The sequence below is a fragment of the Nostoc sp. DedVER02 genome (assembly GCF_034530675.2).
Lineage (GTDB): Bacteria > Cyanobacteriota > Cyanobacteriia > Cyanobacteriales > Nostocaceae > Nostoc.
Genome location: NZ_JAVRCP020000002.1, coordinates 346030 through 403292 on the forward strand (window position 1 = coordinate 346030; position 57263 = coordinate 403292).

Annotated in this window: 60 protein-coding genes (2 of these 60 only partly in view); 25 read left to right on the forward strand and 35 right to left on the reverse strand. The window is 41.4% G+C overall.

Features of this window, described 5'->3' with window-relative positions; genetic code table 11:
• Window positions 1-183: the 5' portion of a hypothetical protein gene (locus tag RMZ41_RS05420; protein ID WP_322640579.1), read on the reverse strand. Its footprint begins 162 nt before the window's first position; only the first 183 of its 345 coding nucleotides appear in the window; it begins with the start codon at window positions 181-183; its stop codon lies beyond the left edge, outside the window.
• Window positions 184-465: 282 nt separating this feature from the next.
• Between RMZ41_RS05420 and clpS the strand changes: the two genes are divergently transcribed.
• A complete protein-coding gene (gene clpS / locus RMZ41_RS05425; RefSeq protein WP_012410249.1) occupies window positions 466-747 on the forward strand; it encodes an ATP-dependent Clp protease adapter ClpS in 282 nt (93 codons plus the stop codon).
• 71 nt (window positions 748-818) lie between these two features.
• On the forward strand, window positions 819-1643 hold the full coding sequence (locus RMZ41_RS05430; RefSeq protein ID WP_322640580.1) for a type II CAAX endopeptidase family protein: 825 nt from the start codon (window positions 819-821) through the stop codon (window positions 1641-1643).
• A gap of 245 nt (window positions 1644-1888) precedes the next feature.
• On the opposite strand, the gene RMZ41_RS05435 is transcribed toward RMZ41_RS05430, so the two are convergent.
• Complete coding sequence (locus tag RMZ41_RS05435; protein ID WP_322640581.1) at window positions 1889-2122, reverse strand: hypothetical protein; 234 nt, start codon at window positions 2120-2122, stop codon at window positions 1889-1891.
• Window positions 2123-2299: 177 nt separating this feature from the next.
• Between RMZ41_RS05435 and RMZ41_RS05440 the strand changes: the two genes are divergently transcribed.
• Entirely contained in the window at window positions 2300-2485 is a 186-nt protein-coding gene (locus RMZ41_RS05440; protein WP_322640582.1) for a hypothetical protein, read from the forward strand.
• A 29-nt stretch (window positions 2486-2514) separates the two neighbouring features.
• Here the strand turns inward: RMZ41_RS05440 and RMZ41_RS05445 are convergent, their stop codons facing one another.
• The 3 genes from RMZ41_RS05445 to RMZ41_RS05455 all read right to left on the reverse strand — a co-directional run bounded on the left by RMZ41_RS05445 (window position 2515) and on the right by RMZ41_RS05455 (window position 6227).
• Entirely contained in the window at window positions 2515-3153 is a 639-nt protein-coding gene (locus RMZ41_RS05445; protein WP_322640583.1) for a pentapeptide repeat-containing protein, read from the reverse strand.
• A complete protein-coding gene (locus RMZ41_RS05450) occupies window positions 3150-4547 on the reverse strand; it encodes a DICT sensory domain-containing protein (protein WP_322640584.1) in 1398 nt (465 codons plus the stop codon). Before RMZ41_RS05450 ends, RMZ41_RS05445 begins: the two co-directional genes overlap by 4 nt.
• Before the next feature lie 87 nt (window positions 4548-4634).
• Window positions 4635-6227, reverse strand: a complete 1593-nt coding sequence (locus RMZ41_RS05455; RefSeq protein ID WP_322640585.1) for a photosystem II high light acclimation radical SAM protein — start codon at window positions 6225-6227, stop codon at window positions 4635-4637.
• A gap of 574 nt (window positions 6228-6801) precedes the next feature.
• Between RMZ41_RS05455 and RMZ41_RS05460 the strand changes: the two genes are divergently transcribed.
• The 4 genes from RMZ41_RS05460 to RMZ41_RS05475 all read left to right on the forward strand — a co-directional run bounded on the left by RMZ41_RS05460 (window position 6802) and on the right by RMZ41_RS05475 (window position 9270).
• On the forward strand, window positions 6802-7197 hold the full coding sequence (locus RMZ41_RS05460; RefSeq protein WP_322640586.1) for a DUF1830 domain-containing protein: 396 nt from the start codon (window positions 6802-6804) through the stop codon (window positions 7195-7197).
• 102 nt (window positions 7198-7299) lie between these two features.
• A complete protein-coding gene (locus RMZ41_RS05465; protein ID WP_322640587.1) occupies window positions 7300-7758 on the forward strand; it encodes a DUF4079 domain-containing protein in 459 nt (152 codons plus the stop codon).
• Window positions 7759-7838: 80 nt separating this feature from the next.
• Window positions 7839-8405, forward strand: coding sequence for a hypothetical protein (locus RMZ41_RS05470; protein ID WP_322640588.1), 567 nt, complete (start codon window positions 7839-7841; stop codon window positions 8403-8405).
• A 97-nt stretch (window positions 8406-8502) separates the two neighbouring features.
• A complete protein-coding gene (locus RMZ41_RS05475; protein WP_409874760.1) occupies window positions 8503-9270 on the forward strand; it encodes an ATP-binding cassette domain-containing protein in 768 nt (255 codons plus the stop codon).
• Window positions 9271-9343: 73 nt separating this feature from the next.
• Here RMZ41_RS05475 and RMZ41_RS05480 read toward each other — a convergent pair whose 3' ends face one another.
• Window positions 9344-10117 carry a response regulator transcription factor gene (locus RMZ41_RS05480; protein ID WP_322640589.1) on the reverse strand — a complete coding sequence of 258 codons (774 nt, stop codon included), beginning with the start codon at window positions 10115-10117 and terminating at the stop codon, window positions 9344-9346.
• A 578-nt stretch (window positions 10118-10695) separates the two neighbouring features.
• On the opposite strand from RMZ41_RS05480, the gene RMZ41_RS05485 reads away from it, so the two are divergent.
• A complete protein-coding gene (locus RMZ41_RS05485) occupies window positions 10696-10944 on the forward strand; it encodes a DUF6761 family protein (RefSeq protein ID WP_322640653.1) in 249 nt (82 codons plus the stop codon).
• A gap of 460 nt (window positions 10945-11404) precedes the next feature.
• Here the strand turns inward: RMZ41_RS05485 and grxD are convergent, their stop codons facing one another.
• The 7 genes from grxD to RMZ41_RS05520 all read right to left on the reverse strand — a co-directional run bounded on the left by grxD (window position 11405) and on the right by RMZ41_RS05520 (window position 16237).
• Window positions 11405-11728 (reverse strand): Grx4 family monothiol glutaredoxin, encoded by a 324-nt coding sequence (grxD, locus tag RMZ41_RS05490; RefSeq protein WP_322640590.1) that lies wholly within the window; start codon window positions 11726-11728, stop codon window positions 11405-11407.
• A gap of 105 nt (window positions 11729-11833) precedes the next feature.
• A complete protein-coding gene (locus RMZ41_RS05495; RefSeq protein WP_322640591.1) occupies window positions 11834-12091 on the reverse strand; it encodes a BolA family transcriptional regulator in 258 nt (85 codons plus the stop codon).
• Between the two features lie 243 nt (window positions 12092-12334).
• Entirely contained in the window at window positions 12335-12940 is a 606-nt protein-coding gene (locus tag RMZ41_RS05500; protein ID WP_322640592.1) for a hypothetical protein, read from the reverse strand.
• 712 nt (window positions 12941-13652) lie between these two features.
• Window positions 13653-14411 carry a 1-acyl-sn-glycerol-3-phosphate acyltransferase gene (locus RMZ41_RS05505; protein WP_322640593.1) on the reverse strand — a complete coding sequence of 253 codons (759 nt, stop codon included), beginning with the start codon at window positions 14409-14411 and terminating at the stop codon, window positions 13653-13655.
• 113 nt (window positions 14412-14524) lie between these two features.
• Window positions 14525-15010, reverse strand: a complete 486-nt coding sequence (gene tadA, locus RMZ41_RS05510) for a tRNA adenosine(34) deaminase TadA (protein WP_322640594.1) — start codon at window positions 15008-15010, stop codon at window positions 14525-14527.
• A 292-nt stretch (window positions 15011-15302) separates the two neighbouring features.
• A complete protein-coding gene (grxC, locus tag RMZ41_RS05515; protein ID WP_322640595.1) occupies window positions 15303-15617 on the reverse strand; it encodes a glutaredoxin 3 in 315 nt (104 codons plus the stop codon).
• Window positions 15618-15664: 47 nt separating this feature from the next.
• Window positions 15665-16237, reverse strand: a complete 573-nt coding sequence (locus RMZ41_RS05520; protein ID WP_322640596.1) for a DUF981 domain-containing protein — start codon at window positions 16235-16237, stop codon at window positions 15665-15667.
• A gap of 356 nt (window positions 16238-16593) precedes the next feature.
• On the opposite strand from RMZ41_RS05520, the gene glpX reads away from it, so the two are divergent.
• From glpX to RMZ41_RS05540, 4 genes are all read left to right on the forward strand, one after another.
• Window positions 16594-17631 (forward strand): class II fructose-bisphosphatase, encoded by a 1038-nt coding sequence (gene glpX, locus RMZ41_RS05525; protein ID WP_322640597.1) that lies wholly within the window; start codon window positions 16594-16596, stop codon window positions 17629-17631.
• Window positions 17632-17872: 241 nt separating this feature from the next.
• Window positions 17873-19159: a glutamyl-tRNA reductase gene (locus RMZ41_RS05530; protein WP_322640598.1), complete on the forward strand. Its 1287-nt coding sequence runs from the start codon at window positions 17873-17875 to the stop codon at window positions 19157-19159.
• Window positions 19160-19259: 100 nt separating this feature from the next.
• Window positions 19260-19820: a metalloregulator ArsR/SmtB family transcription factor gene (locus tag RMZ41_RS05535; protein ID WP_322640599.1), complete on the forward strand. Its 561-nt coding sequence runs from the start codon at window positions 19260-19262 to the stop codon at window positions 19818-19820.
• A 50-nt stretch (window positions 19821-19870) separates the two neighbouring features.
• Entirely contained in the window at window positions 19871-20461 is a 591-nt protein-coding gene (locus tag RMZ41_RS05540; RefSeq protein WP_322640600.1) for a Uma2 family endonuclease, read from the forward strand.
• Between the two features lie 89 nt (window positions 20462-20550).
• On the opposite strand, the gene RMZ41_RS05545 is transcribed toward RMZ41_RS05540, so the two are convergent.
• The 3 genes from RMZ41_RS05545 to RMZ41_RS05555 form a co-directional block, all read right to left on the reverse strand.
• Complete coding sequence (locus RMZ41_RS05545; RefSeq protein WP_322640601.1) at window positions 20551-21126, reverse strand: Uma2 family endonuclease; 576 nt, start codon at window positions 21124-21126, stop codon at window positions 20551-20553.
• A 248-nt stretch (window positions 21127-21374) separates the two neighbouring features.
• Window positions 21375-22157, reverse strand: a complete 783-nt coding sequence (locus RMZ41_RS05550) for an ABC transporter ATP-binding protein (protein ID WP_322640602.1) — start codon at window positions 22155-22157, stop codon at window positions 21375-21377.
• On the reverse strand, window positions 22147-23280 hold the full coding sequence (locus RMZ41_RS05555) for a branched-chain amino acid ABC transporter permease (protein ID WP_322640654.1): 1134 nt from the start codon (window positions 23278-23280) through the stop codon (window positions 22147-22149). The genes RMZ41_RS05550 and RMZ41_RS05555 overlap by 11 nt, the downstream gene beginning before the upstream one ends.
• Window positions 23281-23634: 354 nt before the next feature.
• Here RMZ41_RS05555 and RMZ41_RS05560 point away from each other — a divergent pair, with 354 nt between their 5' ends.
• From RMZ41_RS05560 to RMZ41_RS05570, 3 genes are all read left to right on the forward strand, one after another.
• A complete protein-coding gene (locus RMZ41_RS05560) occupies window positions 23635-23832 on the forward strand; it encodes a hypothetical protein (protein ID WP_322640603.1) in 198 nt (65 codons plus the stop codon).
• 78 nt (window positions 23833-23910) lie between these two features.
• On the forward strand, window positions 23911-24168 hold the full coding sequence (locus tag RMZ41_RS05565) for a cytotoxic translational repressor of toxin-antitoxin stability system (protein WP_174712487.1): 258 nt from the start codon (window positions 23911-23913) through the stop codon (window positions 24166-24168).
• Window positions 24169-24280: 112 nt separating this feature from the next.
• Window positions 24281-25867, forward strand: coding sequence for a glucose-6-phosphate isomerase (locus RMZ41_RS05570; protein WP_322640604.1), 1587 nt, complete (start codon window positions 24281-24283; stop codon window positions 25865-25867).
• A 262-nt stretch (window positions 25868-26129) separates the two neighbouring features.
• On the opposite strand, the gene RMZ41_RS05575 is transcribed toward RMZ41_RS05570, so the two are convergent.
• The 5 genes from RMZ41_RS05575 to RMZ41_RS05595 all read right to left on the reverse strand — a co-directional run bounded on the left by RMZ41_RS05575 (window position 26130) and on the right by RMZ41_RS05595 (window position 31197).
• Window positions 26130-26822, reverse strand: a complete 693-nt coding sequence (locus tag RMZ41_RS05575) for a Nif11-like leader peptide family natural product precursor (protein ID WP_322640605.1) — start codon at window positions 26820-26822, stop codon at window positions 26130-26132.
• 115 nt (window positions 26823-26937) lie between these two features.
• Window positions 26938-27060: a hypothetical protein gene (locus RMZ41_RS05580; protein ID WP_322640606.1), complete on the reverse strand. Its 123-nt coding sequence runs from the start codon at window positions 27058-27060 to the stop codon at window positions 26938-26940.
• Between the two features lie 164 nt (window positions 27061-27224).
• Window positions 27225-28622, reverse strand: a complete 1398-nt coding sequence (locus RMZ41_RS05585) for a DUF1802 family protein (RefSeq protein WP_322640607.1) — start codon at window positions 28620-28622, stop codon at window positions 27225-27227.
• A gap of 10 nt (window positions 28623-28632) precedes the next feature.
• Window positions 28633-30498 (reverse strand): hypothetical protein, encoded by a 1866-nt coding sequence (locus RMZ41_RS05590; RefSeq protein ID WP_322640608.1) that lies wholly within the window; start codon window positions 30496-30498, stop codon window positions 28633-28635.
• Between the two features lie 48 nt (window positions 30499-30546).
• Window positions 30547-31197: a hypothetical protein gene (locus tag RMZ41_RS05595; protein WP_322640609.1), complete on the reverse strand. Its 651-nt coding sequence runs from the start codon at window positions 31195-31197 to the stop codon at window positions 30547-30549.
• 339 nt (window positions 31198-31536) lie between these two features.
• Between RMZ41_RS05595 and RMZ41_RS05600 the strand changes: the two genes are divergently transcribed.
• Both RMZ41_RS05600 and RMZ41_RS05605 read left to right on the forward strand, forming a co-directional pair.
• Window positions 31537-32019, forward strand: coding sequence for a hypothetical protein (locus RMZ41_RS05600; protein WP_322640610.1), 483 nt, complete (start codon window positions 31537-31539; stop codon window positions 32017-32019).
• A 96-nt stretch (window positions 32020-32115) separates the two neighbouring features.
• Window positions 32116-32499, forward strand: coding sequence for a translation initiation factor (locus tag RMZ41_RS05605; protein ID WP_322640611.1), 384 nt, complete (start codon window positions 32116-32118; stop codon window positions 32497-32499).
• A 309-nt stretch (window positions 32500-32808) separates the two neighbouring features.
• Here RMZ41_RS05605 and mdh read toward each other — a convergent pair whose 3' ends face one another.
• The 5 genes from mdh to RMZ41_RS05630 form a co-directional block, all read right to left on the reverse strand.
• Window positions 32809-33792 carry a malate dehydrogenase gene (mdh, locus tag RMZ41_RS05610; RefSeq protein ID WP_322640612.1) on the reverse strand — a complete coding sequence of 328 codons (984 nt, stop codon included), beginning with the start codon at window positions 33790-33792 and terminating at the stop codon, window positions 32809-32811.
• An 86-nt stretch (window positions 33793-33878) separates the two neighbouring features.
• On the reverse strand, window positions 33879-34094 hold the full coding sequence (locus tag RMZ41_RS05615) for an NAD(P)H-quinone oxidoreductase subunit O (RefSeq protein ID WP_118168882.1): 216 nt from the start codon (window positions 34092-34094) through the stop codon (window positions 33879-33881).
• A 90-nt stretch (window positions 34095-34184) separates the two neighbouring features.
• Complete coding sequence (locus tag RMZ41_RS05620; protein WP_322640613.1) at window positions 34185-35060, reverse strand: DNA-formamidopyrimidine glycosylase; 876 nt, start codon at window positions 35058-35060, stop codon at window positions 34185-34187.
• Window positions 35061-35311: 251 nt separating this feature from the next.
• Window positions 35312-35527 carry a photosystem I reaction center subunit IV gene (locus RMZ41_RS05625; protein WP_322640614.1) on the reverse strand — a complete coding sequence of 72 codons (216 nt, stop codon included), beginning with the start codon at window positions 35525-35527 and terminating at the stop codon, window positions 35312-35314.
• A gap of 305 nt (window positions 35528-35832) precedes the next feature.
• Window positions 35833-36417, reverse strand: coding sequence for a PAP/fibrillin family protein (locus tag RMZ41_RS05630; RefSeq protein WP_322640615.1), 585 nt, complete (start codon window positions 36415-36417; stop codon window positions 35833-35835).
• A gap of 334 nt (window positions 36418-36751) precedes the next feature.
• Here RMZ41_RS05630 and RMZ41_RS05635 point away from each other — a divergent pair, with 334 nt between their 5' ends.
• From RMZ41_RS05635 to RMZ41_RS05645, 3 genes are all read left to right on the forward strand, one after another.
• Complete coding sequence (locus RMZ41_RS05635) at window positions 36752-36991, forward strand: DUF3134 domain-containing protein (RefSeq protein WP_322640616.1); 240 nt, start codon at window positions 36752-36754, stop codon at window positions 36989-36991.
• A gap of 80 nt (window positions 36992-37071) precedes the next feature.
• A complete protein-coding gene (gene mraY / locus RMZ41_RS05640; protein ID WP_322640617.1) occupies window positions 37072-38163 on the forward strand; it encodes a phospho-N-acetylmuramoyl-pentapeptide-transferase in 1092 nt (363 codons plus the stop codon).
• Window positions 38164-38589: 426 nt separating this feature from the next.
• On the forward strand, window positions 38590-41052 hold the full coding sequence (locus RMZ41_RS05645) for a DUF4114 domain-containing protein (protein ID WP_322640618.1): 2463 nt from the start codon (window positions 38590-38592) through the stop codon (window positions 41050-41052).
• Window positions 41053-41441: 389 nt separating this feature from the next.
• On the opposite strand, the gene RMZ41_RS05650 is transcribed toward RMZ41_RS05645, so the two are convergent.
• The 4 genes from RMZ41_RS05650 to RMZ41_RS05665 all read right to left on the reverse strand — a co-directional run bounded on the left by RMZ41_RS05650 (window position 41442) and on the right by RMZ41_RS05665 (window position 46476).
• The gene (locus tag RMZ41_RS05650) at window positions 41442-43199 is read right to left on the reverse strand and encodes a diguanylate cyclase (RefSeq protein WP_322640619.1); all 1758 of its coding nucleotides are present in this window, start codon (window positions 43197-43199) and stop codon (window positions 41442-41444) included.
• Between the two features lie 332 nt (window positions 43200-43531).
• Window positions 43532-44041, reverse strand: coding sequence for a molybdenum cofactor biosynthesis protein B (locus RMZ41_RS05655; protein WP_409874770.1), 510 nt, complete (start codon window positions 44039-44041; stop codon window positions 43532-43534).
• Window positions 44042-44142: 101 nt separating this feature from the next.
• Window positions 44143-44484 (reverse strand): photosystem II reaction center protein Psb28, encoded by a 342-nt coding sequence (gene psb28 / locus RMZ41_RS05660; protein ID WP_322640620.1) that lies wholly within the window; start codon window positions 44482-44484, stop codon window positions 44143-44145.
• Between the two features lie 903 nt (window positions 44485-45387).
• Window positions 45388-46476 carry an aromatic ring-hydroxylating dioxygenase subunit alpha gene (locus RMZ41_RS05665; RefSeq protein WP_322640621.1) on the reverse strand — a complete coding sequence of 363 codons (1089 nt, stop codon included), beginning with the start codon at window positions 46474-46476 and terminating at the stop codon, window positions 45388-45390.
• A gap of 339 nt (window positions 46477-46815) precedes the next feature.
• Here RMZ41_RS05665 and RMZ41_RS05670 point away from each other — a divergent pair, with 339 nt between their 5' ends.
• Window positions 46816-47241, forward strand: a complete 426-nt coding sequence (locus tag RMZ41_RS05670; RefSeq protein ID WP_322640622.1) for a heavy metal-responsive transcriptional regulator — start codon at window positions 46816-46818, stop codon at window positions 47239-47241.
• 69 nt (window positions 47242-47310) lie between these two features.
• Here the strand turns inward: RMZ41_RS05670 and RMZ41_RS05675 are convergent, their stop codons facing one another.
• The 3 genes from RMZ41_RS05675 to RMZ41_RS05685 form a co-directional block, all read right to left on the reverse strand.
• Entirely contained in the window at window positions 47311-47538 is a 228-nt protein-coding gene (locus tag RMZ41_RS05675) for a hypothetical protein (RefSeq protein WP_322640623.1), read from the reverse strand.
• Window positions 47539-47556: 18 nt separating this feature from the next.
• Window positions 47557-49884: a heavy metal translocating P-type ATPase gene (locus RMZ41_RS05680; protein ID WP_322640624.1), complete on the reverse strand. Its 2328-nt coding sequence runs from the start codon at window positions 49882-49884 to the stop codon at window positions 47557-47559.
• Window positions 49885-50027: 143 nt separating this feature from the next.
• Window positions 50028-50222, reverse strand: coding sequence for a heavy-metal-associated domain-containing protein (locus RMZ41_RS05685; RefSeq protein WP_322640625.1), 195 nt, complete (start codon window positions 50220-50222; stop codon window positions 50028-50030).
• Between the two features lie 390 nt (window positions 50223-50612).
• Between RMZ41_RS05685 and RMZ41_RS05690 the strand changes: the two genes are divergently transcribed.
• Window positions 50613-52076 (forward strand): RtcB family protein, encoded by a 1464-nt coding sequence (locus RMZ41_RS05690; protein ID WP_322640626.1) that lies wholly within the window; start codon window positions 50613-50615, stop codon window positions 52074-52076.
• A 166-nt stretch (window positions 52077-52242) separates the two neighbouring features.
• On the opposite strand, the gene RMZ41_RS05695 is transcribed toward RMZ41_RS05690, so the two are convergent.
• The gene (locus RMZ41_RS05695; protein WP_322640627.1) at window positions 52243-52734 is read right to left on the reverse strand and encodes a Dps family protein; all 492 of its coding nucleotides are present in this window, start codon (window positions 52732-52734) and stop codon (window positions 52243-52245) included.
• A 153-nt stretch (window positions 52735-52887) separates the two neighbouring features.
• Complete coding sequence (locus RMZ41_RS05700; RefSeq protein WP_012410090.1) at window positions 52888-53151, reverse strand: ParB N-terminal domain-containing protein; 264 nt, start codon at window positions 53149-53151, stop codon at window positions 52888-52890.
• 219 nt (window positions 53152-53370) lie between these two features.
• Between RMZ41_RS05700 and RMZ41_RS05705 the strand changes: the two genes are divergently transcribed.
• From RMZ41_RS05705 to RMZ41_RS05715, 3 genes are all read left to right on the forward strand, one after another.
• Window positions 53371-54972 carry a SpoIID/LytB domain-containing protein gene (locus RMZ41_RS05705; RefSeq protein WP_409874782.1) on the forward strand — a complete coding sequence of 534 codons (1602 nt, stop codon included), beginning with the start codon at window positions 53371-53373 and terminating at the stop codon, window positions 54970-54972.
• 429 nt (window positions 54973-55401) lie between these two features.
• A complete protein-coding gene (locus RMZ41_RS05710; protein ID WP_322640629.1) occupies window positions 55402-56277 on the forward strand; it encodes an SDR family oxidoreductase in 876 nt (291 codons plus the stop codon).
• A gap of 122 nt (window positions 56278-56399) precedes the next feature.
• Window positions 56400-57263, forward strand: partial view of an HlyD family efflux transporter periplasmic adaptor subunit gene (locus RMZ41_RS05715; protein WP_322640630.1) — the 5' portion only. 618 nt of this gene lie beyond the right edge of the window; only the first 864 of its 1482 coding nucleotides appear in the window; the start codon lies at window positions 56400-56402; its stop codon lies off the right edge, out of view.

The window sequence follows — 57263 nt, forward strand, 5'->3', positions numbered from 1 at the left end:
AGACGCATCTCGCAAATCGGTAATTAACGGCGATTCTTGAATGAAAGTAACCATTAATAAAGGACGTACCCAGCACAACTGACGGGAAACTACGAATTGAATCACTTCTGCATACAGATTCTTGTCGCCATGCTTTAAAGACACAATTTGTCCTGGTTGAAGAAAATCTAGGCTAATATCCATGATTATGGAGTTTGGGCTGCAAGAAGGATGATTTTGCAACTTCCTTAATCTTAAAAATGAAAATGCGCTAAGTTTAAGGAAGCTTCTGTAAGATTAGGGTAGCACTCTCACGGCAACTATGTCTCAGACATCTGCCTCACAAGTGGCTACGCAAAACTAAGTAGAGCGGTTTTTCTAGCATAGTATCTCAACAGAAATACTATAGAATAGGTAAATAACTGTTAAGCGATCGCTACACAGACATTTTGTAGTAGTGAATCAACAAGAAAAGAGCAAAGAGCCGTGTCAGTTGAAACTATTCAAAAGCCTTCCACAACCCGTAAGCTAGCGCCTCGGTATCGCGTTTTGCTCCATAATGACGACTACAACTCTATGGAGCATGTTGTACAGTCACTAATAGCCACTGTGCCAAGCCTTACCCAACCCCAGGCTGTTAGCATCATGATGGAAGCCCATACTAACGGGCTAGCTTTAGTAATTACTTGCGCTCTGGAACACGCTGAGTTCTATTGCGAAACCTTGATAAGTCACGGTTTAAGTAGCACAATTGAACCTGATGAATAGTCATTAGTCATTTGTCATTGGTCATTTGTCGAAATATAGAGTATTGACTGGTGATTGGTGACTTACTTGGTATGAAAAAAAACCTTGTCCGTTTAGCCGAACGCCCTGCCCCCATTAGGCTGGGCTGTTTTATTTTGACTTTATTGTTGCTATGGTTGCCATTGGCTACGCCAATATATTTACTAGTGCATGATTCAAACTTAGAAAGTATATTGACATTGGTATTGTTATATGCAATCTTTATTTTTCTCCTGAGACTATGGGGTAAATATGTCTACCAACAGCCTCAAATTCTGCGGCATTATGGCTTAGAATTTACGCGGCAAAACGGTGTGGATTTACTGCGTGGCTTGGCTCTGGGGATAATTAATATTCTGATACTTTTTGGGTTAGAAAGTTTGTTGGGTTGGTTGGTGTGGCAACAACCGAAAGTTTTTTTGCTGAAAGTTGTTTTTGAGGGTTTACTTGTTGGCTTAGGTGTTGGATTTGCTGAGGAGTTATTATTCCGAGGCTGGTTACTAAATGAATTACAACGAGATTACAGTCTGCATGTGGCGCTGTGGACAGATGCAATTGCCTTTGCTACATTGCACTTTATTAAACCCTTGGAGGCAATTATTCATACACTGCCGCAATTTCCAGCTTTAGTACTGCTGGGATTAACGCAGGTATGGGGAAAGCGTTGGCGGAGGGGACGCTTGGGTTTTCCAATTGGTTTACATGGTGGTTTAGTTTGGGGTTACTACATTATTAATGTGGGTAAATTAGTGAAATATTCTGGTGAAGTCCCTAATTGGGTAACTGGTGTGAATAATAATCCCCTGCAAGGAGTGATGGGGGTGTTGTTAATGAGTGTACTAGCTTTCTGGATACGGGGGCGAACAGTAAAAAATTAAAGATGCGTAATGAACTTGTAGAAAAATAAAATATTGGCTAAAAAGAAACTACATTAATATTCCATTTAGGCAAAGTGTCAGAGTGTAGCCAAAAGGCTTTTAGAGATTCAACATCAAATAAAGGTTTAGGGTTAAAAATAAAATGGATTGTACTCGTCTGGAATATATCAAAAATGTAAATGATGAGCGTGATATTTGGGCGTATAAAATCTATCCTGTTGGGGTATCAGCCACAGCACGTAACATTAAATATCCTCCCGTGGAAAGCTAGCCCATTCTTCATTACGGGCTGCATCAATTTCCTCTGTGGAAGGTGCTTTTCCCAAATCCGCACATAGTCCCCACAATGATTTGCGGAGAATGATAGATGATTGATCTGTTAACTCACGTTCTATATCAGGAGTGATTTGCTGGATCAAACGTACTTTGTCCACGGTTGAAAGTTGCTTGGCTAGTCTGATAACTTCTTTTAGGCTCACAAATTTTCACCTGCTTCATCTGCGAAAATTTTAACAATAGCTAAGAATATTGAATAAAAACAATAACCATAATTCACCTTACGCGATCGCACCTACGCCACATTTTTGACTGAGATAATTCCTTCACCACACCACTGAATCAGTAGCCATCTATCAAAATCTTTATCCAGTGCTGGCTTGAGACGGAAATTAAAAACCTCTTGCCATACCTCTACTCCATACTGGGATACAAAAATTGCCTCCAGTTCTTTGAACTGTTCCCATTACCGATTTGCGATCGCAGTCAACATGGGAATGATCGCGGTAATTGAGACTTGTGCCGCGACGGGTGTCATTGTGGGTAGCCCTCAAAAATACAAATAATCGGCATAGGTGGTTTTTTGGTGCAATCTTTACGCAAGCGTCTCAACCACAGTACCCACCACACAAGCTTTATTCAAGTTAACGCCGCTCAAATTTGCACCTTCTAACTCTGCACAGAGTAAATTAGCTCCCGTCAAATTCGCTCCCGCCAAATTCGCCCCTCGTAAATCAGCCTCTTCAAGATTTGCTTCACTCAACAATGTCCCTTGCAAATCAGCGCGACTCAAATCTGCACCTTTGAGATTTGCCCCAGTTAGGTTTGCACCGCGCAAGTCAGCACCGCGCAAGTCAACGCCTTGCAAGTTCACGTTCATTAAATTAGCACCACTCAAGAAAGCACCCACCAATGACACATCACTGAGTCTTGCTCCCATCAAGTTAGCGCCACGCAAGTTACTACCCCGCAAGTCAGCACCAGTTAAATCTGCTTGCATCAGATTTGCTCCCATCAAGTTCGCCCGCAAGTCAGTTTCTTGGAGGTTAGCCCCCATCAAATTCGCTCCCTCCAAATGCCCGCCTTCGAGTTTAGAACCAGCAAAATTAGCACCGACAAGGGTAGCGCCAGCAAGATTAATCCGGCTTAAATCCAGTCGGGAGAGTTCCTCGTCTTCTAAATTTGCCCCTGGAAGCTGTTTGAGTTTTCCTAATTTAATGGCTTCAATATTCATGTAAAGTAACTACCAATCTCTTCACTTATCTTGCTGTGGCTATCCCATTGGGAATCAAGTATCCAAATGCCGGCGCTGACTTTGGGTGTCATAATGGGTAAGTCGAGTCCCTGTTGTAAACCCATAACTAATAAAGTTAGGGTATCTACAAGTTTAGGGTCAAAGCGGGTAGATTGTTGCTGTCTGCACTCATCCAAAGCTTGAGTAAATATCTGTTCTCGGCTTTGATTTGACGATTTTCGCTCATTGACTCGCCACTGAAAATCTGCCAATAATGCCAAAATCCTCGACTCTAGGGGAATTTCATCTCCAGCTAAACCTGCTGGTTCCCCTGTGCCATTCCACCACTCGCTTTGATGAGTAATAATTTGAGCAACTGCTCTTAATCTTGGCATGGTTCGCAATACTTGCGCCCCCGGTACTAAGGGACAAGTTAAGGGACAACTTGGGGCATCTTCGTGGTAGCGTGTGGATATACTATCACTGAGTACGCTTTCTGCTTTCTGTAATGGATCTATGCGATGCAACAAAGCCGCCAAGCGCAATCTTTTAATTTGCCATGCGGGAAGATCCAAAAGCTGGCCGATCGCTTCAGCAAGAGCTACTACTTCCGTAGCTGCCATTGGATTGTTGACATCTGCCATATCCATCAGTTGCGCCATTCGCAAAAAGGCTTGGATTTCGTTGGAAACCAAGTTGCGATCTAGGGTTTGTTGGTGAGACGCTGTTGGGATGGATAAATTATCTTGCCCAGTCTGGAGGTAATCTACAACACGAGAGACAACTGCACCTAAATTTTGGGATCTGTCCATTGACGGGACAATTTGTTGTTTGTCGGCTGTGAGTTTTTCGGCCAGTTCTGGGTTGTATTTTTTGATGTGAGCGATCGCTATTTCTGCTGTCTCTTGCACTAACTCCGGCTCAAATGTCCACAAGCCATAGAATTTACGCTCTAAGTCTGATGTCGGTACTCCAGTGCTGCCATAATCAGCCTCGGATAATTCTTGACAAATTACCATTGCTGTGTACTTGGGTGACAAAATAATTAAGTGCCACTCCTGTGCGACTGGATCGCCTGCATCTAATCCTACTAAGTCTACATTAGATAACTGACTCGTGGGATGTTCAGCAAAGCCAGATTCAGAGGCGGCCATAATGGCAATTTGGCAGCTGCGCTGGGCGATGTCTGCATATCGATCAGCTTCTTGTAGATACCATTTCCCCTGTTGAAAGGCTGTGATGACTAAGGGTGTACCGTCGTCAGTTAAAATATGGTCTTCTAGAGCATGGCACAGGGCAACTAGGGTATTTTTGTAATAAACACCGAATCTAATTGGCCTGGTGGTATGACGATGGGCTGTTTCTAGCTTTTGTAAGATTGAACCTTCTAACATGGGATTTGGTAAAAATAACCGCAGAGGCACTGAGGAAGAAAGAGGGAGAAATTCAGAATTATGAATATTGTCACATCGTTGTGTTTTCTAGGATACACCTGCTAACTGTTTTTCTTTCGTCTCCATTGGTGCGGAAAGTGCTGCTTCTAAGTCGGCACAACCTAGTTTTTCCTCCAAGATGTTCATGACTTCGCGCCCGAAATCGTTGGGGTTTTGTTGCCAAGCTTGCAAGCAGACTTCGCCGAAGAATGAACCAAGGGGTTCAGGATTCCAAAGGAGCTTTTTGGCTGTCCACGGCATCAAACTCATCGGATCGTATCCTGGTTTGAGGATACCTTCTTTGAAAGCATACTCTTCTAAATGAGTATGAGGTTGTAGTCCAATAAAGAAGATAGCCGGTTCAACTTTATCAGCACCAAAAATCCGTTCTAGTTCCCGGTGGTAAGCAATGGTTTGGCGGATGGTTTCGGGACGTTCGTCAATGACGTTAAAGGAGTAGTTGACGGAAACTAAATCGTTAAAACCAGCTGCTTTTAAATCACGGCAGTTTTGCAAGACGGTTCGTAGGTTATACCCCATCCGCATTTTCCGCACAAGTTCTTGAGAACCACTGGTAATCCCGATTTCAAAATAGTTCATCCCGGTTTTCGCCATCAACTCGCACAACTGGGGTGTCAAATTGTCGGCTCTAATATATGCCGCCCAGTGGATATCTGTCATACCAGAATCGACGATTTTTTGCAATAGTTCTATGGCATCGTCGATAAATTTTCGGGCTGGGATGAATTGGGCATCGGTAAACCAAAAATTGCGAATGCCGCGATCGTATAATTGGCGCATCTCAGCAACTACTTCATCTGCTGGGTTGATGCGTACTTGTTTACCTTCGACAACCGTATAGACGCAATAACAACAGTTGTGAGGACAACCACGCTTCGTTTGTACACCTATATAAAAGTCTTCCTCTTGCAGGTAATAGTTAAATTCCGGCCAGATACTTTCGATATAGTCGTAGTTACAAGCTGTTTTTTCTAGTGGCGTGGGTTGTTCGTGAATTAACCGTTTCCGTGGTTGAGTTTCTCCCGCAACATAACAGCGTTCATCTCGAAAATCTTTACCACTTAAAAGTTTTTCTAGCAGGGTTTCGCCTTCACCCACAGAAATAATTGTCCCATTGGGTAAGCTTTTACCCAATTGTTCGTAAAATACGCTGACTGCACCACCACCTACAACTACACGGGCATTAGAATTATATTTTTGGGCACGCTTTAAACCGCGTTTAATTAAGCCCTGATTTCGCCATAACTCTACATAGTAAGCGATGAAGATTCTTAAACCGCCCAAGCCACCACGTAGTTTTAATAGAGGATTCTTAGCGTAGTAAAATTCAAAGGCGTTTTGCAGTGGGTTGCCACCACGCCCACCAACTGGGGCATAAATTTGAATATCCCGCCAAGAAAATACTAGCAGTGTCGGCTTAAATTCATCGATACAGCGATCCAGAGCAGAATTGTAATCTAAAGGTGGCACTGTTCCTAAATCAAAGATGCGCTGTTCAATATTAGGAAACTGCTTATGGACATGATCGCTTAGGTAGACAACCCCAATAGGAAAGATGGGGTTACAAGGAAGGCGAACGTAAAGAATTCGATTTTCCATCATCTGTGTTTTGACTTCCATCTTGCCAATCTTTGGAGAAAGCGAGAAAAACATCCAGTTTTAAAGTGTGTGCTTGTTTTATTTTGTTTTTATTATCGCGATCGCACTTGACATTTCACCTAATTGCTGATAACGAAAAACTCGTGTTAGCAATTGTAGGAAATGATAAAATTGCTATGCACAAAAAATACATAGAATCTTATAGATAGGCTTTATGAAGATATTTTGCATATAGCTTTACCATAACATTGACTTTATTCATTAAGCGATGATCCCAGCCTATAAATTCTGGAATAGATGAAACGACAAAACTCACTTCTTCGCTGGGCGAAAAGCAAAGGGAGCGTCATCTTATCTGCCTTAAGAGAATTCAAGCTTTGATATGACAAAAAAATATTAAAAGATTTTATACATAGTGTATAATTCCGAAAAAGGCATAAAAAATTACAAAATTTTTACAACTAAGAATATATCTTTAGACAGAAATAACCCACAAAGACTCAGTTGGTATTCACAGTTACAACAACTGGGGATCAGTGAGTGCTAGGCTTGGCTAGTGTAATGTAAAATTGTGGCGTAAAGCTCCTCAGCAGTTATGGCTCAAATATTAGATCCTCTACCACCTGAGCAATCAGGAAAAATTCTCTGCTGCTACATCAATGCCACGAGCAAAATACAGGTAGCTCGTATCTCCAATATTCTCAACTGGTACTTTGAAAGAGTTGTTTTCCCTGGACAACGTTTGGTTTTTGAAGCTCCACGAAAAGCTCAATTGGAGATTCATACAGGGATGATGGCAAGTGCAATTTTATCAGATAATATTCCGTGCGATCGCTTAATGCTCGAAGAACGCAGTACAGATGAGTTTGATACAGACTCATCAGATGGAGAAGACCCTATTAATACCAAATCATTGGTACAGCAAATTAATACAAAAACCGGAGATACTACAAAACCTTTACAAATGGCTAGTTTAGCATCTGTTGATTAAAAAAAAATTTAGCTAAATTTAAGGGTTGCTGAATTCGGCAGCCTTTTTTATTGGTCATTGGCATTGTTCTTCATCTCCCCACTCTCATCTACAATCATTCTTATGAATCTGCCTTCGTTTCTTTGGTTGTGGAAAATAGCGGCCTGGTCGATGGGGTTGTCCCTGCTGGCATATCTAATGTTAGCAATCACCGGCATTTGGATGTTTCGGGCGAGAACTTCGCAACAATTACCTTTTACGCCATTTCTGGGCGGAAATCGGGAGGTGCGATCGCTCCACTATTTAATGGGCATCAGCATGGTAAGTTTAGTGCTACTATTGCTAGCGATCGGGATTGTTGGCACATTAGGACACTTCGGTTCTTTAGGTCACTCGTCACACTTGGCATCTGGATTGATAGTGGTAGCATTAGTTTTACTGTCTGCTTTCAGCGCCACGCAAATTAGTGCTAGACGACCTTGGGCTAAACCCTTACACATCGGCGTAAATATTATTCTATTTGTAGGATTTATCTGGGTATCCCTTACTGGTTGGATTGTAGTGCAAAAGTATTTACCTTAAAAAATTACGAATTACGAATTGAACAGTCTAGCTAAGACATACACCTACCTTACAATGAAGAAAAACATTGTAATTGAGCCGTGACAGCAAATTCAGCCAATATCTCAGCTTCTGTCTTTCGTTTGTCTCCTTTGATTCGGATAACGTTGCTGAGTCTATACGTAGCACTCACAGTCCCATTACCATTTTTATCGCAGGTAACAGCCGCACCCGTACCTCCAATATTATTGTGGATAGGGATTAGCATCGGCTTAGTTGCCTTGTATGCAGTATTGACTGAACAAGTAATGTTAGATGAGCAGGGAATTCAGGTTGCTTACCCCGCCTGGGTTCCTCGCTTTTTTCGTAAAGGCTGGTTTTTACCTTGGTCAGAGGTGAAAGAATTAAAACCCCGCACCACTGGTCAAGGAGGCTTAGTTTATTACTTCCTCAGCCAGGATGGGAAAGCTTATTTACTACCAATGCGTGTATCTGGATTTGCCCGTTTCGTGCAAATTGTCCAAGCGAAGACAGGCATTGATACTACAGATGTTCGCCCTTTAGCACAGCCGTGGATGTACCTGATTTTACTAGTATTCACACTGCTGCTACTATTGGTCGATGGCTGGGCGATCGCTACAGCTTTAACTACTGCACAATTAACTTAAAATTGGGAATGGGGCATAGGGCATAGGGCATTGGTTATTTCTGCCCCATCTCCCTCATCTCCCTCATCTCCCCCATCTCCCTATCTACTCACTCCCCTTGAATCAGGCAACACTCAGGCTAGAGCAAGTTAATCTGTTTACAAAGCTGAAAACCCAACACCCAGGCAATCAGCAAGGATACCCCATATTGCAAGATATTGGCTTGGAAGTTTTTCAGGGCGATCGCATTGCCATTGTAGGGCCAGTAGGCGCTGGTAAAACTTCGTTATTACGCCTCCTCAACCGCCTAATTGAACCTACCAGTGGCAAAATCTATCTAGAAAATCAAGAATATCACCAAATTCCTGTCATCCAGCTACGGCAGATGGTTGTACTTGTATTGCAAGAGTCAAGGCTATTAGGGATGACAGTTCAGCAAACCTTGGCTTATCCTTTAGTTTTGCGTGGTTTGCCCAAACAGACAATTCAGCAACGAATCAGTTATTGGACAGAACAACTGCATATTCCCACTGAATGGTTAGGGCGAACTGAGGTACAACTTTCTGCGGGACAACGACAACTAGTAGCGATCGCTCGTGCCTTACTCATCCAGCCTAAAATACTATTATTAGATGAGCCAACCTCTGCCCTTGATGCTGGTACAGCTTCTCATCTAATGCAAGTCTTAACCCAGTTGAGTCAAACTCATCAAACCACGATTCTGATGGTAAATCACCAACTGGAACTTGCCCAGATGTTTTGCACTAGGTTATTACACTTACAACAAGGTCATTTATCCGCGAATCAAACAGTTTCTGAAATCGACTGGATTGAATTACGAGAAAGCCTAATTAAAGCAGAAACTCAAGACGATTTTGGATTTTAGATTTTGAATGAGTCAGGAAACAAAAGTCAAGAGGCGTTATCTTACCTTCCCAATTCCCAATGCCCAATTCCCATCAAACCTGACTACTACTAAGTGTCGAACGTTGATTATTAAATCTTTCTCTAGCTAACTTTGTTGTTTGTGATTGTGAAATATTGCTATTCAAAATTTCCATGTTAAAACGGTATCCAACATTGCGGATAGTTTGAATCAAGTTCGGTTGACGAGGGTCAAGTTCCACCTTTTTCCGCAGCGACAAAACGTGAGTATCAATGGTACGAGGGTTATCGATAGCATCAGGCCAAGCACGACGTAGCAATTCCGACCTACTCAGAGGTACTCCTCCAGCTTGAGCCAAAACGTACAGCAAACTGAATTCTTGAGGCGTTAAATCGATAAACTCCCCCTGAAAGCGGACACGACGCTGAACTAAATCGATTTGCAAAGTGCCATAATCCAAATAAGCTGGTGCAGTAGGTGTGCGTTTCCGACGAATCAGCGCCTCTACCCGTGCTAAAAACTCTTGCATCCCAAAAGGTTTGCTCAGGTAATCATCTGCACCCGCTTTTAAACCTGCGACAATATCACCTTCACTATTACGGGCAGATAGCATTAAGATTAAAGGCTGCTCCTGACGATGCAACCAACGACAAAATTCAATGCCATCGCCATCAGGCAAGTCTGCATCTAATACTACCAGTGTTGGTTGATGGCTTAAAAATACTTCCCTTGCTTGATAAATACTGGCAGCTTGATGTACGCGGTATTCTAGCTGTTGCAAGTGCCAACCCAACAACGACCTCAGATGGGGATTCCCCTCAATGATTTCTATACAAACCGAACCCACGGCGGCAAGACCCCTTAGCGTCTGATGACTTTCAAAGTAACAAGCCTGTCACTAAGGTTTTGTAGCCTTTGTTACTTCAATTGCTATTAGCTTTACATTTCCTCATAAGAAGCGTAGCAATATCTTTAATTTATGCCTTGCCGGAAGGCAATTAGAAATATTATTAAATTTTTATTAAATTTTTCAGCAGTGTTGTTATACTTATCAAAAATTCTCTCAGCTTAACATTCTGCTTTTACATGGTGTAATGTAGCAAATATCTAAAATTCAATCAGCTAAGAGTTAATGCAACAGCTTTTTAACCTGATGGTAGGAGATTTTTTCGCAAAAATTAGTGCCCGTATCCAAGAACATAACACCAATACAATTGGGCTATGGACATGAAAATTAGAAAAATAATTTACCAGGAAACCAGAATCAATGTTTTCTGGAATAGGATTAAAGTAGCGTGTAGCTGCTATGAGGGTACTACCCAAAGTAGATGTGTTGACTTTGAGTTGATGTCAAAGTGAAATTACACTTCACATTTGAGCGTGAATCATTTACAATTCTCATTCCAAGAGATTAATACAGCAGTTATGCTCCAAGACACACAAACCATCCGCTATTACCAAAGACTTACCGACGCCTTCGCCGAGTTATGGAATCGCGGTTATCGCACGGATGATATGCGGATGTATTTGGATGGATATCTAGCCGCATTGCGACAAAGTAACGTCATTGAACCTTATTTGATTCATCGTCTAGAAGAGGAGGCCAGCCGCTACTTGTACGATGGATCAAACTTTGCAGTGCCACAACCACAGCCCCAACCCGATTACTACTAAGTACCATTTATTTGGTAGTTGATAGTAACCGTTGATTACCGCAGATGATTATAGCATATTATCTGTATTGGTCAATGCTTTGCCGTGGTGTGAGATTTTGGAGATATTGTATTGATTAAACGCATCCCCTCAGCCCTATATTGGTTTTGCCAATGTGACTGAGGGGATTGTTGACTAAGTATGAAATCAAGCCAACAGATAGGATTACTATTTGATTTGTGAACTAAATTAGGTATTGTAGATTGTGTTAGAACGAAGTTCGTAACGCACTATTATCACAGGTTTGATGCCGTACTCTGCGGCTCACATCCTACGGATATTTTCTCCAAATTAAACCGGATTCCTATAGATAAATATTTTTGTCCGCAACCTATTAAAAAACCTTGAAAGAGGAGACATTATTTCTCTCCCCTTTCAAGGAAATTAAAACGGCATATTGCCTTGATTGCGTAAATAAGAACTAGGAAGCTAGTGCTACTTCTACCTTTTGTTGCAATTCACCTTTTTGGTACAGTTCAATCAAGATGTCAGAACCACCAACGAATTCACCATTGATATACACTTGGGGAATTGTTGGCCAGTTGGAGTATTCTTTAATTCCCTGACGGATTTCAGAGTCTGAGAGAACATCAACCGTCTCGAAAGGAACTCCCAAGGTATTGAGAATCTGCACAACGTTGTTGGAGAAACCACACTGGGGCATTAATTTGTTTCCCTTCATGAAAACTACAATCTTGTTCTGTTGTAGTAAGTTATCAATTTTGTCTTTGAGTTCTGGTGTCATGGTATTTGTGTTTCCTATGTTGCATTAATAGAGTAAGGAGTGAAGAGTGAGGAGTTAAAAATTCATAATTCATAACTCTTAACTTCTAACTTCTAACTCCTAACTTCAGGAACTTGCTGTTGCTTGCCAATTTTCGGGAGTGTATGTTTTTACTGCCAAGGCATGAATCGCTTCAGTTGACATAGCTTGACCCAACGCACCATAAACTAACTGGTGCTGTTGCACTAGTCCTTTACCTGCAAAGTGCGATGAAACTACTGTCACTTGATAGTGGTCGCCGCCACCAGTCAAGTCTTGCACCTGAACTTGTGCGTCTGGCAGTTCCGCCTTGATCATTGCCTCAACCTGCTGCGGACTAATCATCGCAATTCCTGAAAAAACTTACTTTTCTATTATTAACAGATATAGAGCAAAAGCCTGTGCCAACTTCAGATATTTGGCAAGACTAGGGATAAATACGCCTCTGAGGTAGATTTTTGAGAAGGCCGGGTCAAAGCTACGGCAGATAATCACATCCTAGCACTGGGGCGTTCCAAGGTGCTGCTCAAGGAGAGAAGGATTTGAAATAGGTGGGATATCAAGAAAAACACCTAACGCCAATTTAATTTATTTTTTTTGGGATGAGGAAGATGAACTACCACCTTCTCTTGGATAGGGAGAATCAACAAAACCCAACTCAAACAACTGTTTATAAGCTTTTTTGCCTAAATCCCGTGTTGGGTTTTGACTCTTAATTATTTGAACCAACAATGGCACAGCTAATTCTGGCTGATTTTGTGCCCGATGTACCAATGCTAGCTGAAAGGTGGCTTCATCCCGCTTTTGGGCTGTTAAGAGAGCTTTTTGACGCTGAGAATCAGAAACTCTATTGTCAATTCCCGAAAAGCTGGAGTTTAACTCTTGATAAAAATTAGATAGCTGATTATAAACCTGACGTGCTTCTTGGAGTTTCTTAGCAGCTAAAGGATAGTTTTGAGCAGAAACGGCTTGTTCTGCCTCTTTGACTAAGCGATCGCCACCATCAATGCTCAAAAGGCTGTTATTTTGGGTTATGGGGCGCAGGTTATTGGGAGCGTTAGGATCAATAGGTTGTGGGCTATTAGTGCCTGGTGACTGTGATACCTGAGCATTCACAGGTGATAGCACGCTAAGGACTGCTATGACTGATAAAAGGGTACGGTGCATCAAGGTAACAGAGGCAGCAGTGTTCATGGGAATCAATTAGTGCGACAACTATATAAAAAAGTTATGGAAACTTCGGGTATCTTAACTCTGTTTTGGTCTTGGACAAAGCGAAGTTACATCCTAAGTATCCCTGATTTAGGACTGAAAATTGCTTTAAGAGAGTTCCCATTGCCCCTGTATACTAACTAACTTAAATATAGGACTAGTATTTGATTTTTGAACAAATCTAAGTATAGTAGGGTGTGTTACGGCTTCCGTAACGCACCAGAAGCTTAGAATGGTGTGTTACGCTGTCGCTAACACACCCTACGTATCTTTTCAAAAATCAAATACTAGTCCTATAGTTGTAATGAGCGATACCTACAGTGGACTTGGTTAATAATGCATTAATTCCCCTGATATTCTTTCTCATCGGTTCACTAGCGACCAACTTGTAACTATCTAACTGAAGTAGTAAGAATGTTTCTGATCGATCAATTAAGTCGCTTGCAGAAAATTCTTAGCTATTTACTCAAAAAAATGCCAATTTGCCTGAATATCCCATCAAGAGTAGATAATCTATATATGTATACATCCTCAACGGTTGCAAAATACTACCAAATCTTTGGTAACTTATTCAGAATGTATATAGCAGTTAGCTAATTAGTGTGAAATTTTCAAAACGTGAAGTTTCTGAATCATGCACGGTTAACGCTCAATAGTTAAGAGGCAATCTTAGGACTCTTGCCCTTTGACGAGATCAAGAATTAGTAATTTCCGCAAATGCGTGATTAGTAATTTTTGTTTCTTGATGGCTTAATTGTTGCAATGCCTTTCCTAAATCAGTTGTGATGTTTTTGGCATCGTGTTTTATACAGCTACTCATGTAATCCGCTACTTTGATTGGGGAGCCAATGTCAATACTCACATCTGTGCCCCAATTGGGATAAGGTTGGCTGTAATTGATGCCTATGGGTATGATTCTAACTCCCAGCCCGGAATGACTAGATTCAGCACTCAAAGCAAGACGAGCAATTCCCGGTTTCAACTGGTGAACTTGGCCATCACGAAAAATATTACCTTCTGGAAAAATTACCAGGGTTTTTTTCTGCTGAAGTAACTCAACTCCATGTCGCAGTGTGCGGATTGACGGATGCTTAGAATTTACAGGAAACCCCCCCAAACGTTTGACAAACCAGCCTTGCAAACCTTGGCATTCGTCAGCTGTTACCATAAACCGCAGGTCTTGTTCTCTCCGACAATCAGCCGTAGCGTAGGGTACAAGTAATGCATCCCAACGCGCCCGATGTGTAGGCGCAAGGATAATAGGCCCAGTTATAGGGATATTTTTTTGTCCGGTTATTCTAATTTGTCCAAAGAATAATGGTAATAGGCAGTGACGACCTAATGAATATGCCAGAGGACTTAACCAAGGAGAAACCTTTGAGGTAGTACCAGCCACCTGATGATTTACTGGTGTGTGCTGGCAGGTATCGGATGAAGAGTGAAATTCCATCATGACGGATGCAGCTGATTGACGGGTAAAAATTTAACGAAAAGCCTGATTAGTTACACCGTAGATTCTCTTGCGTGACTTGTGTCGTACTAGATGGACAGTTTTACCTCTGTCCGTTAGTTTACCTTACGTCGCCTAGTAGCAAACCAAGCCTGTAATTGTTGACGACAAGCTGACTCTAGAATGCCTCCAATGACCTGGAGACAGTGATTAGATGCAGCACTATCGGGTATGTTAATAACTGTACGAATTGCGCCAGTTTTTGTATCGTCTACTCCATATACAAGTTGTCCTACACGCGCTTGCAAAATAGCACCCGCACACATTGGACACGGTTCAAGGGTTACGTAAAGAGTACATTCATTAAGATGCCAATTTTGTAAAGTTGTTGCAGCTGTTTTAAGAGCGAGAATTTCCGCATGGGCGGTAGGGTCTTTGTCGCGCTCTTTTCTATTTTCTCCTTGTGCCAGCAATTTGCCTGTTGAATCAATGATAACAGCACCTACTGGGACTTCACCTGCTTCACCGGCTGCTTTTGCTAATTCTAGGGCACAATTCATCCATTGTTGATGTATAAGATATTCTGCATATTTAGTTAACATATTTTTATCAATATAAAAATTTTAAAATTATGCTCGCTTTTGGACGGGCGAGATAGTTATAGCAACAGTCAAGGTGGTTAGGACATCAACAGATGATGAAACTTAGACACAAAAGGACTTTTCACCCAGTCCCCAGTCCCTTGCTATAACGGGAAATGGGTGGTTATAAACCGCGTCTACACAAACAAAACCCACCTCCACGGGTTAAAAAACCTTAATTTAGCCGTTAGTTTGCGGAGGCGGTCTACCCTGCGGGTTCGCCAATGGGGTACGTTTGTGGCTAATTTGATTACTAAATAGCGACTTGGGCTAAAAGGGGATCGAGTTGGCTTTGTGTGTCTAGTTGATAGAGGTCATCGCAGCCGCCAATGTGCTGGTTATTAATGAAAATTTGCGGTACGGTACGTCTTCCGTTAGCGCGTTCTGCCATTTTCGCTCTGGCTGCTTCGTCGCCGTCAATTTTGTATTCAGTGAAATTTACACCTTTCCACCACAGCAGCATTTTGGCTCGAATGCAGTAAGGGCAAGTTTGCCAGGTGTAAAGTTCGACGTTGGCTTTAACTAGCTCTGGATGGCGATTTAATAGGGGATTAAGAAAGTCCAGCATATTTATTTAAGCAAGGTTTTAACTATGTCTCTAGCCTAGAACATTGCTTACCGCATCGGCGCTGGAACCCACTTTTGGAAACCCTCTAAATGATTCCAGTAAGCCAAATATCCAGTTAATGCCCAAATTAAAGCTGCGACTATCAGCACTGCTACACCAATTAGCCGCCAGGTTCGGTTGGTTTTCCAATAGAGGGTTGGCGCTGCAAAAATACCACCTAAGCCGGTTAGAATAAAGCCGATTCCTGATAAAAGCGGTTGCTTTGTTAAATTCAAGTTGATAATGCGAATACCCACTACGATCGCAACTACGCCAGCAAAAAAGCCATAAATTGCTATTGTGAATAAATCCCAACCTTGAGCAAGGGAAACCGCAGCTGCAACAAATAATATTCCAAATAAAACACTTGTCTCACCGAAGGCTATGTTAAAGCTACCGATAACTGGCCAGGTGAAACTCATGTGTAAACCAGTTGTTAGTGCGATCGCACCTGTAATCCCAAAACCGGGAATCCACTGTCTCTGATTAGAACTATCTATACCACGATACACATAATCAGCTAGTAGAAATAACCCAGCTACCATATTGATCAACATGAGTGTGATGTAGTCTATAAACACGATTCACCTCTTAATTTGACAAGCTAACTACTCTGCGCCTCGTTTCTTGGTTTTGAGTGAATTCACCAGCTTTTTTTCTTTATTATTTTATACCTAAAGATAAACACTGAAGAAAAGCAATGTTGTATACATAAACTGCTACCCATTTGTGCAAGTTCTTAACTTAGTTACTTTTAAACACGCTTTATACTGGAGTAGTTAGGAGTAAAAAATAAGGATGTGTTAACTGGCACTTTTGTAACCAGTTAGCAGTAAAACTTAACTTTCTTCCACGTGTATCCGCCCTTTGGTAGACTTGAAAACTGAAATGGCCAGATAAAGCGGCGGAAATTCAAGCAGTTGAGAGGGCAGACTCTGTGGAAAATACACTTGGGTTAGAGATTATTGAAGTAGTAGAGCAAGCCGCGATCGCATCCGCAAAGTGGATGGGTAAAGGCGAAAAAAACATCGCTGACCAGGTAGCTGTGGAAGCTATGCGGGAACGGATGAATAAAATCTATATGCGCGGTCGCATTGTGATTGGAGAAGGCGAACGTGACGACGCGCCTATGTTATACATCGGAGAAGAAGTTGGTATTTGTACTCAACCAAATGCCGAAGCTCTGTGTAACCCTGATGAACTAGTTGAAATTGATATCGCCGTTGACCCCTGTGAAGGTACGAACTTGGTAGCTTATGGACAACCTGGTTCGATGGCTGTCTTGGCAATTTCTGAAAAGGGTGGATTATTTGCTGCTCCTGACTTTTACATGAAAAAGTTAGCAGCACCTCCCGCAGCTAAGGGCAAGGTAGACATCAACAAGTCAGCAACAGAAAACCTGAAGATTCTCTCTGAGTGTCTAGAGCGCTCGATTGAAGAACTCGTAGTCGTGGTAATGAAGCGCGAACGCCACAACGATTTAATTAAAGAAATCCGTGAGGCTGGAGCGAGAGTCGCCCTAATTTCAGATGGTGATGTGGGTGCAGCTATCAGCTGTGGTTTTGCTGGAACTAATATCCACGCGCTGATGGGTATCGGTGCGGCTCCTGAAGGTGTAATCTCGGCAGCAGCAATGCGTGCTTTGGGTGGACACTTCCAAGGTCAACTGATCTACGATCCCGCAGTAGTGAAAACAGGTCTGATTGGAGAAAGCAGAGAAGCCAACATTGATCGCTTAAAGTCTATGAATATCAATGACCCCGATAAGGTCTATGATGCTCATGAACTAGCATCTGGTCAAACTGTTCTGTTCGCTGCTTGCGGCATTACCAGTGGTAATCTCATGGAAGGTGTACGTTTCTTCAGCGGTGGAGCAAGAACTCAAAGCTTGGTAATTTCCAACCAATCGAATACGGCTCGATTTGTTGATACAATTCACATGTTTGGTAAACCCAAGACTCTCCAACTGAACTAATTTTTAGGGAATGGGGAATGGTAAAAGTAGGGGCGAAGCATTTGGAGATAAATCTTTCTATATAAGGGAAAAGTAGTCACCCAAATGTTTCATTCTTACAGTAGTTAGTAGTTAGTAGTTAGTGATTATTTGTTGTTTGTTGCTAGTAAAAACTACCAATCAATAAACAACAATTCCCCATTCCCTATTGTCACTCAATGCCCTATTTTCAAACTACCAACTAGTAACTACGATTTAGCAAATGAATATAGCAGTGGTGGGGTTAAGCCATAAAACAGCCCCAGTAGAAGTCCGGGAAAAACTAAGCATTCCAGAACCACAAATTGAAAGTGCGATCGCTCAACTGGCCAGCTATCCTCATATTGATGAAGTTGCAATTCTTAGCACTTGTAACCGCCTGGAAATTTATATTGTTAGCAGTGAAGCAGACCAAGGTATTCGAGAAATAACGCAGTTTCTTGCAGAATATAGTAAATTGCCCGTGCTTTCTCTGCGACAGCATTTATTTATGTTGCTACATGATGATGCAGTGATGCACGTTATGCGCGTAGCAGGTGGTTTAGATAGTTTGGTACTCGGAGAAGGTCAAATTCTGGCTCAGGTGAAAACAACGCACAAACTGGGACAGCAATATAACGGTATAAAAACCATTTTGAATCGATTATTTAAACAAGCGCTAACAGCAGGTAAGCGAGTTCGGACTGAAACTAGTATTGGTACTGGCGCTGTCTCTATTAGTTCGGCAGCTGTGGAATTAGCACAGATAAAAGTGGCAAATTTAGCTGCTTGTCGAGTGGTAATTCTGGGCGCTGGTAAAATGTCACGGCTGCTGGTGCAACATCTAATTTCTAAAGGTGCGGTGGAAATTAGTATTGTAAATCGCTCTCGTGAACGTGCAGAGGAATTAACGAAGCAGTTCCCTCAGCAACCGATCCAAATTCATCCGCTATCGGAAATGATGACTGTAATTGCCAATAGCGATTTAGTATTTACAAGTACTTCTGCAACAGAGCCAATACTTGACCGTGCCAAATTGGAAATGGTTTTAGAAGTTCAGCGTTCTTTAATGTTATTTGATATCTCTGTGCCGCGTAACGTTCATGCAGATGTAAATGAACTGGAAAATGTGCAGGCGTTTAATGTGGATGATTTGAAAGCTGTAGTAGCGCAAAACTACGAAAGCCGTCGGAAGATTGCACAAGAAGCCGAGCGACTTTTAGAGGAAGAAGTAGAAGCTTTTGATATTTGGTGGCGCAGTTTAGAAACTGTTACCACTATTAGCTGTCTGCGAAATAAAGTCGAAACCATCCGCGAACAAGAGTTAGAAAAAGCTTTGTCGAGATTGGGTTCGGAATTCGCTGAAAAACATCAAGAGGTAATTGAAGCATTAACGCGGGGAATTGTCAATAAAATTTTACACGACCCGATGGTACAGTTGCGATCGCAGCAAGATGTGGAAGCCAGAAGGCGCTGTATGCAAACTCTACAAATGCTGTTCAACCTAGATGCAGAGGAACAGTTTAGTTAAACTGAACAACAAAATCCCCGATTTCTATGAGAAGTTGGGGATCTTAGCTTTTAAATTAGATATACTTCTAATTAGACATCTATCTAATTAGAAGTTAGTTATGCAACCAGATCAATTTAATATCTTACTGCGCTTTTTCAAGGCATTAGCGGATGATAGCCGATTGAAGATCGTAGGTATCCTGGCAAATCAGGAGTGCAGCGTCGAAGAATTGGCGGCGCTACTGCAACTCAAGGAACCGACGGTATCCCATCATTTAGCGAAACTTAAAGAGCTAAATTTGGTGACAATGCGCCCGGAGGGGAATAGCCATCTGTATCAATTAGATAGCGAGGCTTTGCAAAGCATCAGTAAGGAAATTTTCACACCTGAAAAAATAGCATCTTTGATTGAAGATGTGGATACTGAGGCTTGGGAAAACAAAGTATTGAAAAACTATTTTGAGGACGATTACCTCAAAGAAATTCCTGCTAGTCGCAAAAAGCGTCTAGTTATTCTCAAGTGGTTAGCAAACCAGTTTGATGTCGGAGTCAACTATCCTGAACGCCTGGTAAATGACATTCTTAAACGTTACCATCCTGACTGCGCTACCCTGCGACGGGAATTCATTGCTTGCCAGTTAATGCAGCGAGAGAATGGGGTTTATTGGCGTACAACATAAATATGAAAGATGAATAAGTAACCGCACAATCAATCATAGGTCGTATATTTATGCAATTAGAAACACAAAAATTCTATTACACACCTGAAGAGTATTTAGAAATTGAAGAAAAAGCGGAATATAAAAGCGAATACCGTGATGGAGAGATTGTACCGATGACGGGTGGCACTACAAATCATAATAAAATTGCTTTGAATTTAGCTGCATCCTTAAAAATTGGTTTAAGGCGTAAAAATTATGATGTTTATATTGGTGATGTGCGTTTATGGATACCTCGTTATCGGCAGCATACATATCCTGATGTGATGGTGATTGAGGGACAACCTATTTATACAGGAACCAGCACAACAACGGTTATGAACCCGATGTTAATTGCTGAAGTTTTATCTAAATCAACTAAAAATTATGACCAAGGCGATAAGTTTCTTTATTATCGCTCTATTCCCGAATTCAAGGAATATATTTTAATTGACCAATATCAGTATCATGTGATGCAATATGTAAAAACTGCGGAAAGTCAATGGTCATTCACTGAACTTGAACATGAATCTGCAATTTTATCACTGCAAACGGTTGATTTTCAAATTGAATTGCGCGACCTTTATGAGCAAGTAAATTTTGCAGAAAATAACGAAGATTAAAAAATAAAGCTCTGATTCACCCCGAATGCTGATTCAGTCAAAAAAAATTAACTTAAAATTGTTTAGTGAGTAGCTACCAAAGTTCTTCACTAAATTTGTGTTTCTTCCTCGGTAAAGATAGGAGGCCACAATTCAGTAACCAGCAATTCCCAACCGGGAAAAAGTTCTGGTATGGTTAAAATATCGCCATTTTCTAAAACTGTCGGTTCGCCTGTAGAGCGATAAATTGTAACTGTCTCTTTATCAGGATCGATCAGAATCCCGACGATCGCTCCTAATTCTATAAATTTTAAAATCTTAGCTACTATAAGTTTAATTTGATCGCTCTGAGATTTAATTTCTACCACCAAGTCAGGGACAAGTTCTCCAAAGTAACGAGGACTTTGGAGAAGTCGGGAAGCGCGAACAAAGGAAACATCAGGTGCTTTGAGGTTTGTATCTGGCATGATGAAACCGCCAGCAGAATCAAATACTCTTCCCCAACGACGAGGATTTATCCAGGCAAAAAGAAAGGCAATGAGACGACTACTGATTTCGCTGGATACAATATCTGACGGGCCCATTATTGAAATTTTCCCATTTTCGAGTTCCAGCTGGTAATCTAAACCTGCTTCGTTAAAAGCGGTTTGAACTTGCTCTAAATCTTTGACTGTCATTATTGACATAGATTTTTTCGACTACAGAACGTGAGCCAAATTTCCGAATATTTGATGCCTGTGTGCGACTTTTTGACTTTGGACAAGTAACAGTATTCATTTACTTTTATTTGTTATAAGTCAAATCATTAAGTATAGCCCTTCCTAAGCAACTGAGATACACTCAAATCTTTTGTACCAAGCTTAGTAGCTTTAAAAACGTACCTCACCAGATCGGGAACCACTATATATGACATAAACAGAAAGCTAATCGCACTCTATTTTCCCAAATATGCCTCTAAAACTTTAGGATTGCTTTGAATTTCTGCTGGTGTACCGTCAGCCAAATTCTGCCCTTCGGCAAGTACCCAAACGCGATCGCACAAGGACATAATCACATCCATATTGTGTTCGATAATCAGAAAAGTCATCCCATCTTGGCGGTTCCAAGTGAGAATGCGATCGCAAATATCATCAATCAGTTTCGGATTCACCCCAGCAGCTGGTTCATCCAACAAAATTAACTTGGGATTAGTCATCAGCGCCCGTCCCATTTCCAGCAGCTTACGTTGTCCACCAGATAAGCAACCAGCGTAATCGTGTGCTTTTTTTGCCAAGCCTACTGATTCTAACAGGAACATTGCCCGCTCTTGCAGTTGCTTTTCTTCTTTAGCGACAATGTGCGGCTGCAACTGTACTTGCCAAAAATTCTCACCTGTTTGTTTTTGCGCTGCCAGCAGCATATTTTCTAACACCGACAACCGTGAGAGAGTCCGTGCAACCTGAAAGGTGCGGATTACTCCCTGCTGGGCGATTTGATATGGTTGCAAATTGTGAATCGGTTCGCCGTCAAAAATCACTCGTCCTTTATCTGGGCGGATGAAGTTTGAAAGTAAGTTAAAGAAAGTCGTTTTACCAGCACCATTAGGGCCAATCAAGCCCGTAATGCTGCCTTTAGCAACTTCAATTTTCGCCTCATTAACTGCTTTGATTCCACCAAAGCTTTTAGAAAGTCCAGTGGCTACCAAAAGGGGAAGTGGTGGTGACTGGTTATTTACCAAGGGTAAGTTCCTCCTTTTTCCCTAGAATACCTTGAGGTCGCCAAATCATCAGTATCATCAGAATTAATCCGATTACCACGATCCGAAATGCACCCAAACGAGCTTCATCAAGGGGGATGATTCTGGGTAAGACTTCTCGCGTTAGTGCATCGTAAGCAAAGTAAATTACTGCACCTAAGATTGTGCCAACATTATTTCCAGAACCCCCTAAAATGACCATGATCCAAGTGTCAAAGGTAAGCTGCGGTTGGAAGTTATCGGGGTAAATGGCGGCCAGTTGCCAAGCAAAGAAAGCACCAGCGATACCTGCGATCGCACCCCCTAACATTAATGATTGTAATTTATACCAAAAGACATTTTTTCCCAGCGCCTTGGGAATTTCTTCATCTTCACGGATGGCTTTGAGAATTCTACCCCAAGGCGATCGCACCAAAATTTCTAAACGCCAGTATACAAGTGCTAAAACTAACAGCAACACCAGCATTAAACCCGCTTTTGGGTTGTAATTATACAGTCCGATTACCCCAGAAATATAAATCGCTGCCGCCAAAGCTGCTAACACAATTCCCACAACTAAGCGGGATATAAATTCTTGTTTACTAGTTGTCCTTTTCCCTAAATCAGTAGTCCGAGATATTTGGGTGGTACGAATCCATCGCCACAATGAAAAGAAAGTTACAGCAGCTAGTAGCGTTAACAACCCAATCATTACTAATCTGACAAACAAATTCGGCTCGGTAGATAGTGGTATGGGATAACTTTGCACCCCAAATGCCCCAGAAACCCAGGTATCACCCACAGGTAATTCTTGGTTATTTACCACCAGACGAATTAATTCGCCTGTACCGATGGTGACAATTCCTAGATAATCTTCGCGTAAGCGTAGAGTTGCAAAACCAATTATCAAACCCAACAAGGCGGCGACAATAGCCCCAGCCACTGCTGATATTAGTAGGGGTACGCCCTTTAAGTTTAATAATACGGTTGTATATGCTCCCAGAGTCATGAAAGCAATATGACCAAAGTTAATTAACCCCGTAAAGCCCCACTGTAAATTGAGTCCTAAACCGAATAGAGCAAAAAGTGCTGTAGAAATTGCTAAGAAAATTAGATAGTCAACCATTTTAATTTGGGAATTGGGAATTGGGAATTGGAAATTGGGAATTGGGAATTGGGAATTGGGCATTGGGAATTGGAAATTGGGAATTGGAAATTGGAAATTGGGAATTGGAAATTGGAAATTGAGTATAGTTATTCTCCTTGTCCCCCTGCTCCCCTGCTCCCTGCCCCCCTGCCCCCTGCCCCCCTGCCCCCCTGCCCCCTGCTCCCTGCCCCCTGCCCCCTGCCCCCCATCCTCTTCACTGGGCGAATAAATTTTAGCCTAGCTTGAGCATAGTGCTACATTGCCGTTAACCTTTGCTAATTTTGTGGGAATACTATTTATTGTTGGTGTTTGCTGGTAGGGAATAGTTGACGTATGAATTTGCTGCGGCTTAGAATGCATCACTTAATTGAGCAGTTAGGCGATGACGATTTGCAAGACATTTGGAACGTTCTCGAAGCTTTACATTATGACTTTTATATGCTCAAAGCTATACAAAAAGTCAAGCGATCGCAGCAACCGTGGGATATCTTAACTCATGAAGAAGCGATACGACTGTTGATGTTTTTCTGATTCAGCAGCGCCGAGTCCTTAGTACTGCCTCTTTACTCAGCACTCACTACTCAGCACTATTTTTTAAGGTAACGCCTAGTGAGTCTAGAAATGCGCTATGCAAGGTCTTTTTTACTAGACCTGAAAAATTTAGAACCTGCCGCCTACGAGCGGGTGCATGATTTTGTCTTTATTGAGTTAGCCCAAAAGTGGCAACTGAGCGATTTAAAAGAACTGCGACAGCTTGATAATGAGGGCATTTTTCACCGTTTTACCCTAGATAATTACCTGATTGGTATAGAAATTAGGGGTGAAATTGTGAAATTTCTGCGTGTCATCCCTATGCCAGATGTTTAAAGTCAAGAGTCAAGGGAACACTGAAAACTGTAAACTGTATAAGGCTAGGCAGGGATCGCTATAACCTTCCATTAAACTGGTTTTTGAAAAACACTTTATTTGAGATTTCCCTATGGATGCTAGGGCACTTTGGCAACGATACCAAAACTGGTTATATTTCCACGAGGGATTAGGACTGTACTTAGATATAAGTCGAATTCGGTTCGATGATCCCTTTGTGGAATCGTTGCAGCCGAAGTTTGACAAGGCGTTTGCGGATATGGCTCAACTGGAGAAGGGTGCGATCGCAAATCCCGACGAGAATCGCATGGTTGGACACTACTGGCTGCGAAATCCTGATTTAGCGCCAACTCCAGAACTTACACAAGAAATTGTCCAAACCCTAGAACAAATTGAAGCCTTTGCGGAAAAAGTCCAAACAGGTGCTATTCATCCTCCTAGAGCAAGCCGCTTCACGGATATTATCTCCATTGGCATTGGTGGTTCCGCTCTCGGCCCCCAATTCGTCGCGGAAGCTCTTGCTCCTGATTTCCCGCCCCTGAAAATTCACTTTATCGATAATAACGATCCGGCAGGTATCGATCGCGTTATCAATCATCTACGAAATAGCCTCGCCAGCACTTTGGTATTGGTGATTTCCAAATCTGGGGGAACGCCGGAACCCCGCAACGGCATGATTGAAGTTAAAAAAGCCTACGCCGGACACAATTTGGAATTTGCTCAATACGCGGTAGCAATTACCAGCGTTGATAGCAACCTCGATAAACTAGCCAAAGAGGAAGGTTGGCTAGCCAGATTTCCCATGTATGACTGGGTAGGAGGACGCACCTCAGAAATGTCTGCTGTGGGACTAGTACCAGCCGCATTGCAGGGCATTGATGTTCGCGCCATGCTAGATGGTGCAAAAGAAATGGATGACGCTACCCGCGTCCCAGATGTGAAAAATAACCCAGCAGCCTTGCTTGCTTTGTCTTGGTACTTTACAGGCAATGGAAAGGGCGAAAAAGATATGGTTGTCCTACCTTACAAGGACAGCTTATTTTTATTCAGCCGCTATTTGCAACAGCTGGTGATGGAATCCTTGGGCAAGGAAAAAGACTTAGATGGTAAGGTTGTCCATCAAGGCATCGCCGTTTATGGCAACAAAGGCTCAACAGATCAACACGCTTACGTCCAGCAGTTGCGTGAAGGTGTAGCGAATTTCTTTGCTACCTTCGTCGAAGTGTTGGAAGATCGTCAAGGGCCATCCACTGAAATAGATCCGGGAGTTACATCAGGCGATTATCTTTCCGGTTTTCTCCAAGGAACCCGACAAGCGCTTTATGAAAATCACCGCGATTCGATTACAGTTACCATTCCCCAAGTTAACCCCCGAACTGTAGGGGCATTAATAGCTTTGTATGAACGTGCTGTTGGTTTATACGCTAGCTTGGTCAACATCAACGCCTACCATCAACCAGGCGTAGAAGCTGGCAAAAAAGCTGCTGCCTCCATTCTCGATTTGCAAACACGAGTGGTAGCAGTGCTACAAAAAGAAAAAGCTCCTATTTCTCTTGAAGAACTCGCAAAGAAAGCAGGTGCATCAGAGCAAGTTGAGGCAATTTATAAAATTTTGCGTCATATCCATGCCAATCAGCGAGGTGTGGTTTTGCAAGGCGATCTTCACAAACCCGACAGTTTAACCGTTTCTGCTAGCTGATAGCTCTAGTCTACACATCACAATTTTGTACATAATTGTTGTATCAGCAACAATTTTTTATTGTGAAGCATCCTAGATAGAAGTTTTATCTTCCGTCTAGGATGCTTCACTGTATGATTCGTAATTCATAATTAAGTTAAATTTAATTTTGTGAATTTTGACGCAGCTATATCTATAATGCTCAGATCCCCGGCTTCTTTAAGAAGTCGGGGATCTTTTTGTTCGTGACTCCTGCACGGATTACTATATACATCATTACGAATTATGTTAGCGCAGCATTAGCGAGTACATGAGCGTCATTACTACTTACCAAGAGGCGTTGATTAAAATAGCTCTTGGGTAAGAAACAACGATCGAGTAAAAAAGGATTGCTGGTATCTCCAGATAATAGATTACCCAGCTTTTCTCGATGACAAAATGGTGGCACAATTCCCCACTCTTCTGCTAGCCAAATCCAGTATCCTATGTCAATTCTGCCGTAATTTGAACCTGTGAGAATCTCTCCAACACTGTTGTTGATAGATACTATTTCTGGCGATGATTTAATTTCAATTAATAGCCAACCTAACTCTTCTACAGAAAAGGAATAGCCATGATCGGCAGCTATATTGACGAAATGCTGCGGATCTTTAGCAATGAGCAATTCTTCTTTGAGAGATGGCGTTTTTTGTGCAAAATCAAAAAGATCCCAAATCTGTCTTCTAGTAACTAGAAACCACGCAAGTTCTTCTGCCATCAAACTGTAACCGTTTTCCTTTGCTAGCTTAAGAAACGGATCAATGCTATCGGTTTCGGCTAGTTGACTTTTCAATTGGAAAGTTTGCTCTACTAGTGACAAAAAATCAATAATCTTTTGCCATGTAAGTCTATCAAATTTTTTGTTAAGTTTTATTTTTTCTTGCCAGTAAATATATTTATCTTCTTTAAGAAAGAAATTCCAAATTTGATAATACATGGATCATCTCACCTAAGTTTTAAACTTACTACAGTGAATTATTAATGAACACCAGTGTAGTCAGTATAATGTGTTTCTTCGACAGTACCAAATCTCTGATCTAATGTAAATCAAGTCACACAGTGGGTAAGTATAAAATTTTTGTAAGGTTTGTCACTATAAATAAAAGATACTGAGAAAAAAATGAAGATAGCGATCGCTGCGGTGGGTTGTGCGATCGCACTTTATTGCTTCTCATAAAATAAACTTAAGTCAATAGATAGTATTAATTATTCATAAATGAATTAACCGCAAAATAACTTGCACTTCAATTATTTTGAAACGAACCGCAATCGCGCAGCATCTCGTTAGAGAAGGACGCAAAGAACGCGAAGGTAAGAAAAGAAATATATTTTGCTATTTTTAGTTAATAGGTAAATCGCGCAGGAAGTAAAAGCGATCGCTATTCCAATCACTGCCTTTTATTCGTCCTAAATAGCCTGTTAATGGTGAAGAAAGTTCTATCAGTAAATCGTGAACTACTTCATCATTTAGCCGGGGATTATGAGTAGCATTGTAATGAACACGAATTTCTGTAACGGTGAAACTCGGATGGGTAGCTTTTGCAGTTTCGTTGTCTTGTTCAGAGAGTTGTTTGACTGCTGTGATTATCTGCGATCGCAATTTAATCTCTCTCTCAGCTTTATCAATATATTCATCAATTTTATAGTCAATTTGCCCAGGTTCTAGATATTGCTGTAATTCTACTAAATTAATAGCACCTGGATATTTTGCTTTTAATTCAACGAGTTTTTGTAAAGTCATAGCATTTATAATACTTACTTCCCATTCTTTAGCAGCTTTTAGTGTATCTGTCGATGGATTACCAGGGCCAATTACTAACTTAGCTGAAGTTAATACTTGAGTTTTACCTAAATGCATTCCACCAAGTTTGAGTAATTCCTCAACAGTACGACTCGGAATAAGCTTACCTGCCTTACATTCACAAACAATAGGGTAAGGTTTTGAACAATATAAATCTAAGCCTCCAGCACCACCCTTGAAAGCACTTTCAACTTTGAAGCCTAAAAACTCCAGGCTTTGACGTGCGATGTTTTCAAAATCTGTACCAGCTTGGTAGTTGCTTTTTTTCTCATCTTGTTCGATACTGCGATCGCCCAATGATGCAATATTATTTATCCAAACTAAATTTGCATTGGGTTGCTTAATTAGCTTGTCACTACTCCAACCCAAAAATACTTTGATATCGTCGTCTAATTGTTTGGCGGCTGGTTGGCTAATGCTTAGGGATGCGATCGCACTCTGCAATTCTTCTAATTCAGGATGCACTGAGGGTTCTAGCTTTTCTAACTGGCGTTTGCGTTGGGCGAAGGTGCGATCGTTTAATACTGGGTTAACTTCAGAAACCGTTAGAGAATTAGGTAAACTAACAAATTTCCCTAGCTTTTCCTGAATATTGGTACTAACTAATATTTCTTGTAACTCAGGTAACTGATAGACACGCAAGTAAGCCAAGAAAAGATACTGTTGCTTTTGTAGTATCTCCTTCAATACTTTTGGTGTCCATATTGTTAACTTAGACAAAATATCTAATGGCTTAGTCTCATCTAAAATTTGGCAAAGTTCACATTTAGCCCAAGCTTTAATTGAAGCTGAAGAGTCAGCAGGATAGAGTGCAAATCTCTGCCCAGGACGAATAAACATCTTGGGTAAAGCTGCCATTGTTCGCCCCTGTATTAAGGCTTCAATATCAGGCACAGGTAAACATAGCCCTGTTGGAATTGAAAACTGCTGATTCATTTCTAATTAGCTATAGGTTTAGTTCGATGTAATCGGCAGTAGCAACGCTTTGAGGAATACTAATAGGTAATCCATCATCAGTTAAATTAGTAGGTTCTTGTCCAGAAGGATCGCTAAGTATTTCTCGAATCAAAGGATTGTTGATTGCTAGTTGCTTCTGCTCAATAAAATCAAATACCTCTTCTTCTGTAAGTTCGTAACTATCTTTTTTATACCAAACAAAATAGATAGCTAATAGAGGTTTAATATCTTGGCTTTGCAAGCTTACCCACTCTCCACCCTTTTCTTTCAACAGTATTCTTAAACGTTCTCTAGCTAATCCTGCACCTGAATTAATCTTTTTTGAACGAACCAAACAACCGCGAGTTAGATCAAACCTTCTGTAGTCAATTAATCGATTCAATGCTGCACCAATAAACTTGCCGTCTTGCTGAACTACAGTTACTCCAATTCTCACTTTTCTATTTTTGTCAACAATTCTGAAATCTATATAGCCATCATCTGCTGCACTAGCTGTTATTTCTTCAATATCTTCAATTGTTACTCCCTCTACAGTTTCACCAATTAAACTATTGAAAGCCAGCCAAAGAGCATTAGCAATTGTTGCTTCTTCTTCTATTAATGAATCAATAGAAGCTTCAACATTTGCTAGTTCATTATCGAAGTATAGTTGAACTGGATGGGTTGTTGGATCATCAATAATAGGCCCATTAGGTACAAAATTATCTGCACACCATTTCAAAACTGACCTAACTGTAGGTCTTTCTTTACCAATTTCCCGGAGTTTATTTTCATCAAATGGATACAGAGGATGAGGAGGTATCTGTTTATTTTCCTGATAAAACTCTTGTAACCATTGGCTAACTATAGCTATAACATCATCAGGATTTAAAAAATTTAGTCGAATTGGTAGTCTATCAACTTGATTACTGACTAATCTATCCATAACAGCTTCAGATTGTGGTAAAAGCCTGATTTGATCTTCCCAAGTCTCACGATACATTGCCAGCAGAAAAATACCTTTTTTCAGGCTGTTATACATATCCTTAACTAGATTTGCAATAACTTGGGCTGTTGTAAAACCAGAGTCTGAAACCTCCAAATTATCTAATTCATCAAAGCAAATAACTGGAATTCTGTAATCGCTAATTATATCTAAAATTTGGCGGACAGTATTCAGTGCCTCAACCTCTCTATCCTCATTTTTAAGATTTGGTAGCCCCATTGCTTCAGCTTGATTCTGTGTTAGTTCTAAGCCCGATAGCCAATAATTTGCGTAATTAGCATGGGGTGTAGAAAGTGTCCACAAAATTGCTTTTACCATGTAAGGATTAGTTATTTGAGGCTTGATTCCCAGAATAAGTTCTGTTAAGCTTTCAAGGAATTTAGTAGAGTATTGATTTAACCAATTAGGGTATTGATTAATATATTGCTGTGGTGTATAGTTCCATGATTTTGTTTCATTAATTAAAGCTGCTGCAATTTCTTGCCACTGCATAACTTTTTGACTACCAAAAGCTCTAAGGCTAGAAGCAACACTTTGCAAAAATTGGGACTTAATTTGATTCAAGTTATCATACTTACTCATATAAACAAATAAGCTGCTATTTTCTGCCTCTAGACGGTGGCGAATCCGACTCATAATATGGCTTTTCCCAGCCCCTTTTTCAGATGCTATCGTAATACCTACAGTTTCACATTGTCCTTTAGAAATTTTTTCAATTGCTTCAAAAACGGCATCAGAAGCATGAGCATTAATTGAAGGTACATCAGGAAAGCTTTTGCCCCATATTTGTTGTGGCCTGACAACAATATGCCCTGCAAATGGGTTTTGACTTCTAATTAGTTCGTCAATGGTAGATGTATTAGTAACCATGATTTTGTGTAGTTAGTGTGTGACGAGTCGAAACAAAGTAGTTTAAGGTTATAAACGTATTGCATAGCAGCGTAGTCCATTAAGCTGGGTACTAATAGAGTCCTCTATTTTGTCGCTTGAATTATCTTCTATAGTTCCGCCTTGTAGTTGGAAAATGTCGTCGGCTTGCGTTTCTAGCAGCCAATCATTAAACTCTGTACGACTCACACGATCGCCAATTCCTCTCCTAATGCGATAAATTGGCACTAGATTATTAAAGTTGTACTCATAGTTCAGCTTGTCGTAGACTTCCAACGCCACTGACTTAAACTCGTCATAAGAAGCGATCGCACCTTTCCCATTAACTGGTACATCTGCACCACTTACCGCAACATCAATCTGACTAATCCACTTCACCAACGCATTCGCCGCCCAAGTTCCGACAATCGTCCCTTCAAACTTAAACTCGCCACTTCTCAAACCCTTACCCAACACCTGTAAACCCTTGGGAGATGTCAGAGAATATCCTCTTTTGGAGATTGCGATCGCACCCTGATTCTGCAACTCTTCAAATAAAGCCTGATAATCTGCCGCCTTCTGGCTTTTGGATACAATTCGCTTAGTGAGTTGACCCTTCTTAACTTCCTGCTGCGTTCCTCCCAAATCCCACAAAGCCAAAAGGACACGAGTGCTAGTTTGGGCTGTATTTTTTGATGTCATAAGTAATCTATTTTTTGGCAAAGATCATCATAGTAGCTGTATCTTTCTAATTTATTTATCCAGAAAAAATAACCGAGAAATTGCTGAATGTTTCGGTGTTTCAGCTAAATTGATTAATTAAAAATCAACAATATATTTCTTTGGGATGAATGCAGTTTCTCTCAAAGGCAGGATGGAAGACTTGAGAAAACCGATCATCATAAAAGTGAAACGCTGTAGCTGGTGCAGTTACGAATTAAGTGAAATATGTTTTTTCAATCCCAGGTGAAATAACAGGATTTCCAACTTGGTTTTTGCAACAGCGAGGCTTTTAGCAAATACAGGTGATGAAGAAATCCAATGAACACAATATTTAAAGAACGTAAAATAGTTTCGCGTCTATTTGCAGTGCTACTTTCGGCATTGCTAATGGTACCCTTGCTGAGTAGCTGCGGAGGCGGTTCCCAAAAAGCTTCAGCACCACCACCTGTTGATGATACCCTTGGTAGAACAGTCAGCGAACGCCAAACCGAAGCTAAGAAGGGATTGGGTACAGGACAAAAAGTTGCACTTTTGGCCGGTGCTGCGGGACTTTATTACCTCTACAATCAACATAAGAATGCTTCACAAGAAGGAGCGCAAGGTAAATACTATCTTTCCAAAAACGGGCGTGTATATTACCGTGATGCTGAACATCGCGCTCACTGGGTTACTCCACCAACAGAAGGAATTCGAGTACCCGAATCTGAAGCACAAAAGTATCGGCAATTCCAAGGCTATAACGGCAGTACCACAGGTCGCGATCTAACTGGTATAACTTCATCCGCAGCACCAGCACTCTAGATCGGCGAAGCGTGTGTAAATAAGAAAGCGGGTTTCCCCGAAGGATAACGCCGATCGCGCACGTCGGAAACACGAACTTAAATCAGGAGACAGATCATGGTAGATGACTTTTTGCGAAAGGCGAAGGATCTTTTCTTTGGAGGAAACAGCGATCAATCTGAAGATGCTGAATATCGCAATGCCCGTCCAGCTAGCGAAGACCCCTACGGCGATCCCGCAGACCCAGCATCTTACGGTAACGTGACTCCAGCCAGTCAAGATCCCTACGGCGACCCCGCAGATATCTCGTCTTACGGCAACGTTATTCCAGCCAGTCAAGACCCCTATGGCGATCCCGCAGATATCTCGTCTTACGGCAACGTTCGCCCAGCTAGTGAAGACCCTTACGGCGATCCCGCAGACCAAGGGGACTTTGGTAACGTCCGTCCAGCCAGCGAAGACCCCTACGGCGACCCCGCAGACGAGGATTACCGCCGTTAACCCCAAAGCTAACCTCTGAGTAAGCTTCCCTACTAGGGAATAAATGGCAAGAATTCAAAGCCTCTTGCCTAAAAGAGGAAAGGTTTGGAACTGAGGTTGTCTAGATCGGTGAAAAATAATAGGTTTTGGAATAACTAATAAAAAAGGCATTAGGATTTGAACCTAGTGCCTTTTGTTTTTGCTATATTTCAAAGTTGCAAGCCTTTCCATCTCTGAGTCGGAAAGGGGCGATTTTACGTAGTAAAACCAGAGAGAGGTTTCTTAATTACGAATTACGTTAGCGTAGCGGTAGCGAGTCCGCGAGCGTCATTACGAATTACGAATTACACCCAAAATTTTATGCGATCGCTCAATATTTTGACGCACAGATTGAGCCGAAGTATGTAAACCCTCTTTTTCTTCATCAGTAAGTGTCAATTCCAAAACACTCTCAATTCCACCGCATCCCAACCGACAGGGAACACCAATCACAACATCTTCTAAACCGTATTCACCTTGCAGATACGCCGCCACAGGCAACAACCGCGACTGATTCAATAAAATCGATTCTACCATCACGCTAGTAGCCGATGCTGGAGCAAAAAAAGCACCACCAGTTTGCATCAATTCCACAATTTCTGCACCACCATTGCGGGTTCTTTCTACCAAGCGTTCAATTGTGGCTGTATCCAGCAATTCAGTGATGGGAATGCCGTTAACGGTAGCATAACGAGACAAGGGAACCATCAAATCGCCGTGGCTACCCAATACCATCGCTTTGACATCGGCGGGCAAAACACCCAATTCTAGGGCAATGAAGGCTTCAAAACGGGCGGAATCTAACACGCCAGCCATGCCCATAATGCGATCGCGTGGTAAACCAGTTGCTTGCCAAGCCAAATAAGTCATCACATCCAACGGATTAGTGACAACAATAAAAATAGCATTAGGAGAATGAGCGATCGCCTCCTTTGCCGCTTCCACCACAATCTTGGCATTAGTTCTCAGCAAGTCATCTCGACTCATCCCTGGTTTGCGGGGAAGCCCTGCCGTAATCACCACAATTTGAGAACCAGATGTATCAGCATAATTATTTGTGCCGATAATCTGGCGATTATGTATTTCAATTCCCCTAGCTTCCATCAAATCTAGCGCCAAGCCCTGGGGCATTCCCGCGATAATATCTAGTAAAACTACATCTGCCAGATTTTTCTCTGCAATGCGTTGAGCTAAAGTACTACCAACCCTACCCGCACCAACGATGGTGACACGGGGTAAATTGCATACAATTTGGGAGTTAGGGGAAGAAAACATAATTATTAAAGTGCGATTTTATCAACAAGAATCCAGAGTCAGAATAAATGCTAAATTCTGAATTCTGACTCCTGAATTTTTCCTTATTATTTAAATTCTTCCAGTTGATCTACACGTAACCAAACATTTGGTGTCGGCACTTTCCCGAACTTAATCAGGGCGTAATCACCTTTGATATCTACAATTTCGCCCTTGCTGTCAAACAAATAAGAAGGAAAGCGAGTATCACTAGCTTTTGCTTCTAGACTGTTTTCCAGTTTTTCGCGGATAGCGCGAACCATATCTCCCTTTTTAACTGCCATGAATTCCCCTCTCAAATTTCTAGATTGTTTTATCTGCATTTTAGGAGAATTCCGAATTAGAAGTAAAAATTCCTCCTTGTACAGACGCGATTAATCGCGTCTCTCCCCTTTCTCCACTCCCCTTAGCGTTTGACACTCAGAGCAAAAATGACTAGATCGCCCAGCTAGCCTAATCCGTTGAATTGGCATACCACAAACTCGACATGGTTCCCCAGCGCGGTTATAAACCCAGGCAACACCACCATAATTACCGTTGACACCCTGAACACTTAAGAAATTACTAAATGTTGTACCACCAGCCTGAATGCTGGTTTCTAAAACTTGAATTATGGCTGTTCGCAAACGCTCAATTTGCTTTAGCTGCAAATCTATACACAAAGTTTCAGGTAAAATTCCACTCTTAAACAGCGCTTCATCGGCATAAATGTTCCCTAATCCCGCTACCACCGATTGATCCAGTAACGCAGTCTTAATCGGACGGCGGCGATTTTTGAGTTTGCTTGCTAAATACTCGACAGTAAATTCCGGTGAAAATGGATCTGCTGCCAGTGTTGCCAAACCAGTGATAATACTTTCTACAGCAACACCAGGCGGAACCCACCAAATTTTACCGAAGGTGCGCTGATCGACAAAGCGTAATTCTTGTTGATCCCCAAAGAATAATCTAACCCGCGTGTGCTTATGTAATGGTTCATCTCGATGCACCCATAGTAATTGACCGGTCATTCGCAGATGAACTCCTAGCCAACTGGTTGAGTCAGGGGAAGAAAGTTCAGCGAGGAGATATTTACCGCGACGATGCCAAGTTGCGATCGCCCTCTTTTCAATTCCATCAACAAACTCACCAACAGAAAACGGGTAGGCGATGGTGCGATCGAGCAACACATCTCCACCCGTAATTTCTTGATTAAGGGTCAATTGATTTAGACCCTTGCGGACTGTTTCAACTTCAGGCAGTTCAGGCATTCAAACTGATTAAGCAGGCAATTTTGATTTACTTGGGGGTTTAAGAAAGAAGATATGGAGTAGTAACTTACCACATCCGTAGCTTGCTCGTATTATTACTCAAGAGAAACCGTAAATACCCGCAGGGCGGCTCTCATTGATTAAGGTAGGCTAGGGTGAAGAATGAATGAACTGAAATTTTCAGATTTCATACTTCAGACTTAAGACTACCCTTCATCATCGCATCAAACAACCCCCTTGTAGCTTTGCTGCTATTTTTTAGCTGGTTTAGCCTTTGGTGCTTCAACCTCGACTAATTCATCTTGGGCAAAGTTGTTGGTATTGATACCAGCGTAATTGACCTTCTCAAAGCGGACAATTACAGGGTATTTGATGCCGCTTTGGTCAATGGAAGCCACAGTTCCTAGATCCTGAAACCAGTAGGATTCAGGGCGGAGAATACGTACTTTAGAACCACGTTGAACCATGATTATTTTCCCTTTTAGTTATCAATCGCCAATCTAGAGGGCTAATTGATTTCACTCTACAACCTCAAGGTTGCAGCATGAGTCTTTGTTAAGTTATTTGTCTGAATTTGGGCATTGGGTATTGGGAATTGGGCATTGGGCATTGGGAATTGGAAAGAATTAAAAATTACTTCTTTCCCCTCTGCTCCTACTCAGCACTCAGCACTTCCCTAGCAGATCCTAAATTGAAAAAGGTATCAAACCCTACTTGACAAGGTAAACGTTATAGCGTACCTTCATTCGCAAACAGTATTTTTGTACAAACTTTATGTTTTACTCAATATGAACACGCTCCCCTCGTTACCTCTGCCGATTCGCAGATCGTTATCTATATAGGTAATATCTAACCAGCCTTGTTGTTGATCGCTCTTAATTGGAAAATCAATCGCCGGAAATTTTCTACCTTCTTCAATTTGTTGGATAAAAGTTACCGGAGAATTGTATTCTATTAAACGTTGTAAGCCGATAATAGAACGCTCAAATTTCACTTGGACACGCCGACCTGAAACTGGCTCAAATTTAGCAGCAACGCTGACTAATCCTTCCAAATAAGGTAGGCCATAAATCTCAGCTATGTTGTAAACGCTGGTAGTCTCTACCCGAATACACTGATAGATTTGACCCAATTTGCAAAAAGGTAGACGATCTAAATTTAAAAGAGCCTTGCTAGTGGTGTATAGTAATCGCCAATTACCATCTAGCAAATTACCAGCTTCTACCGGACGGGGTGTAGGATTAAAGTCTTCTAAATTGGCGATCGCTGCTAAGATAGCCTGTTTCTGGGCTTCAGTCGCTAGTAAACCGCGATTAGTAAGCGCGATCGCATCCATGAGAGCCGCCTTTCCTATCATCGCCTGTCACCTCTAAAATCACTCACTTTCCATCAGCATAAACAAGATATTCATCACATATATGTAGAGCCATGAAAATTACTAAGAATCGCTTGACCGAAAATGCAAAGGATACAAGCCCCTGAGTTTATTTATGGGGATTATTAATTTTGAATTTTGAATTTTGAATTCGGAGCGAAGCGACGTGACTTAAGCCTTATGCCTATTAAATAAAAAATTTCTATCTCAATGCGGATTTATTCACAAAAGGGTTGAAAAGATAACTAAATAAATCCGTGTCAAGTGATAGACTCTAAATGTCAACTTACCTAAACTTTTTCTTGTCTTCTTTGATATGTTGAACTCTCCATTACGTGAAGAACCCCGTAACCAACGAGCCCATGTCATCCCCCTAAAGCCAGAGTCCTCTTTATTGGATTGGCTGGAAAATAAAGGTCGGATTGTAACACGTGACGTTCAAGAACCGGATTTTCAAGATGGCGAAGAAGAAATAGACTCCCTAATGGGTGTAGAAGATGGGATTGGCTACGACCTTGATGATGATGATGACGATATAGGAATCGCCGAGGATTAGCCTCTTGAGGCTAGGGACTTGGTAGTATCCCTAGCTATTAGTATTCAATTTTAATAAGTGTGGAGTGAAGGGAAACTTCTGTGGACGCTAAATTATCTCCTGAGCAAGGACTAAATATTTCTGGAATCGCTCTAGCCTCTTTATTAGCCGTTGGGTTAGGTACAACAGCATTTTTCTTGGATTCGATGGCCAACAGGCTCCCCTGGCAAAGTATGTCCTTAACCCTGCCACTGCTGTTGTGTGCCCTGGGTTCAGGTGTGGTTGGCTTTTGGGTAATACCTTTACTCCAAGCACTCAAAACTGGACAAATAATCCGCGAAGATGGCCCCCAAGCCCATCTAAAAAAGGCAGGCACGCCCACAATGGGAGGTATCTTTTTTATTCCTGTTGGTGTGATTATTGCCTGCATCTTGTCTAACTTTGCAACAGATGTCCTTGCAGTTTCAGCTTTGACACTCAGCTACGGATTTATTGGCTGGCTTGACGATTGGCAGATTCTGCGCCGGAAATCAAATAAAGGTATATCTCCCGGAACAAAACTAGCTTTGCAAGTCGGTTTTGCGGCAGTGTTTTGTCTTTGGCTGATGTTTAATCAACCTTCTAATATTACAAATATTGCTTTACCTTGGGTCAGCTTCACACTACCATTAGGATTTCTATTTTGGCCTCTAGCTGGTTTTGTGCTAGTTGCAGAAAGTAATGCGACTAATTTAACAGATGGTATTGATGGCTTGGCAGCAGGAACAGTAGCGATCGCACTTTTGGCATTAGGAGCCTTAATCGCACCTACAGCACCAGGATTGATGGTTTTCTGTGCGGCTTTAAGTGGTGGTTGCTTAGGTTTCTTGGCTCATAATCGTAACCCAGCCCGCGTTTTTATGGGAGACACCGGTTCCCTGGCGCTGGGAGGAGCATTAGCTGCTGTAGCACTATTGACAAACACCTTAGTAGCACTGTTTATTCTCAGTGGTATCTTCTTTGTAGAAACCCTTTCGGTGATGGCACAAGTAAGTTATTACAAAGCCACCAAAGGCCCCGATGGTAAAGGCAAACGTCTCTTGAAAATGGCCCCCTTACACCATCATTTAGAACTCACTGGCTGGTCAGAATTGCAAGTGGTTGGAGTATTTTATGTCATCGCGGCTATTTTGGCTGCCATCTGTTTGGCGTAGGCGCAGCCCAACACAGGCATCGCTTTATTCTGAATCATGTTTTGAGAAAATAGTCGAATACCAAAAAACAACTCCCTGAATATCAGGGAGTTGTTTTTTTATGGGGAAATGAATGCTTTATCCAGAACCCTGTATTGATTCTTTCTTCAAATTGGTATTAGTTAAAAAGATTAACTTTTTGATAATTTCTGAATAATTATTTATTAACCTTATAAATCCTAAATTAATTGTGAAACAGAAAATGGCTGAAAAGCTTAAAGTTGATAATTTTTATCTCAGTCTTTTCTCAATAAATTTTTCTGTTCTTTACAGAATCTATATAATCGCATAAAACAATTGTTATACCTTTTATTTCTATGTAACTTCACGATGGCTAGTATAAAAACATACAAATTTTTAACCTTGTATTCTGGATGAAACATAGTCATGATTATTAACGGTACTTCCGGTCAAGATGAATTGTACGCCAAAAAAGATGACCAAGTTTTTGGTTTTGAGGGAGATGATATTCTAGATGCTTCCAATGGCGAAGGGAATAATTTGCTTGATGGTGGATCTGGAAGCGATCGCCTTTTCAGCAACAATTACGATACATTAAGGGGTGGTATCGGAGCAGATGAGTTATTTGCTGTAGGTACTTTTGGCTTTAACATCCTTCAAGGAGGAGAAGACGACGATCGCCTTTTTGTAGTTGCAGGTAGCAACAACAAACTTGATGGTGGCTCAGGAAACGATCGGCTCACTGTTTCTGATGGCACTGGCTACAACACACTATTGGGCGGACTTGGCAATGATATCCTCGATGTATCCAATAAAACAGGCAATAATGAGCTTTATGGTGGTGAAAATGATGATGTTTTGATTGGGGGATTAGCTAGCGATCGCTTATTTGGTGGATCTGGTGATGATTCACTATTTGGTGGTCAAAAAGGCAGCCAACTAACAGGAGGTACTGGACAAGACCGCTTTTTTATCGCTAGTGCAGCGGTTCCAGACGTGCCTGTTGAAGTATTAGATTTTACTCGGGGTGAAGATAAAGTTTTAATTAAAGGAATTCCCGAAGTTGAGGAATTCTCAGATATAAAATTAGAGCAAATCGGACTCGATACATCCATCAAAGTTAATATCAATGGTGAGTTGAAAGAGTTCGGCATTTTAAGAAATGTTCAAGCTAATACTCTGACACCAGATGACTTTGGCTTTCAAGTTGGAATTTTTTCAATTAGTGATGCTTCAGCAGTAGAAGGAAATGTTATTACCTTCACCATCAACCGCACAGAATATACTCAAGCTGAAGAAAGCGTAACTGTATCTACATCTTTGACAGCAGAAGATACCGCCAGCGCCACTGACTTTGCAACAAAAACAGAGACGATCGTTTTTGAAGCAGGAGCAACCCAAAAAAGCTTCACAGTTCAAACAACTCCAGATTTCCTGTTCGAGGGAAATGAAACTTTTACTGTTAGTTTGAGCAATCCCACAAACAACGGAATTATTGATTCTACTAATAATACGGCTAAAGGAACTATCAACGATGACGATCCAAATCCTTTAGTTATCATTACCCAAACTGACGACAGTACAAATGTCAGCGAAGGTGGTGCAACTGATAGCTATTCTGTAGTACTTGCTAGCCAGCCAACTGCTGATGTCATCATTGCGATCGATGGTGGTAAGCAAATCGAAACCAGTCCCAAGACTCTTACCTTTAGCACACAGAACTGGAATGTAGCGCAACAAGTGACAGTAACGGCTGTAGATAATGAAGTAGTAGAGGGTACTCGGATCAAGACTATCCAGCATACAGCGACAAGTACCGATGCTGATTATGATGGCATTACCATTAACCCTGTAAACCTTAACATCACAGACAACGATATCCCACTATCAAAAAGTGCTGACAATGATATCTTCACCATCAAAGGTAATGGTGAGAAAGCAAGACTCTCTGTTGAATTGATAAACCACAGTTCTAATCAGCTTTATGAACTGGCAGCATTTACCGTAGACGATCAACAAGGAAAGATAGGTGATATTCTCCCTGATGCCACTGGTTACAATGAAGCCGCTTTGCAACGAGCTAAGGTTATTTTTTCTTCACTGGCTAATATTCCCAATGGATTTAATGGTGACTTAACAAGTCTTTTGGAATTTAACTCTGGCGAACAACTGAGATTTTACTTGGTACGCGACAGCACTACTGATAGTATCTTGGCAGGACAAGCTGCTATAACCAATGCACTATTTTTTGACCCAACCAATGTTCAAATCGCAAGCTTGAGCGATGGTAGTTTTTCCCTAGCTTTGAAAAACCAAGATTTGGTAGTCAGAATTAAAACTACAGATCAACAATTACCTTTAGGTGCAAGTTTCCAAGGCAAATATCAAGGTGAACTGATTGATTTACGGGGTGTTACACAATCGGTAAAAGCTGAGTTTACAGTTCATAGAGAAGCTGCATTCAATAATTTTGTCGGCTTCTACAAAGTTGCTGATGAGAATGGTGGTATTGATACTAATGATGATGGCGTAGCAGATATTCTTGTTGGACAAACTGGTTACACTGAAGCCGCCGTGCGCGGGCGTGTTGCAGGTATTGACTTGACAGTAAACAACCAAGGTACAGCTTCTTACACCGGCACTTTCGGGGCTGATTCGCTGTTTGCATCATTTATTATTGTGGATGGTAAACCCGATGTATTTCTTGATAATAATGTCAATAATAATCCCGCAGTTTATTTCCCATTTTTGGGCGCTAATACAGATAAGACAGATCACATTCAGCTGCTAGGAAATAACACCTTTGGTTTTGAAGATTTAGCTAATGGTGGTGATAAAGACTACAACGATGTGATTGTGCAAGTGAATTTCAGCGTCAACGCTGTTTAATAAGTTAAAGAACATCTAAATTATACAATCAGATTAAATCAAATTCTTGTGGAATGAGCATCTTGCCTGTCTTAATCATGAAAGTTAAATATGGAATAGTTTAGCATTTCACAAAATACTTGATACAATTACGTAGGTAAAGCAACGAAACTAAGTTTTAGGTGGGATTTCAAGACTTATGTGTACATTAGACCTCTTGCAAAAGTTCTTTTTGCAAGAGGTGGGAAAAGGGAAAAGGTTAAAGGGGAAAGGGAAAATAACAAATTTTTCCCCCTTTCCCCTTCACCTTTTCCCGACTTTTGCAAGAAGTCTATTGTAGAAATCCCACCTTATAAAACTTAATTACTTTAGCGACACGAGAAAGCGTCATTACGAATTACAAAATTATTTTAATCGTACCTATTTACATACTCTATAACCCGATTCTTCCCTGCTCGCTTTGCCTCAAGCATCGCTTGATTTGCCCGATTTAAAAAATCCTTAACTGTAATTCCTGGTTCTGATACAGCTATTCCAAAAGAAGCGGTGATACCTTCAAGAATTTGCTCGCCGTCCCTCAATTGCATTTGTTCGACATCTAACCTTAGTTGTTCTACTCGCTTCCTGAGATTTTCCAGTGTCATATTAGGCATTATAATGACAAATTCTTCACCACCCCATCTGCAAGGGATATCAAAAGAACGAATAGATTTTAACAGCAGTTTTGCTAATCCCTTAATAACAAGATTGGCAGTCAAATGCCCATAGCGCGAGTTATAATATTTGAAGTTATCGATATCTAGAAAAATAACACTAAGAGGTTGTCCCGACCGTTCAGCCTCCGCTAGTCTTTGTTCCAGTATAGTTTCCATATAGCTTTGATTAAATAATTGGGTCATCCCATCCCGCAAATTATCATGGGTAAGACGTTGTTTTATCGATAGATTATTTAGTGCAAAGCCTAATGTTCTAGCAATGATCTCAGTAGTTTGTTGCTCTTCTAGACTGATTTGTTCAAGTGCATAAATGTGTAAAATGCCAACTACTTCTCCTTGTCCAAACAATGGATAACACAAATGTGCGCCGCTTACAGGCTGGATTAAATGACCGCACACCAGCCCTGAGTTATCAGAAGATAAAAGGTTAAATTTACCTCTCCGCAATGCCCAACATTCAGATTGTGAAAATATTTCTTTACTGGTTTTGATGGTTTCATCTCCCCAAATACTATTCATCTGAACATAATTTTTAGAATTAGAAATTATACAGATACAACCACTCATATTAGGAAACAGCTTGGAACAGGTTAAAGCAACTGCTTGATAAACCTCATCCTTAGACTCACAGCAATAAAGCATATCTGCCATATCTGAGAGATATATAAGTTCTCGCTTTTTGGCTTCTAATTTTAGTGTTTTTTCTTCTAGTTGATGATTTAAATCGGTGAGCGATCGCTGTGCTTCTATAGATTCTGTAATATCGATACTGATTCCACCGATGCGGCGATCGCCTGTTGTGCCATCGCTAAACGGAAACTTAAACGATAGCCAGTAACACGGCTGATCGTGATCAGATACCTTTATTTCTTCAATCAGCTTTAAGGGGCGTTGAGTCTTTAAAACGACCCGATCGTTTTCCATTACTTGCCGTCCCTCTTCTGGATCTGGCAAAAATTCACTATCGGTTTTCCCCAACCATTCTTGTGAATCTACCGAAAATCTAGACTGTATTTCCTGGTTGTAGTAAAGTATTCTAGATTGCTCATCTTTGATATAGGCTCCAAAAGGGCCTTGATCTAGGAAAAGCCGTTGCATCTGCTGGCTGCGTTGAAGTTCGCGCGTATCTTCTTGATATTTGGCGATCGCCTCTACAATTTGATAAGCGGTTGGCATAAGGCAGAGTAAAGCAGACAAGGAAATAAACGCCATTACATCAAGCACGACTAAGTGCAACAGCGACATTACTGAATGTGTTTCAAAGACCGCAAAAAGGTGATGAAATCCGCAAAATAATACAAATCCACCTGATAAGAGAAAGGCTAGCCAAAACTTAGAAGGGATAGTTGCCTTAGTTTTGGCAAAGAAAACCCCTATTACTATGGGAATGCCAAAGTAGGAAAATGCAGTGATACCGTGAGCAATTATGCAATTCCAGTAAATAGGCTGCATTGCTGACCTGATATGAATATTTAATCCGTTTAACTATAATTCTGGTTAATCTCAATATGTAAGTGTAAAAAGGATGATTTCAGTGCCTTATAACTTAGTTTTATATAGGAATCATATTTCTAAAAAATCTAAGTATTTTTAGCGTGTGTTAGGCGTAAGCCGTAACCACCATTCTTAAGCCTTTGGTGCCGTACTCTCAGGGCTAACGCAACGCCAGTGACACTCCTGCGTCGCTAACCCTCAAGTCGGGAAACCCGCCCATGCGACTGGCTCCCCTACGTATCTTTTCAAAAATCAAATAGTAGTCCTATAGTAGCTCCCTGAAAGGTTGTTTATTTCAATCCCTTACAAAGCTGACTTACTAAGTGAGTAAGTTCGGGCACAATCAGTTTTTCCATCGCCAGCCGCACAGCATTGCTGGAACCAGGAAGCGAGAAGATTAATTTATTTTGATAAACACCCGCAACAGCGCGAGAAGCGATCGCCCGCGAACCAATTTCTTGATAACTTAAAAAACGAAATAACTCACCAAATCCCGGCAAAGTTTTCTCCAATAACTTCTCAATGGCATCATAAGTAGTATCTCTTGGCGCAATACCTGTGCCACCATTAAAAATTACAGCATCTAAATTTGAGCTTGTAGCCAAATTTTCTATCTGCTCTTGAATCTGTGTTGGTTCATCTTTGATAATCGTGTAAGCTCCGACAGCATAGTTAGCAGCAACAAGTAACTGCTGAATTAGCTGGCCACTTTTGTCTGTTTCAAAAGTGCGTGTATCGCTAACAGTAACCACAGCACAAGTTACCGTAATTCTAGACGAGTCTGGGTGGGGTTGTGGCATTATGGTCAGTCATGAACTTTTGATCGTGGATAATTGGGCATGGCAAATGGCGCATGGGCATGACAATAATTACCTATGCCCAATGCCCAATGCCCTATGCCCTATGCCTCATTTTTGCTGAGTCCAAGATCGTTTTCTTCAGCATACCGTTCCATAAAGCGCATAAAACGCTCCCATTCTTGGGCAGATTTCATTACGTAAAGTGCTTCTAATGCTTCTGGTTTCCCGTTGATAAATTTAGCCTTCACTTCACGGGTAATTATTTCGCCTTCTTCGTCACTCAAGTACATCCCGGTAATATCTTCGGTGCTACCTTGATCTAAAATCTTCGGATTCGTAAAAATAAACGTGGCTGTACCACTGTCACCAGTGCGCGATCGCGTCAAACGTACCTCTGGAATTACCTCTTCGTCAAGACCTCTAGAAAACTGGATTTTCGCCATGATGAATGAATTTAAACTTTTGTGATGGTTAATTTAATATTCTCTCATCAATTAGAACACCACGGTCTAGAGGCTACTGTTATTATTTTTTTGGTATATATACTTAGATTACTTGTTCTTGCAGTAACAAATTTTATTTTTTGTTCTAGCTACTGTTATGTTGCATCACGTGGTAGTGACAAGACAGCAGGCAAAACTGGCACATCTTGACAATGAACTAAATAAAATTGAGTTTGCATTGCAATCATAGAATTTATGTAAATATACAGTTATTTGCCATATAAAAATAAGCATTTTCTAACCCAGAAAACAAGAGAAATATAGATATCCAGTTAATTGGTGTTGATTTATACTATTTCAAATTTTTGTAGTCGTTATACTCATAACTTAGGTTCTACCTGGGAATTAGGAAGTGGCTTTGCCACTTCTTTTTATTTATCTACTAACACAGTAAAAAATAAATTAAAAGTTAAAAGTAATTTGTTGAACTTTTAACTTTTATTAGCTTTTATATCATGTTTGTTTAATTGACCTTGAAGAAGAATTCAGCTATTCTAAATCGGCTAAACCTTAGCCATACGCTAACAGGAGCAGTTTCTTCTCAACTCCTGTCATAATCAAGACACTCTCTACGAGACGCTAGCGCGAACGCGCACTCGCTCTAAGCGTACTCCTGCAAAGAAGCAAGGTATGCGTAGCGTCTCTAATAGTTGCCATGTCGTAGGTTTTACGCTGCGCTATCCGCTACTTGTACAAAATTCATTCTGTTAGCGGATAGCTAAGGTTTAGCCCATTCTGACTTCTGACTCCTGAATTCTGTTTCGATAAAATAATTAGCCTGTTAAGTTATGGCTTGATAGCCTCGAGGATATCTCAGAGAATTCCGGTCGTAGAGACATGATATTAGTCATTATTCATTGTATCTTGCCATCTCTCCCGCTTGGGCTTGCTCTCAATATCACGCGATCGCGCATCTTGCCAAGTCCTCCACATTAGGGATTGCTGTTTTTCAACATGGTTAATAAACTGCATGATTGACTGATCCGCTTTAATTGGGGTTTTCAAATCAAACTGAATTGTTTGGACAACCTTAATATCACCCATGAGAAAAAGCTTCCCAGCAATCTTGGTTAGCCACAAAACAACTCGATTGCATAACCCACCAAAAACCCCTTTACGTTTCTTAGTCATCAATAGAATTTGACCTTCAGCTTTTCCGCCTTCGTGGAGGCGAACTGCAAACATGGCATGGATGTGAAAAAAATCGGGGCCAAATGTCAAAATGTTAATGCTACCATACCAATAGCAAATACTGTAAGTTAGGGCATTTTTGTAGAAAAGACGGATGAACTTAATAAAAGATGAATTATCTTTGATGGGTGTAATATTACTGAAGATAATTGCATTCTCATTGAGTTCCTGTTTTTCAAAAATAACTTCTATTGGTAGTTTATGAACTGTATTGAGGTGTTGAGCATCGATAGCGTTAATCATCACCACATTGGGGTGACAATTCACTAAAAAATGAGAATGGATGGTGACATCACATTCTTTTTGTTCTAACTCTGGAACAAAAGGTAAAGGTTGTTGTGGTATTTCTCCAGTCCAAACCCAAATCATGCCGTACTTCTCAGCAGTAGGCCAAGTTTGTAACTTTAGAGAAGGCGGTGTATCTAAACATGGAATATCAATACACATTCCCTCAGCATCAAACTTCCAGTGGTGGAAAAAACAACGGAGTGCATTACCTTCAACTTTGCCTTCAGCAAGGTGAGCGCCCATGTGAGGACAGTAGGCATCAAATGTAGCGACTCTTTGATCTTTACCACGGTAAATTACTAGTTCTCTGCCCAAAATCTTGACAGGTTTTACTTCACCAACCCGCAGATTTCGAGATGGTATTACCCAATACCATCCTTCAATAAAACGCTCTGGATTATTAAAAATTTTAGGTTTACGAGTTGAGCCAGAAGTCTGCGAGTTGAAATTCATTTTTATAGTTTCACTTGAGGTGAAGCAGTTAATCTAGAAGTAACATAGAATTTTTTAAAAAACAGTTACTTTCAGTACTATGGTCAACAGCTACCCAATAAATAGATAAAAATCAACAAGCATAAATTTAATTGAATTCTATTAAAAATATTAAAAATATCCGAACTAGATATAAGCTTGCGTAAGCTAGTATCTATTTTTAATAGAAATAAAAACTTAGTAAAATTTTTAATTGAATAAAACTTTAAAATAACGATATTAATATTTTGCCGAACTCTCAAACAGCTTAATTGCCACTAAAATATGTGATAATAATTACAAGAGTTGGAAAAATCTGCCGTGTTAACTCAAGATAAAAAACTGCTTTTAATTGGTCAGGTAACAGATATAAGTGGAATCCCCATTAGGACAATTCGCTATTATGAAAGTTTAGGTTTACTCAAGTCATCAAGACGAACCGAGGGAGGCTTCCGCCAGTTTTCATTGGATGTGCTGACTCGTCTAGCGTTTATTAAAAGGGCGCAAAATCTTGGTCTTAGCTTAGAAGAAATAGGAAATATTCTTCAGGTTTATGACCAAGGACAAGCTCCCTGTGGTGAAATTAAAGAAAAGCTTGAAGACAAGCTCTTGCAAATCGATCGCCAAATCGATCAGTTGTTAACTTTACGCTCTGAAATTAACGGATTACTTTCAGGTTGGAAGAATATCAACAACCACCATGAAAATACAATTTGTCCGATTATTCAAAATAGCTCTGAGTGCTAACGTGTTAAAAAAACTTGAGTTCGACTGGTCATTTAGTAATCACCTAATTGGCGTAAAAAGAGATTGGCATCAGGATTCAGGACTTTTATAGATGAGAAACCACCATAACTCTAGTCCAATCAAAGCTAAACCAGCGATCGCAACACCGACTTTCAAGCCCAAAGGTTGCTCTATGTGGTTAAATTGGCTGTGTTGCTCTGACGAGTGGACTGACATTTCTGCTAATGTTACACCTGATGTTGCAGTGAGAAGCACTAAAGCTGTAAGGCTTCCCCAAAGCAGTTTTTTACTGAACATTTCTAAATTAACCTGCGATTATGAGATAGTTTTTGGTTGAAAGTTACGCAATCTGAGAGCATTACTAACAACAGATAGCGACGAAAGAGCCATCGCACCCCCAGCGATAATTGGATTGAGTAACCAACCAAAAATGGGGAATAAAATTCCAGCCGCAATGGGAATACCAATGACGTTGTAAATAAAGGCAAAGAAGAGATTCTGCTTAATATTGTTCATGGTGGCACGGCTGAGTTGAATAGCTGTCACAATCCCTTGCAAATCTCCAGAAATTAGGGTGATATCGCTAGCTGCGATCGCAACATCTGTTCCCGTACCAATAGCAATTCCTACATCAGCCTGTGCTAAGGCTGGCGCATCATTTATACCATCGCCTACCATTGCCACAAGGGATTGGCGATTGGGTACTGGAGATTGGGTATTGGGAAGAATTTTCCCTAGTCCCCAGTCCCCAGTCTCCAGCCCCCCTTTCTGAAGAGATTGGATAATCGCCGCCTTTTGATCTGGACGCACTTCGGCAAAGATTCGCTGGATGCCAACTTGCTGTGCGATCGCATCAGCCGTTTTCCGATTGTCACCAGTGAGCATGACTACTTCTAAACCTAACTTCTGCAAGGCTTTTACCACTGTTGTAGATGAAGGTTTTAGGGCATCGGCAATACCCATAATTCCTTGTAGTTCTCCATCTACAGCCATCAAAATAACTGTTTTACCAGCCGCTTCCCACACATCTTTATACTGCTGGAGGGCAGTAACGTTAATTCCCAATTCTGTTAACCAACGTTGTGTACCAATTTGCACAAGCTGATTTGAAACAACTGCTTGCACACCACTACCTGCATTAGCTATGAAGTTCTGTGCATCTGTTAAACTCACTTCTTGAGACTGAGCATATTTCACCACTGCTTCAGCTAAAGGATGTTCAGAATTACGTTCCACCGTTGCTGCTAACTGTAAAAGCTTGATTTCATTACCATTAGCTGTACCGTGAACAGTCACAAAGTCTGTAACCGTAGGTTTCCCTTGAGTTAAAGTGCCGGTTTTATCTAAGACGATAGTTTGAATTTTATGTGCTAATTCTAAGCTGTCAGCACCTTTAATTAAGATCCCATTTTCTGCACCTTTGCCCGTCCCCACCATTACAGATGTAGGGGTAGCTAAACCCAAAGCACAAGGACAAGCGATAATTAGTACACCCACCGTTGTTATTGTTGCTAGGGTGAGATTACCAGTAAAGTTAAACCAAATGATAAAAGTGGCGATCGCAACAGCAATCACAGCTGGTACAAACCATCCTGTCACTTGATCTGCCAAGCGCTGAATTGGGGCTTTAGAACCTTGTGCTTGTTGCACTAATTTAACAATTTGAGCCAAAAACGTATCATTTCCGACTCGTGTCACCCGAAACTGAAATGCACCCGCACCGTTAATTGTCGCCCCAATTACCTCATCTCCTGGCTGCTTTTTAACTGGCAAACTTTCACCAGTCACCATTGCTTCATCTACCGTCGAAGCGCCTGCAATGACTTCACCATCTACCGGAATTTTCTCACCAGGACGCACTAAAATTACATCGTTGATTCTAACTTCGGCGATGGGAACATCAATTTCCACACCATCACGGATAACTCTGGCATCTCTAGCTTGCAATCCGATGAGTTTGCGGATGGCTTCAGAAGTTTCTCCCCTAGCGCGATTTTCTAACAATCGCCCCAACAAAATTAAGGTAATAACGATCGCGGCGACTTCATAATAAATATGAGGTATCAAGCCCTGAGCAATAAAAAATTTTGGGAAAACAGTAACAAACAAAGAATATAGATAGGCTGCACTTGTACCCAAAGCAATCAGCGTGTCCATCGTTGCCGTATGGCGCTTGAGAGATTTCCAGCCATTGCGGTAAAAAGATCCACCACACCAAAATATGACGGGTGTTGTCAGCACTAACTGTAGCCAAGGATTTTGCAAGAAACTAGGAATTAAGGGGAAGTTTAACCCAGTCATCATAGGCAACGACCCCAAAAATAAGAAAATGCTGATTACACCTCCCACAACTACCTTGAGGAAAAGTTCGCGTTGTAATGCCTGCCTACTTGCTTTTTCAGCATCATCTTCTTCAGAGAGCAATTCTGACTGAAGTGAATAGGAAGAGTATCCCGCAGTTGCGATCGCAGCTTGGATTTTCTCTAAATTGGCAAAAGAGCGATCGTACCTAATAGTGGCTTGTTCTGCTCCAAAGTTAACGTTGCAGTCAACCACCCCAGGTACAGAGCGAATGGCCTTTTCGACGTTGTTGGCGCAACCAGCGCAACTCATGCCTCGAAGTTTGAGTGTGAGAGTATCCATATTGAGGATTGGGGATTGGGGATTGGGGACTGGAACTGGAGATTGAGGACTTGGAAATAGGGGAAAAGGTTAGAGGGCAAATGGATAGTTCTTTCTTTTGCTCAGTACCCAATACCCAGTACCCAGTCCCCAGTCTCAATCACTTAAGCAACTGGATAGCCAGCAGCAGCTAACGCTTCTTTGATTACTGTTTCTGATGCTTGAGTTTCTACACTTACAAGCTTGGTCGTTGGATCAGCCTGAACGCTAGCATTAGCATCGACTGCCTGAAGTGCTTTGGTGATGGTGCTGGCACAAACAGAACAAGACATGTTAGGAACTGTGAGTTGGAGAGTCATAGATTTACGGGATAATAATGAACAACCTAGCCAAACCAAGCTGGATGACTGAGGAACAACCATCAACAGTCAGAAATAACTGGAAAGAGAGTCGCCTTGAATTCATACTAGACTCTCTAGCTGGCTGGAGAGTCTAGAGAATTTTAAAAGTTTTTAGCTAAAGTTCAATTTTCTTTACAGATGTAGTATATAAATCGCCAAAAATACGAAATACTACAAGATGCTTGTTTTCTCATACAAGCTTGTGTTATCAAAGCTATATAATCAGTTGTTTTCCCCATAATTCTGGGAAAATGACCCTCTGCACCAGTTGAGACGCGGCTGCTGAACCTAAGTCTCCCACTCTCTTCATAACAAAGAGTCTTTTTTAAGGCTCTATTTGGAGTTTTCATGCAGCCAAAAAATTTAAAACGTCTCCTGCGTGCTTTAGAGCGCCAGGGTTTGGATGTAAGTTACAGCAATCGTACTTATTCTGTGCGTTTAGTTAATTCTCCTGATGCACCTGTAGCAGAAGTGCTACTACCAGAAGGCTTCCCCGTTGAAGCTAAGGCGCTGAAGCAGTTAGCAGATTTGGCAAGCGTCCGCCACCCATCTGGTGGATGCGTTTGTCGTGCTTGTGCAACGCCTGACTTTCACCCAGGTGATGCGGGTGTTGCCATTGGTTCAATTGTGGAAACCGTTGGTCAGGTTATCCCTGGTGCTGTCGGTTCTGACATCAATTGTGGAATGCGCCTGCATGTTGTTGATTTGACAATTGACGAATTCCTGGCAAAGCGCGACCAATTCGTAGAAAAAATGAAGGGCGATTACTTCTTTGGTACGCGAGATGTGACAATGACTGCTGAAGCAATGCGATCGCTATTTCAATATGGAGTTCCCGGTTGGCTGGACACCATGCTAGACAAGCCTACAGGCAGTGTAATCAAATCTGATTTGGAACAACTTGCCCAAGAGAGCGATGGCTCCGCCAACGCCAGAGGCGAACGCATCTTCTTAGGTGGTTCAATGGATGGTAACTGGAAACTTGCGCCTGAAGAATTGGTTCCCGATACCGGATTGGTACGCGATGGCGGATTAGCAACCATTGGCGGGGGCAATCATTTTGTAGAAGTGCAGCGAGTTGATAAAGTTGAAAATCGCACCCTTGCCCACGCTTGGGGAGTGCGCGAGGGACAACTAGCTTTTATGATTCACTCTGGTTCCCGAAACGTGGGTAAGTATATTGGGGGAATGTGGCGAGATAAAGCTAAAGCGATTTGGCAAAAAGGTCTAAAATACCCTGATACTCAGATTTTTCCTCTCTCTAACCATTCTCACCCCGAATTAGTCACCAGTTACTTACAAGCTGAAGCCACTGCTGCTAACTATGCTTTTATCAACCGTTTGCTATTAGCGGAACTGCTACGTCTGCGTTTACGGGAAGTATACAAAGATGTGGAAGCACCTCTAGTTTATGACTTACCGCATAACATCACCTTGCCAGAAGGTAAAGGATGGGTAACACGCAAGGGCGCTTGTCCCGCACATGCAGGACAACCAGTGATTATTCCTGGTTCAATGGGTGCTGATTCTTATTTAATGGTAGGTAGAGGCAATCCAGCATTTTGCAATTCGGCTTCACATGGGGCGGGAAGACTTCATTCTCGCTTTGACCTAAGCCGCAAAGGTGCATCCCAAAGTGAGTCAGAATTGGGATTAACCGGGATAGACTGCATTACCTTGCGTGAAGAACGCCGCATTGAAGAAGCACCCGCCGCCTATAAACCGATTCAGTCTGTAATTGATGTACAGGTTGAGGCAGAAATGATTGATGTTGTGGCGCGATTGAGTCCCGTATTGACGTTTAAGGCGTAGCCCTTAAATAGAAAGCCCCTGGTCAACGCCAGGGGTATCCATCTTTATTCCCTAATATTAGAATCGCACTTGTGAAGTTGTGCCAAATCCGTACTAATGCAATTACTGCATAAAGTTAATGACATTTTTGCAATCAGCTAGTTAGACAGAGAAAAAAGTTTAGTCTCTAGTCTTCCAGTAAGCTTCTCAACATCCAAGCTGTCTTTTCGTGTACTTGCATCCGTTGAGTTAATAAATCAGCGGTAGGTTCGTCGTTAACTTCCTCTACCACAGGGAAAATAGACCGTGCAGTTCTGACTACGGCTTCTTGTCCTTCCACTAATAAGCGGATCATTTCCACAGCTTTAGGAACTCCAGGAGTTTCTGGGATCGAACTCAGTTTGGCATATTCGCTGTAGGTTCCTGGTGCAGGATAGCCAAGCGCTCTAATTCTTTCGGCTATTAGATCAACTGCTAAGGCTAATTCTGTATACTGGGTTTCAAACATCAAATGTAGGGTTTGGAACATCGGCCCCGTGACATTCCAATGGAAATTATGGGTTTTCAGATACAGTGTATAAGTATCAGCCAACAGACGAGATAAACCCTCAGCAATTTTAGCCCTACTCGCCTCGTCAATGCCGATATTTACATTTTTTACTGTTACATTCGATGACATAATTTTCTCCTAATTAAGTTATATGTAATTGGGAATGGGAAATTGGGAATTGGGCATTGGGCATTGAGCATTGGGCATTGGGCATTCATTAGTTCTTTATTCTTTCTCCCCCTGCTTCCCCATGCCCCATTCCCCATTCCCCATGCCCATTATCTATGCCAAGTGCATCTTTAAAACGCTGCGGGGTGCTTTACGAACTCTGGCTAAAACGGTTTCTTTGCCTAAACGCTGGCAAGCCTCATACCGATGACACCCAGAAAAGCCATAATATTGTCCATCTACTTCTAGGACATCAATAGGTTCTTGCTGCCCAATCTCCGCAATCGATTCCATTAAGGCTTGCACTTTATTTGGATCGTTTGCACGGGGCAATGGCCGTTTTATCTGATTTAATGGAATTTCTTGAACTCTAACCATAAGAGTTTATCCAACTAGTTCTGTTTTGTGTCTCTAAATAAATCATAGTCGTTATGACTTTGTTTTGCAACGTGTATTTTGGGCAAAACTGGTAATGGTATCATTGGAGCGCTCATGCGACAAAAAGACCGTGCTGCAAAGCAATTGGAAAATCAGATCCAACGCCGCATTAGGGGGCAGATGACGCTTGATTACTCACTACCGCTCCGCTATCTATCCATGAAATTTTCGCTTTGGCGTTTTTCCCGCACTGTGCTGACAACATTTTGTCTCTTGGGACTGACTGCTGCATCAGGGCCTGAGAGCAATATCCAGGGCATGGAGTTGAAAATTGGGATTGTGCAGCGATTTGGCTCAGAACCCAAAGCCAGACTGCAACTAGAACCGACAAAAGGCGATCGCTTAAAGCTAAAATTTAAAACGGGCAACAAGCAGCAAATCCTGGTGACAAAGAATCCTGTAAAGCTGGAAACAGTTATGCAAGCTTTACGCCAGCCAGATGTTGAAGAAATAGTAGTATTAGGCACATATCGTACTTTTGAAACTGCGGAAGACAGTGCTAGTAAATGGCGTTCTCAGGGAATAGAAGTGGAAATTGCCCAGCCAGAACGCTGGCAAGTTTGGGCTAAACGAGATGTTTATAGCACTCCTTTACTACGCCGCTTGCTATTGCAGAACATCCAAGCTTCTACCAAAGAAAAAGTATATCTTGACACTAAAGTTTTAAAACAAGTGCCGCAAGTTAGTTGGGTGGTGGATGGTAAACGCTATAGCCCAGATAATTTGGAAATCAGCACTGATAAAAACTTGATTCGGGTGAATAAAACCGAAAAATCAGAAAATGCTCGTCTTTATGCTGGGCAATTGAATTTGCAGCCAAATGCTTACGGCACATACACTCTAGTTAACCAAGTACCCTTAGAAACTTATTTACGTGGGGTTGTGCCTTACGAAATAGGTACAGATGCACCAAAGGCGGCGCTAGAAGCCCAAGCAATTCTCGCCCGGACTTATGCTTTAAGAAATTTACGCAGGTTTGCCGCAGATAATTATCAGTTATGTGCTGATACTCACTGCCAAGTTTATTATGGGCTAAATGGAGCAGCTGCCAAAACAGACAAAGCGATCGCTTCCACCAGGGGTAAGGTAGTAACTTATAAAAACGAACTAGTAGATGCCCTGTATTCTTCTACCACAGGTGGCGTTACTGCTTCCTTCAGTGATGTCTGGAATGGCGACGATCGTCCCTATTTGCGCCCCGTATTAGATGCTGCGACTAATTTTTGGGACTTGTCTAAGCAAAGTTTGGCAGATGAAAAGAACTTCCAGAAATTTATTAATCTCCAACAAGGATTTAATGAGAGTAAGTGGGATGCGTTTCGTTGGAACAAGGAAACCCGTTTGGAGGATATTATCAAGGACTTGCAGAAATTTTTGCAGGTGAAAAACAGTCCCCATGCCAAATTTAAGACAATTCAGGCTATGGCAGTGGTGAAGCGAAGCGAGAGCGGACGCATCTTGGAACTCGCAGTTAAAACTGATAAAAGTACCTTTATTCTCCACAAAGACGAAGTTCGTAGTGCCTTTGCTGCTCCTACAAGTACGCTTTTTTACCTACAACCTCTCAATAAGGGCAAGGCAGAACTGTGGGGATACGCTTTTATTGGTGGTGGATTGGGACATGGAGTTGGCTTGAGTCAAACTGGCGCTCAAAATTTAGCAAAAATAGGTTGGTCAAGTCCTAAAATTCTCCAATTTTACTATCCTGGTACTCAGATTCAAATTATCAACAAAGAGTTAACAATTCAAAATTCAAAATGACGCTCTCTACGAGACGTTAAAAGCATAGCTTGCAACTCTTACAGAGTATGCGGACTCGCTCATAGCGTTGCCATGCCATAGGCTTTACGCTGCGCTAACAAAATTCAAAATTAAAGACATTTTCAGACAAACGCAAGAGCGTCTCCAAGAGTTGAGGAGTAACAAACTCAGCAACGTAAAGGGTTAAAATTCCCTGACTTTAACTTATCCCCTACATCTACCAAGATGTGGGGGATCATTTTGGAGGTATTAAGATAAATAGGGTGTGACCTATTGACTTAGTTGGCGTGAGGATATCTTGATTATGGTAACACAGTATAAAAATATGCTCAAATGTCTGTTTAAGTATTGATAAACGGGTCTTAAACATATATATATTGAGCATTTTGACAACTATCAACACTGTAACTATTCAATTTAGGTATTTATATGTTTCTAGTAACTGGAGCAACGGGAGGAATTGGTCGCAGAGTTGTGCGACTCCTACGGCAACGAGAACAGTCTGTGCGGGCATTTGTCCGCCTTACCTCGCGCTACAGCGAGTTAGAACACCGGGGTGCAGAAATCTTTATTGGTGATTTACTGCGGGAAAAAGATATTGAAAAAGCTAGTCGGGGTGTGAAGTATATTATCAGTGCCCACGGTTCTGATAGCGATGCTCTATCCTTAGATTACAGCGCCAATATTGAACTGATTGACCAAGCAAAAGCCAATGGCGTAGAGCATTTCGTCTTCATTTCCGTATTAGGAGCCGATCGTGGATATGAAGATGCTCCTGTGTTCAAAGCTAAACGAGCAGTAGAGCGATATTTGTCAGCTAGTGGTTTGAATTACACAATTTTACGCCCATCTGGATTAGCATCTAACTTGCTGCCACTGGTAGAACGATTTCGGGAAACGGGATTATATCTGCTGGTTGGCGATCGCAAAAACCGTAGCTCAATTGTCAGTACCGATGATTTAGCAAGGATAATAGTAGATTCTGTGACAATTACAGGCGCTCGTAACCAGATTTTACCAGTGGGAGGCCCGGAGATTTTATTACGAGAAGATATTCCCCGAATTTTTGGTCGGATTTTCGCCAAAGAGCCAGTAATAATTAACTCACCACTATTTTTTATTGACGGGTTACAAGGTGCATTGGGTTTATTTAATCCCCAAATCCAAAAAGCGTTGGGAACTTATCGCACATTGCTAGCAAATGAATTTTTCTGTACAAAAGATGAAATTGCCAATTTAGAAGCAATTTTTGACTTTAAATTGGAGACATTAGAAAACTTTTTGCGGCGCTATTTAGCAGTTTGAATTAAACGTCATTGGTCATTGGTCATTAGTCACTGGTAATTGGTCATTAGCCATTAGTGAATAACTAAGGACAAAGAACAAATGACAAATGACAAATAACAAATAACAAAGGATAAAAATATATGGTAAATGCTGCTCAAGCACGTCAGACAAAAGAGCGATTCGCCCAGCCAGAGGAACAACTCACTTATGAATTGGGGAAGGCGGTACAGGAATTACCACCCCTGTATACGAGATTATTAGCGGGAACAATGAGCTTTATTGTATTTGGGGCGATCGCTTGGGCGTATTTCTCGCAAATCGATGAAGTAGCAACAGCACCAGGGGAATTAATTGCTTCCAGCCAGGTAAGACCGGTGACATCTTTGGGTGGGGGGTCAATTGTCGCTGTTAAAGTACAAGAAGGCGATCGCGTTGCTAAAGGTCAAGTTCTAATTCAAAAAGATCCAGACTTGCAAAAAAGCGACGTTTCCCGCCTAGCCAAATCTACTAGATTGATTCAAGACGATTTGCAACGTTTGGATGCAGAACGTGTTGGCGGTAAAACTACTGGGACAAAACTACAAGATGAACTTTTAACCTCCCGTCTGCAAGACTATCAAGCGCGTCAAGCAGGGGCGGAAGCAGAAGCAAATCGTCAAATCGCACTTATTAATCAAGCCAAAGTTCGCTTGACTCGATTGCAAGACAACTTAGTTAATGCTAAAAGCAGCTTTGCGAATGCTCAAACCAACCTTGTCAACGCAGATAGTATCCGAATTAAAATTGAAAGTAATTTGGCTCTCGCCGAAGAAAGAGAAAAAAGCTTACGCACCTTAATTACTCCCGGTGCTGTACCTCGTGTTGATTACTTGGATGCTCAAGAAAAATTAACTCGTGCAAAGACAGAAATTACCAGAGCGCAAGATGAAGTGACTAACGCGCAAAATAAAATAACAGAAGCTCAAGATAAAGTCACATCATTAGAAAAAGATGTTGCTGCCCAA

Coding starts and splice junctions, on each gene's coding strand:
- RMZ41_RS05430 (WP_322640580.1), top strand. CDS start 819: ATGAAAAAAAACCTTGTCCGTTTAGCCGAACGCCCTGCCCCCATTAGG.
- RMZ41_RS05445 (WP_322640583.1), bottom strand. CDS start 3,153: ATGAATATTGAAGCCATTAAATTAGGAAAACTCAAACAGCTTCCAGGG.
- RMZ41_RS05450 (WP_322640584.1), bottom strand. CDS start 4,547: ATGTTAGAAGGTTCAATCTTACAAAAGCTAGAAACAGCCCATCGTCAT.
- RMZ41_RS05455 (WP_322640585.1), bottom strand. CDS start 6,227: ATGGAAGTCAAAACACAGATGATGGAAAATCGAATTCTTTACGTTCGC.
- RMZ41_RS05460 (WP_322640586.1), top strand. CDS start 6,802: ATGGCTCAAATATTAGATCCTCTACCACCTGAGCAATCAGGAAAAATT.
- RMZ41_RS05465 (WP_322640587.1), top strand. CDS start 7,300: ATGAATCTGCCTTCGTTTCTTTGGTTGTGGAAAATAGCGGCCTGGTCG.
- RMZ41_RS05485 (WP_322640653.1), top strand. CDS start 10,696: ATGCTCCAAGACACACAAACCATCCGCTATTACCAAAGACTTACCGAC.
- grxD (WP_322640590.1), bottom strand. CDS start 11,728: ATGACACCAGAACTCAAAGACAAAATTGATAACTTACTACAACAGAAC.
- RMZ41_RS05495 (WP_322640591.1), bottom strand. CDS start 12,091: ATGATTAGTCCGCAGCAGGTTGAGGCAATGATCAAGGCGGAACTGCCA.
- RMZ41_RS05500 (WP_322640592.1), bottom strand. CDS start 12,940: ATGAACACTGCTGCCTCTGTTACCTTGATGCACCGTACCCTTTTATCA.
- RMZ41_RS05505 (WP_322640593.1), bottom strand. CDS start 14,411: ATGATGGAATTTCACTCTTCATCCGATACCTGCCAGCACACACCAGTA.
- tadA (WP_322640594.1), bottom strand. CDS start 15,010: ATGTTAACTAAATATGCAGAATATCTTATACATCAACAATGGATGAAT.
- grxC (WP_322640595.1), bottom strand. CDS start 15,617: ATGCTGGACTTTCTTAATCCCCTATTAAATCGCCATCCAGAGCTAGTT.
- RMZ41_RS05530 (WP_322640598.1), top strand. CDS start 17,873: ATGAATATAGCAGTGGTGGGGTTAAGCCATAAAACAGCCCCAGTAGAA.
- RMZ41_RS05535 (WP_322640599.1), top strand. CDS start 19,260: ATGCAACCAGATCAATTTAATATCTTACTGCGCTTTTTCAAGGCATTA.
- RMZ41_RS05540 (WP_322640600.1), top strand. CDS start 19,871: ATGCAATTAGAAACACAAAAATTCTATTACACACCTGAAGAGTATTTA.
- RMZ41_RS05545 (WP_322640601.1), bottom strand. CDS start 21,126: ATGTCAATAATGACAGTCAAAGATTTAGAGCAAGTTCAAACCGCTTTT.
- RMZ41_RS05555 (WP_322640654.1), bottom strand. CDS start 23,280: ATGGTTGACTATCTAATTTTCTTAGCAATTTCTACAGCACTTTTTGCT.
- RMZ41_RS05560 (WP_322640603.1), top strand. CDS start 23,635: ATGAATTTGCTGCGGCTTAGAATGCATCACTTAATTGAGCAGTTAGGC.
- RMZ41_RS05570 (WP_322640604.1), top strand. CDS start 24,281: ATGGATGCTAGGGCACTTTGGCAACGATACCAAAACTGGTTATATTTC.
- RMZ41_RS05575 (WP_322640605.1), bottom strand. CDS start 26,822: ATGTATTATCAAATTTGGAATTTCTTTCTTAAAGAAGATAAATATATT.
- RMZ41_RS05580 (WP_322640606.1), bottom strand. CDS start 27,060: ATGAGAAGCAATAAAGTGCGATCGCACAACCCACCGCAGCGATCGCTA.
- RMZ41_RS05585 (WP_322640607.1), bottom strand. CDS start 28,622: ATGAATCAGCAGTTTTCAATTCCAACAGGGCTATGTTTACCTGTGCCT.
- RMZ41_RS05590 (WP_322640608.1), bottom strand. CDS start 30,498: ATGGTTACTAATACATCTACCATTGACGAACTAATTAGAAGTCAAAAC.
- RMZ41_RS05595 (WP_322640609.1), bottom strand. CDS start 31,197: ATGACATCAAAAAATACAGCCCAAACTAGCACTCGTGTCCTTTTGGCT.
- RMZ41_RS05600 (WP_322640610.1), top strand. CDS start 31,537: ATGAACACAATATTTAAAGAACGTAAAATAGTTTCGCGTCTATTTGCA.
- RMZ41_RS05605 (WP_322640611.1), top strand. CDS start 32,116: ATGGTAGATGACTTTTTGCGAAAGGCGAAGGATCTTTTCTTTGGAGGA.
- mdh (WP_322640612.1), bottom strand. CDS start 33,792: ATGTTTTCTTCCCCTAACTCCCAAATTGTATGCAATTTACCCCGTGTC.
- RMZ41_RS05615 (WP_118168882.1), bottom strand. CDS start 34,094: ATGGCAGTTAAAAAGGGAGATATGGTTCGCGCTATCCGCGAAAAACTG.
- RMZ41_RS05620 (WP_322640613.1), bottom strand. CDS start 35,060: ATGCCTGAACTGCCTGAAGTTGAAACAGTCCGCAAGGGTCTAAATCAA.
- RMZ41_RS05625 (WP_322640614.1), bottom strand. CDS start 35,527: ATGGTTCAACGTGGTTCTAAAGTACGTATTCTCCGCCCTGAATCCTAC.
- RMZ41_RS05630 (WP_322640615.1), bottom strand. CDS start 36,417: ATGATAGGAAAGGCGGCTCTCATGGATGCGATCGCGCTTACTAATCGC.
- RMZ41_RS05635 (WP_322640616.1), top strand. CDS start 36,752: ATGTTGAACTCTCCATTACGTGAAGAACCCCGTAACCAACGAGCCCAT.
- RMZ41_RS05645 (WP_322640618.1), top strand. CDS start 38,590: ATGATTATTAACGGTACTTCCGGTCAAGATGAATTGTACGCCAAAAAA.
- RMZ41_RS05650 (WP_322640619.1), bottom strand. CDS start 43,199: ATGCAGCCTATTTACTGGAATTGCATAATTGCTCACGGTATCACTGCA.
- RMZ41_RS05655 (WP_409874770.1), bottom strand. CDS start 44,041: ATGCCACAACCCCACCCAGACTCGTCTAGAATTACGGTAACTTGTGCT.
- psb28 (WP_322640620.1), bottom strand. CDS start 44,484: ATGGCGAAAATCCAGTTTTCTAGAGGTCTTGACGAAGAGGTAATTCCA.
- RMZ41_RS05665 (WP_322640621.1), bottom strand. CDS start 46,476: ATGAATTTCAACTCGCAGACTTCTGGCTCAACTCGTAAACCTAAAATT.
- RMZ41_RS05675 (WP_322640623.1), bottom strand. CDS start 47,538: ATGTTCAGTAAAAAACTGCTTTGGGGAAGCCTTACAGCTTTAGTGCTT.
- RMZ41_RS05680 (WP_322640624.1), bottom strand. CDS start 49,884: ATGGATACTCTCACACTCAAACTTCGAGGCATGAGTTGCGCTGGTTGC.
- RMZ41_RS05685 (WP_322640625.1), bottom strand. CDS start 50,222: ATGACTCTCCAACTCACAGTTCCTAACATGTCTTGTTCTGTTTGTGCC.
- RMZ41_RS05690 (WP_322640626.1), top strand. CDS start 50,613: ATGCAGCCAAAAAATTTAAAACGTCTCCTGCGTGCTTTAGAGCGCCAG.
- RMZ41_RS05695 (WP_322640627.1), bottom strand. CDS start 52,734: ATGTCATCGAATGTAACAGTAAAAAATGTAAATATCGGCATTGACGAG.
- RMZ41_RS05700 (WP_012410090.1), bottom strand. CDS start 53,151: ATGGTTAGAGTTCAAGAAATTCCATTAAATCAGATAAAACGGCCATTG.
- RMZ41_RS05705 (WP_409874782.1), top strand. CDS start 53,371: ATGAAATTTTCGCTTTGGCGTTTTTCCCGCACTGTGCTGACAACATTT.
- RMZ41_RS05710 (WP_322640629.1), top strand. CDS start 55,402: ATGTTTCTAGTAACTGGAGCAACGGGAGGAATTGGTCGCAGAGTTGTG.